Origin of the sequence: uncultured Phyllobacterium sp., assembly GCF_902479695.1 — a bacterium.
Classification (GTDB): Bacteria; Pseudomonadota; Alphaproteobacteria; order Rhizobiales; family Rhizobiaceae; genus Phyllobacterium; species Phyllobacterium calauticae.
In genome coordinates, this window is the sequence record NZ_CABSQF010000036.1 from 1 (window position 1) to 46,601 (window position 46,601).

At 60.4% G+C, this 46,601-nt stretch carries 56 protein-coding genes; 21 read left to right on the forward strand and 35 right to left on the reverse strand.

The window, feature by feature from the left end; translation table 11 throughout:
- Positions 1-170: 170 nt before the first annotated feature.
- On the reverse strand, positions 171-1,235 hold the full coding sequence (locus RDL77_RS18715) for an AraC family transcriptional regulator (protein ID WP_288194197.1): 1,065 nt from the start codon (positions 1,233-1,235) through the stop codon (positions 171-173).
- Between the two features lie 139 nt (positions 1,236-1,374).
- Between RDL77_RS18715 and RDL77_RS18720 the strand changes: the two genes are divergently transcribed.
- Positions 1,375-2,079, forward strand: coding sequence for a hypothetical protein (locus tag RDL77_RS18720; protein WP_288194199.1), 705 nt, complete (start codon positions 1,375-1,377; stop codon positions 2,077-2,079).
- 47 nt (positions 2,080-2,126) lie between these two features.
- The gene (locus RDL77_RS18725) at positions 2,127-3,164 is read left to right on the forward strand and encodes a prolyl oligopeptidase family serine peptidase (RefSeq protein ID WP_223611255.1); all 1,038 of its coding nucleotides are present in this window, start codon (positions 2,127-2,129) and stop codon (positions 3,162-3,164) included.
- A 19-nt stretch (positions 3,165-3,183) separates the two neighbouring features.
- Here RDL77_RS18725 and pssA read toward each other — a convergent pair whose 3' ends face one another.
- The 6 genes from pssA to RDL77_RS18755 all read right to left on the reverse strand — a co-directional run bounded on the left by pssA (position 3,184) and on the right by RDL77_RS18755 (position 8,965).
- Positions 3,184-3,951 carry a CDP-diacylglycerol--serine O-phosphatidyltransferase gene (gene pssA, locus RDL77_RS18730; RefSeq protein WP_223612361.1) on the reverse strand — a complete coding sequence of 256 codons (768 nt, stop codon included), beginning with the start codon at positions 3,949-3,951 and terminating at the stop codon, positions 3,184-3,186.
- 85 nt (positions 3,952-4,036) lie between these two features.
- Positions 4,037-4,735: a phosphatidylserine decarboxylase gene (locus tag RDL77_RS18735; protein ID WP_374042753.1), complete on the reverse strand. Its 699-nt coding sequence runs from the start codon at positions 4,733-4,735 to the stop codon at positions 4,037-4,039.
- Between the two features lie 165 nt (positions 4,736-4,900).
- Positions 4,901-6,799 (reverse strand): ABC transporter ATP-binding protein/permease, encoded by a 1,899-nt coding sequence (locus RDL77_RS18740; RefSeq protein ID WP_374042754.1) that lies wholly within the window; start codon positions 6,797-6,799, stop codon positions 4,901-4,903.
- Positions 6,800-6,801: 2 nt separating this feature from the next.
- A complete protein-coding gene (locus RDL77_RS18745) occupies positions 6,802-7,137 on the reverse strand; it encodes a helix-turn-helix transcriptional regulator (protein ID WP_223611257.1) in 336 nt (111 codons plus the stop codon).
- Between the two features lie 131 nt (positions 7,138-7,268).
- A complete protein-coding gene (locus tag RDL77_RS18750; protein WP_288194201.1) occupies positions 7,269-7,679 on the reverse strand; it encodes a hypothetical protein in 411 nt (136 codons plus the stop codon).
- A 14-nt stretch (positions 7,680-7,693) separates the two neighbouring features.
- Positions 7,694-8,965 carry a LysM peptidoglycan-binding domain-containing protein gene (locus tag RDL77_RS18755; protein WP_288194203.1) on the reverse strand — a complete coding sequence of 424 codons (1,272 nt, stop codon included), beginning with the start codon at positions 8,963-8,965 and terminating at the stop codon, positions 7,694-7,696.
- A 339-nt stretch (positions 8,966-9,304) separates the two neighbouring features.
- Here RDL77_RS18755 and RDL77_RS18760 point away from each other — a divergent pair, with 339 nt between their 5' ends.
- A complete protein-coding gene (locus tag RDL77_RS18760; RefSeq protein ID WP_223611260.1) occupies positions 9,305-9,910 on the forward strand; it encodes a TIGR00730 family Rossman fold protein in 606 nt (201 codons plus the stop codon).
- 21 nt (positions 9,911-9,931) lie between these two features.
- Complete coding sequence (locus RDL77_RS18765) at positions 9,932-10,942, forward strand: CorA family divalent cation transporter (RefSeq protein ID WP_288194204.1); 1,011 nt, start codon at positions 9,932-9,934, stop codon at positions 10,940-10,942.
- On the opposite strand, the gene rarD is transcribed toward RDL77_RS18765, so the two are convergent.
- The 5 genes from rarD to cysS all read right to left on the reverse strand — a co-directional run bounded on the left by rarD (position 10,931) and on the right by cysS (position 16,129).
- Positions 10,931-11,890 carry an EamA family transporter RarD gene (gene rarD, locus RDL77_RS18770; RefSeq protein ID WP_374042755.1) on the reverse strand — a complete coding sequence of 320 codons (960 nt, stop codon included), beginning with the start codon at positions 11,888-11,890 and terminating at the stop codon, positions 10,931-10,933. The two genes, RDL77_RS18765 and rarD, sit on opposite strands and share 12 nt — an antisense overlap.
- Before the next feature lie 113 nt (positions 11,891-12,003).
- On the reverse strand, positions 12,004-13,617 hold the full coding sequence (cimA, locus tag RDL77_RS18775; protein WP_288194205.1) for a citramalate synthase: 1,614 nt from the start codon (positions 13,615-13,617) through the stop codon (positions 12,004-12,006).
- Positions 13,614-14,117 (reverse strand): GFA family protein, encoded by a 504-nt coding sequence (locus tag RDL77_RS18780; protein WP_288194206.1) that lies wholly within the window; start codon positions 14,115-14,117, stop codon positions 13,614-13,616. Before RDL77_RS18780 ends, cimA begins: the two co-directional genes overlap by 4 nt.
- Positions 14,107-14,490 carry an endonuclease domain-containing protein gene (locus tag RDL77_RS18785; RefSeq protein WP_288194250.1) on the reverse strand — a complete coding sequence of 128 codons (384 nt, stop codon included), beginning with the start codon at positions 14,488-14,490 and terminating at the stop codon, positions 14,107-14,109. Before RDL77_RS18785 ends, RDL77_RS18780 begins: the two co-directional genes overlap by 11 nt.
- 181 nt (positions 14,491-14,671) lie before the next feature.
- Positions 14,672-16,129, reverse strand: a complete 1,458-nt coding sequence (gene cysS, locus RDL77_RS18790) for a cysteine--tRNA ligase (RefSeq protein ID WP_288194207.1) — start codon at positions 16,127-16,129, stop codon at positions 14,672-14,674.
- Positions 16,130-16,513: 384 nt separating this feature from the next.
- Between cysS and RDL77_RS18795 the strand changes: the two genes are divergently transcribed.
- Positions 16,514-16,678 (forward strand): hypothetical protein, encoded by a 165-nt coding sequence (locus RDL77_RS18795; RefSeq protein WP_158531317.1) that lies wholly within the window; start codon positions 16,514-16,516, stop codon positions 16,676-16,678.
- Here the strand turns inward: RDL77_RS18795 and RDL77_RS18800 are convergent.
- Both RDL77_RS18800 and RDL77_RS18805 read right to left on the reverse strand, forming a co-directional pair.
- Positions 16,655-17,269 carry a LysE/ArgO family amino acid transporter gene (locus RDL77_RS18800; RefSeq protein ID WP_288194208.1) on the reverse strand — a complete coding sequence of 205 codons (615 nt, stop codon included), beginning with the start codon at positions 17,267-17,269 and terminating at the stop codon, positions 16,655-16,657. The genes RDL77_RS18795 and RDL77_RS18800 overlap by 24 nt on opposite strands.
- A gap of 41 nt (positions 17,270-17,310) precedes the next feature.
- Complete coding sequence (locus RDL77_RS18805; protein WP_288194209.1) at positions 17,311-18,075, reverse strand: SOS response-associated peptidase; 765 nt, start codon at positions 18,073-18,075, stop codon at positions 17,311-17,313.
- 125 nt (positions 18,076-18,200) lie between these two features.
- On the opposite strand from RDL77_RS18805, the gene RDL77_RS18810 reads away from it, so the two are divergent.
- The 4 genes from RDL77_RS18810 (at position 18,201) to RDL77_RS18825 (ending at position 20,309) form a co-directional block, all read left to right on the forward strand.
- Positions 18,201-18,632, forward strand: coding sequence for an NUDIX hydrolase (locus RDL77_RS18810; protein WP_288194211.1), 432 nt, complete (start codon positions 18,201-18,203; stop codon positions 18,630-18,632).
- Positions 18,633-18,663: 31 nt separating this feature from the next.
- Entirely contained in the window at positions 18,664-19,086 is a 423-nt protein-coding gene (locus RDL77_RS18815) for a TIGR02301 family protein (protein ID WP_374042756.1), read from the forward strand.
- Between the two features lie 103 nt (positions 19,087-19,189).
- A complete protein-coding gene (locus tag RDL77_RS18820) occupies positions 19,190-19,447 on the forward strand; it encodes a hypothetical protein (RefSeq protein WP_105736147.1) in 258 nt (85 codons plus the stop codon).
- Positions 19,448-19,469: 22 nt separating this feature from the next.
- Positions 19,470-20,309, forward strand: a complete 840-nt coding sequence (locus RDL77_RS18825; protein ID WP_288194213.1) for a hypothetical protein — start codon at positions 19,470-19,472, stop codon at positions 20,307-20,309.
- Here RDL77_RS18825 and RDL77_RS18830 read toward each other — a convergent pair.
- Positions 20,306-21,085, reverse strand: a complete 780-nt coding sequence (locus tag RDL77_RS18830; RefSeq protein WP_288194214.1) for a helix-turn-helix domain-containing protein — start codon at positions 21,083-21,085, stop codon at positions 20,306-20,308. The genes RDL77_RS18825 and RDL77_RS18830 overlap by 4 nt on opposite strands.
- A gap of 96 nt (positions 21,086-21,181) precedes the next feature.
- Between RDL77_RS18830 and RDL77_RS18835 the strand changes: the two genes are divergently transcribed.
- The 3 genes from RDL77_RS18835 to RDL77_RS18845 all read left to right on the forward strand — a co-directional run bounded on the left by RDL77_RS18835 (position 21,182) and on the right by RDL77_RS18845 (position 22,949).
- Positions 21,182-21,436 carry a hypothetical protein gene (locus RDL77_RS18835; protein ID WP_288194216.1) on the forward strand — a complete coding sequence of 85 codons (255 nt, stop codon included), beginning with the start codon at positions 21,182-21,184 and terminating at the stop codon, positions 21,434-21,436.
- 207 nt (positions 21,437-21,643) lie between these two features.
- A complete protein-coding gene (locus RDL77_RS18840) occupies positions 21,644-22,096 on the forward strand; it encodes a carboxymuconolactone decarboxylase family protein (protein WP_288194218.1) in 453 nt (150 codons plus the stop codon).
- 55 nt (positions 22,097-22,151) lie between these two features.
- Entirely contained in the window at positions 22,152-22,949 is a 798-nt protein-coding gene (locus tag RDL77_RS18845) for a sigma-70 family RNA polymerase sigma factor (RefSeq protein WP_288194252.1), read from the forward strand.
- Between the two features lie 33 nt (positions 22,950-22,982).
- Here the strand turns inward: RDL77_RS18845 and RDL77_RS18850 are convergent, their stop codons facing one another.
- Positions 22,983-23,642 carry a DsbA family protein gene (locus tag RDL77_RS18850; RefSeq protein WP_288194220.1) on the reverse strand — a complete coding sequence of 220 codons (660 nt, stop codon included), beginning with the start codon at positions 23,640-23,642 and terminating at the stop codon, positions 22,983-22,985.
- A gap of 172 nt (positions 23,643-23,814) precedes the next feature.
- Here RDL77_RS18850 and RDL77_RS18855 point away from each other — a divergent pair, with 172 nt between their 5' ends.
- On the forward strand, positions 23,815-24,603 hold the full coding sequence (locus tag RDL77_RS18855) for a PhzF family phenazine biosynthesis protein (RefSeq protein ID WP_288194221.1): 789 nt from the start codon (positions 23,815-23,817) through the stop codon (positions 24,601-24,603).
- On the opposite strand, the gene RDL77_RS18860 is transcribed toward RDL77_RS18855, so the two are convergent.
- A complete protein-coding gene (locus tag RDL77_RS18860) occupies positions 24,591-25,928 on the reverse strand; it encodes a dihydroorotase (RefSeq protein WP_288194223.1) in 1,338 nt (445 codons plus the stop codon). The two genes, RDL77_RS18855 and RDL77_RS18860, sit on opposite strands and share 13 nt — an antisense overlap.
- Before the next feature lie 76 nt (positions 25,929-26,004).
- Here RDL77_RS18860 and RDL77_RS18865 point away from each other — a divergent pair, with 76 nt between their 5' ends.
- The 6 genes from RDL77_RS18865 to RDL77_RS18890 all read left to right on the forward strand — a co-directional run bounded on the left by RDL77_RS18865 (position 26,005) and on the right by RDL77_RS18890 (position 30,118).
- Entirely contained in the window at positions 26,005-26,856 is an 852-nt protein-coding gene (locus RDL77_RS18865) for a folate-binding protein YgfZ (protein WP_288194254.1), read from the forward strand.
- Between the two features lie 229 nt (positions 26,857-27,085).
- Complete coding sequence (locus RDL77_RS18870) at positions 27,086-27,718, forward strand: HD family hydrolase (protein ID WP_288194225.1); 633 nt, start codon at positions 27,086-27,088, stop codon at positions 27,716-27,718.
- A 9-nt stretch (positions 27,719-27,727) separates the two neighbouring features.
- On the forward strand, positions 27,728-28,249 hold the full coding sequence (locus RDL77_RS18875; RefSeq protein WP_223611279.1) for a tyrosine phosphatase family protein: 522 nt from the start codon (positions 27,728-27,730) through the stop codon (positions 28,247-28,249).
- Entirely contained in the window at positions 28,246-29,211 is a 966-nt protein-coding gene (locus RDL77_RS18880; protein WP_288194226.1) for an NAD regulator, read from the forward strand. The genes RDL77_RS18875 and RDL77_RS18880 overlap by 4 nt, the downstream gene beginning before the upstream one ends.
- 10 nt (positions 29,212-29,221) lie before the next feature.
- A complete protein-coding gene (locus RDL77_RS18885; protein ID WP_288194227.1) occupies positions 29,222-29,728 on the forward strand; it encodes a cupin domain-containing protein in 507 nt (168 codons plus the stop codon).
- Positions 29,729-29,827: 99 nt separating this feature from the next.
- The gene (locus RDL77_RS18890) at positions 29,828-30,118 is read left to right on the forward strand and encodes a HigA family addiction module antitoxin (RefSeq protein ID WP_374042757.1); all 291 of its coding nucleotides are present in this window, start codon (positions 29,828-29,830) and stop codon (positions 30,116-30,118) included.
- A 3-nt stretch (positions 30,119-30,121) separates the two neighbouring features.
- On the opposite strand, the gene panB is transcribed toward RDL77_RS18890, so the two are convergent.
- From panB to RDL77_RS18920, 6 genes are all read right to left on the reverse strand, one after another.
- Positions 30,122-30,937, reverse strand: a complete 816-nt coding sequence (panB, locus tag RDL77_RS18895; RefSeq protein WP_288194229.1) for a 3-methyl-2-oxobutanoate hydroxymethyltransferase — start codon at positions 30,935-30,937, stop codon at positions 30,122-30,124.
- A 26-nt stretch (positions 30,938-30,963) separates the two neighbouring features.
- Positions 30,964-31,809 carry a pantoate--beta-alanine ligase gene (gene panC, locus RDL77_RS18900; protein WP_288194230.1) on the reverse strand — a complete coding sequence of 282 codons (846 nt, stop codon included), beginning with the start codon at positions 31,807-31,809 and terminating at the stop codon, positions 30,964-30,966.
- Positions 31,806-32,669 carry a carboxylating nicotinate-nucleotide diphosphorylase gene (nadC, locus tag RDL77_RS18905; RefSeq protein WP_374042758.1) on the reverse strand — a complete coding sequence of 288 codons (864 nt, stop codon included), beginning with the start codon at positions 32,667-32,669 and terminating at the stop codon, positions 31,806-31,808. The genes panC and nadC overlap by 4 nt, the downstream gene beginning before the upstream one ends.
- Before the next feature lie 50 nt (positions 32,670-32,719).
- Entirely contained in the window at positions 32,720-34,300 is a 1,581-nt protein-coding gene (locus tag RDL77_RS18910; RefSeq protein ID WP_288194232.1) for an L-aspartate oxidase, read from the reverse strand.
- A 43-nt stretch (positions 34,301-34,343) separates the two neighbouring features.
- Complete coding sequence (gene nadA / locus RDL77_RS18915; RefSeq protein WP_288194234.1) at positions 34,344-35,417, reverse strand: quinolinate synthase NadA; 1,074 nt, start codon at positions 35,415-35,417, stop codon at positions 34,344-34,346.
- Between the two features lie 283 nt (positions 35,418-35,700).
- Positions 35,701-35,916, reverse strand: a complete 216-nt coding sequence (locus tag RDL77_RS18920; RefSeq protein ID WP_288194235.1) for a hypothetical protein — start codon at positions 35,914-35,916, stop codon at positions 35,701-35,703.
- A 139-nt stretch (positions 35,917-36,055) separates the two neighbouring features.
- Here RDL77_RS18920 and RDL77_RS18925 point away from each other — a divergent pair, with 139 nt between their 5' ends.
- Entirely contained in the window at positions 36,056-37,288 is a 1,233-nt protein-coding gene (locus tag RDL77_RS18925) for an MFS transporter (RefSeq protein WP_288194236.1), read from the forward strand.
- Between the two features lie 6 nt (positions 37,289-37,294).
- On the opposite strand, the gene RDL77_RS18930 is transcribed toward RDL77_RS18925, so the two are convergent.
- From RDL77_RS18930 to RDL77_RS18950, 5 genes are all read right to left on the reverse strand, one after another.
- Positions 37,295-38,473 (reverse strand): glycoside hydrolase family 5 protein, encoded by a 1,179-nt coding sequence (locus RDL77_RS18930; protein WP_288194237.1) that lies wholly within the window; start codon positions 38,471-38,473, stop codon positions 37,295-37,297.
- A 138-nt stretch (positions 38,474-38,611) separates the two neighbouring features.
- On the reverse strand, positions 38,612-38,899 hold the full coding sequence (locus tag RDL77_RS18935) for a PTS sugar transporter subunit IIB (protein ID WP_223611291.1): 288 nt from the start codon (positions 38,897-38,899) through the stop codon (positions 38,612-38,614).
- A 27-nt stretch (positions 38,900-38,926) separates the two neighbouring features.
- Positions 38,927-39,388, reverse strand: coding sequence for a PTS sugar transporter subunit IIA (locus tag RDL77_RS18940; protein WP_223611292.1), 462 nt, complete (start codon positions 39,386-39,388; stop codon positions 38,927-38,929).
- 24 nt (positions 39,389-39,412) lie between these two features.
- The gene (locus tag RDL77_RS18945) at positions 39,413-40,816 is read right to left on the reverse strand and encodes a PTS galactitol transporter subunit IIC (RefSeq protein WP_223611293.1); all 1,404 of its coding nucleotides are present in this window, start codon (positions 40,814-40,816) and stop codon (positions 39,413-39,415) included.
- A 287-nt stretch (positions 40,817-41,103) separates the two neighbouring features.
- A complete protein-coding gene (locus RDL77_RS18950; RefSeq protein ID WP_288194239.1) occupies positions 41,104-41,616 on the reverse strand; it encodes a MarR family winged helix-turn-helix transcriptional regulator in 513 nt (170 codons plus the stop codon).
- Between the two features lie 66 nt (positions 41,617-41,682).
- On the opposite strand from RDL77_RS18950, the gene RDL77_RS18955 reads away from it, so the two are divergent.
- Positions 41,683-41,973 (forward strand): DUF1330 domain-containing protein, encoded by a 291-nt coding sequence (locus RDL77_RS18955; RefSeq protein WP_288194240.1) that lies wholly within the window; start codon positions 41,683-41,685, stop codon positions 41,971-41,973.
- Positions 41,974-42,006: 33 nt separating this feature from the next.
- Here RDL77_RS18955 and RDL77_RS18960 read toward each other — a convergent pair whose 3' ends face one another.
- From RDL77_RS18960 to RDL77_RS18990, 7 genes are all read right to left on the reverse strand, one after another.
- Positions 42,007-42,525 (reverse strand): PaaI family thioesterase, encoded by a 519-nt coding sequence (locus RDL77_RS18960; RefSeq protein ID WP_288194241.1) that lies wholly within the window; start codon positions 42,523-42,525, stop codon positions 42,007-42,009.
- Positions 42,522-43,298 carry a DNA repair protein RecO gene (gene recO, locus RDL77_RS18965; RefSeq protein ID WP_223611297.1) on the reverse strand — a complete coding sequence of 259 codons (777 nt, stop codon included), beginning with the start codon at positions 43,296-43,298 and terminating at the stop codon, positions 42,522-42,524. Before recO ends, RDL77_RS18960 begins: the two co-directional genes overlap by 4 nt.
- A gap of 57 nt (positions 43,299-43,355) precedes the next feature.
- Positions 43,356-44,294 carry a GTPase Era gene (gene era / locus RDL77_RS18970; protein WP_288194243.1) on the reverse strand — a complete coding sequence of 313 codons (939 nt, stop codon included), beginning with the start codon at positions 44,292-44,294 and terminating at the stop codon, positions 43,356-43,358.
- Positions 44,291-45,004, reverse strand: a complete 714-nt coding sequence (gene rnc, locus RDL77_RS18975; protein ID WP_223611299.1) for a ribonuclease III — start codon at positions 45,002-45,004, stop codon at positions 44,291-44,293. The genes era and rnc overlap by 4 nt, the downstream gene beginning before the upstream one ends.
- 7 nt (positions 45,005-45,011) lie before the next feature.
- A complete protein-coding gene (lepB, locus tag RDL77_RS18980) occupies positions 45,012-45,794 on the reverse strand; it encodes a signal peptidase I (RefSeq protein ID WP_288194245.1) in 783 nt (260 codons plus the stop codon).
- 89 nt (positions 45,795-45,883) lie between these two features.
- Positions 45,884-46,288, reverse strand: coding sequence for a holo-ACP synthase (gene acpS / locus RDL77_RS18985; protein ID WP_223611301.1), 405 nt, complete (start codon positions 46,286-46,288; stop codon positions 45,884-45,886).
- Positions 46,285-46,601 (reverse strand): DUF2062 domain-containing protein (locus tag RDL77_RS18990; protein WP_288194246.1); only part of this gene is annotated, 317 nt, incomplete at its 5' end. The genes acpS and RDL77_RS18990, both read right to left, overlap by 4 nt.

Here is a 46,601-nt window from a genome sequence, read left to right on the forward strand (position 1 = left end):
GACCCGAGCTAGATCGTACATTCATCATGGTGCGTGGTTCGACAAGCTCACCATGAGGGATGGAGCAGGCTGTAGGGCGCTGTATTCTGCGACGTTTGTGGTTGACCTTGCACCGACCACTTCCCTCATGGTGAGCTTGTCGAACCACGCACAGACGGATCTGCAACTGATCATCCGGCGAGGCGGATAATTGTTGCGCCGGATTTGTTCGTTGCCAGCGCATTGGCGCGCCAGGCCTTCGGGCTCATGCCGGTGACCCGCAGAAACTCGCGGTTGAAATTGGACTTGGTCTGAAACCCGGCATCGAACATGATGCCGGTGACCGCACGATCCGTATCCGCCAGCAGGCGGCAGGCCTCCCTCACCCTGTAATCATTGACATAGTGCGAGACGCTCATCGCCTTGACCCGGTTGACGGCTATCGACACCTGCCGGGCCGGCAGGCCCATCTTGCGCGCCAGGCGGTTGAGATTGAGATCGACATCCCGGTAGAGTTCCCGCGCCTGCATCAGCCGATCGAGCGCGGCGGCTATTTCCGTGTCTTCGGCGCTGGGCAGCACCGGCGACGCGCCCTCTTCCGCGACGGATTCGTCCCGTTCCTCCGGGCGGCTTGTTCCCGCGACCGTGGCCGCGCTCCCGAGGACGAGCAGGGCGAGGACATTGCCGATGGCAACGATGCGGGCGGAATGGCTGCCGCCAGATGCTGCAAAATCCCAGCTGATGACGATGTCGGTCAGCGCGGAACTGGAAATGGCAAAGGCGGTCACCTGCAATGCCCGGTAGGCGCTGATGACACCGTCCAATCGGGATGAACCCAACGCATCCGGACCGGCAAAGGCGAGGCGGGAAAGGGCAATTCCATAGCCTGCGAACACCAAAATGATGGCCAGCGAAACCGGCGCAGGCCAGAAGGCGACGAGGCCGATCACCGCAAGCGTCGGCAACAGGTGCAGCAAGAGCCATGGACGCTGCGCCGGCGGCAGCTCACTGCGCAGGCCTTCGAAGCTCAGCCATGCCAGCGTGGCGATGATGACGGCGAGTACAGCCTGGACCGGCAGGACCTCCAGCACATCGTAGCCCCAGCGCACCCCGATCACCACCGATTGCAGCGCATAGACCGACACCAAGGCGAGAAAGAACGGATTCCTGTCAGTGCCGTCGCTTCGCCGGATCATCTGGACGAGAAGAACGACAAGCAGGACGGCAACGACAAAAGGCAATGGAACAAACAGCATGGAACCTGCGACCGGGACGAGTGGACGAGGCCCACTATGTCCTGAAACACGATCGCGGACGACCTGAATTGTGATCAAGGTCGAATTTCAGCGGAAAGCGCCCTCCTCTGGTTGCCATGCCAACCCACAGGAGCCCATCATGCTGAGCCTTATCACCGCCCTTCTGCTTCTCTTCGGAACTGCAACCCCCAGCGCCGCCGACCAGGTCAAGCCGCCGCTCGATATCGGTGCGGTCAACAGCGTCGCCATAACGGGGGAAGCCAGCCGCATCGTGTTCACCGCAGGCGATGGCGCGCCCTATCAGGCCCGCATCACCGCCACGCGGTCCGGCTGGTTCTCCGGCTGGTATTCGAGCTGGTTCGCCGATCAATGCGCCACCCGCACCACCATGGAGGTCAGGGAACGGATGCTGCGCATCCACGTGGTCAATGCGCCGCTGCTCAGCCTTTCCGACTGCGAGGTGCTGATCCGCGCCAGCCTGCCTGCCGACAGCGATGTCAGCATCGAACAGGCGGCACTGCAGGCCCGGCTGACCGGTGACTACGGCGCCGTGCGCATCAAAGGCCATGCGGCGGATTTTGCGCTGGATGGGCACGCGGCGAGCCTCGACATTTCAGGTGACGCCGTGCGCAGCGACCTGCGCTTTGCCCGCGTCAGCAACAACGAGATCATCCGGCTCGATTCCCGCGCGCTCGACGCCTCGTTCACCTTCGGCAAGGACGTTCCCATCAGCTACGCCGTGGATGCCAAGGCATCCCTCGTCGACAGCAAGCGTGACAGCACACCCGGTGCCAAACCCGCGATCAGCATCAAAAGCGACTATGCCCGCGTGACGATCCGCTAGAGCGCGTCCCTTTATCATCCTTATATCAAGCAACAAGGAACATTATCATGAAATTCTCGACTGTATTTTGTGCTGCCGCTGTTTCGACACTGGCAATGCTGTCAATGGCCAACGCCGACGTGAATGTCGGCGTGCAACAAATCCTTGCGCCTTCGAAAGAACGCGGAGCCAATCTCGATGTGACGGTTTGGTATCCGGCACAGGGCGGCGGTGAACAGACTCTTCTTGGCGACAACCGGTTTTTCGCGGGAACGACAGCTTCGCGCAATGCACCAATTATCAATGGCAAGCATCCGGTCATCCTGCTTTCACACGGTACTGGCGGATATGCGCCTGCCTTGGGCTGGATCGCGGTGCCATTGGCCAAGGCTGGTTACATCGTTGCGGCTCCCAATCATCCAGGCAGTACCGGTGAAGATTTATCAGCGGCGGAAACTTTCAAGATGTGGCTCAGGCCTGCGGATTTAACCGCCACTCTGGACGCCATTGAGAATGTATCTTCCTTGAAAGACGACATCGATACCAATAGAGTCGGTGCTATCGGCTTTTCCTTGGGAGGCTCCACTGTTTTTGCAGTTGCAGGCGGCCGGATGAACCCTCAACTGCTGGCCTCCTATTGTGATACGAGTTCGCGCAATCCCTATATGTGCGGGTGGGTCAAGCAAAGCGGCGTTGATCTTCACGCGATGAATTTAGAGCTTGCAGGACGCAACAACATAGATGCGCGCGTTCATGCGATTGTCGCGGTCGATCCCGGACCTTCTGACGTTTTCACACGCGAAAGCATCGCCAACATCTCAATCCCCGTTGATATTATCAGTCTCGGGCGACCTGAAGACAGTCTTCCGACTTTGGACGCTTCTGAGATTGCCGGAACCATCAAGGGTGCACGCCACGACAGAATAGAACGGGCAGTACATGAAAGCATGGTTGCCGAATGCAAGACTGGCGCATCGGAAGCGCTCAAGCGCGAGAAATTACCGCCCCTGTGCGACGATGGAGATGGGAACTCCCGCAGCGCCATTCATGCGCAGCTGATCGATATGATCACAGAGGCGTTCGACCGGACGCTCAAAGCGCAATAGATGCGCTGCCACACAGAGCTTATGCAGCTCCCTCGGACGGTGCAGACTCTGAAACGGCAGCGGCGGCGGCATCCGCCGCCTCGTGCCGCTTCCATGCGCGGGCGCTGAACGGCAGGCTCAGGAAGAAGCCGACGGTCGTCAGCGTCAGCGTCTGCCACGTATAGCTCATCAGGAATGCCACATAGACCACGATGAACAGGAAGCTCGGCATCACCCAGTCGGAGCGGAGTTTTGTTCCGGCTGCCTTGCCGCTGAACACCGGCAAGCGGCTGATCATCAGGATCGCCACGCAGACGGTATAGGCGGCGCCGGCAAAGGCCAGTGGCCGCGTCGGCGCGAGGCCGAGAAAACCGAGATAGACCGGCAGCATCACCAGCATCGCCCCCGCCGGGGCGGGAACGCCGGTGAAAAAATTGCCCTGCCATGCCGGTTTGCCGATCACATCAAGCATCACGTTGAAGCGGGCCAGGCGCAGGCAGCAGGCAATGCAGTAGAGCAGCGCGGCGATCCAGCCGAAGGAGCGGGCCTGATCCAGCATGTAGGCATAGAGCACCAGCGCGGGCGCCACGCCGAAATTGACGATATCGGCAAGCGAATCCATCTGCGCGCCGAATTTTGTCGACCCCTTCATCATGCGGGCGATGCGCCCGTCAATGCCATCGAGGAACGCGGCGAGAAGGACCATCGATACCGCCAGCTCGAAGCGATTCTCGAAGGCCAGCCGGATACCGGTCAAACCGGCGCAGATGGCCAGAACCGTAATGACATTCGGCACGAGATAGCGCATGGGGATGCGCGAACCCGTGGGTTCCTGCACCTGCGGCTTTTCATCGAACAGCGGATCGGTCTCGGGTTCGTTCATGCCGCGCGCCTCAGCTGATACGGACCAGCGGGGCGCTGGGCTCGCCGCCGAATTCCGCCAGCACGCTCTCGCCGCCAACGGCCGTCTGGCCGACGGCAACGCGCGGTGCAAAACCGTCCGGCAGGTAGACGTCCACGCGCGAGCCGAAACGGATCAGGCCAAAGCGTTCGCCGATGGAAATGGAATTGTTTTCATCGACCCAGCAGACAATGCGGCGTGCCACGAGACCGGCAATCTGCACCACGGCAACCTGGCCATTGGGGCTGTCGATCACCAGGCCGTTGCGCTCGTTCTCGGCGCTTGCCTTGTCGAGTTCCGCATTGAGGAACTTGCCCGGCTTGTGAACAATGGTGGTGATGCGGCCACGCACCGGGGCGCGGTTGATATGGCAGGAAAACACGTTCATGAACACGGAAATGCGGGTCATCTCGCGGTCGCCGAGGTTGAGCTCGCGCGGCGGCACGGCGGGCCCGACGGCCGATACGATGCCATCGGCCGGGCTGATCACCAGCCGGTCGTCGGTCGGGGTGACGCGCTGCGGATCGCGATAGAAATAGATGCACCAGGCGGTGAGGATGAGGCCGATCCAGAACAGCGGTTCCCAGAAATAACCGAGAACCACCGTCACGCCGGCAAAACCGGCGATGAACGGATAACCTTCCCGATGGATGGGGACCAGAGTGTTGCGGATGGAATCGACAAGGCTCATTGCTTTGTTCCTGACAGCGCCGGGTGTTCGCCGGGCAGCATACACGCCGCGCCGGAATTTCGCGTTACTTATCGGAGATTGGCAGCGGGGGCAAACCTTTCAACCCGGCTTGCACCGGTCATCAGCAGAATTCTTCAGTGGCGGACTTTTGCTGGCTGCGACTTTTCACGGCTCGACGGCGACGTCGAGCGCCGGCTTGCCCCGGACAACCACACCCAGATCGTCTTCCTCGCGCACCTTGCGCAGGCGTTCTTCGGCCTCGGTTGCCTCGCGCTGGCGGTTCCACATGGAGGCATAGAGGCCGTTTTCGGCCAGAAGCGCCGCGTGCCTGCCGCGTTCGGCAATCACGCCATCCTTGAGCACGATGATCTCGTCGGCACCGATGATCGTCGACAGGCGGTGGGCGATCACCAGCGTGGTGCGGTCGCGGCTGACCAGATCGAGCGAAGCCTGGATTTCATGTTCGGTCGCGCTGTCGAGCGCCGAGGTGGCCTCGTCGAGGATCAGGATCGGCGGCGCCTTCAAAATGGTGCGGGCAATGGCAACGCGCTGCTTTTCACCGCCGGAGAGTTTCAGGCCGCGCTCGCCGACCATGGCATTGTAGCCTTCCGGCAGGCTCTGGATGAAACTGCCGATCTGGGCAAGCTCGGCCGCGTTGCGCACTTCCTCTTCCGTTGCCGTGATGCGACCATAGCGGACGTTGTAGGCGATGGTATCGTTGAACAGCACCGTATCCTGCGGCACCATGCCGATCACCGCGCGCAGGCTTTCCTGCGTCACGTCGCGGATATCCTGGCCGTCAATGCTGATCGAACCGCCCTGGATATCGTAGAAGCGGTAAAGCAGGCGCGACAGGGTGGATTTGCCGGCACCCGACGGACCGACAATGGCGACAGTCTTGCCGGCGGGAACTTCGAAGCTCACCCCCTTGAGGATCGGGCGCTTGGGATCGTAGGCGAACTTCACATTGTCAAAGCGCACGGCGCCGCGCTCGATCACCAGCGGCCTGGCATCGGGCTTGTCGGTCACCTCCTGCTCGACATCGAGAAGGTCGAACATCTGTTCGATATCGGTCAGGCCCTGCCGCACTTCGCGGTAGATGAAGCCGATGAAATTGAGCGGAATGGAAAGCTGCATGAGCATGGCATTGATGAAGACGAAATCGCCGAGGGTCTGCGTGCCGGCCAGCACCTCCCTGCCCGACATGATCATCATGACCGCCATGCCGATGCCGAAAATCACCGACTGGCCGAAATTCAGCCAGCCGAGCGACGTCCAGATGCGGGTCGCGGAAATCTCGTAGCGCGCCATGGCCGCATCGAAGCGGCTGGCCTCCATCTGTTCATTGCCGAAATATTTGACCGTCTCGAAGTTCAGGAGCGAGTCGATGGCCTTGGTGTTGGCGTCCGTGTCGGAATCGTTCATGTCGCGGCGGATGCTGATCCGCCAGTCGCTGGCACGGATGGTGAACCAGGTGTAGAGCCAGACCGTCGCCACGACCACGGCGAGATAGGACAGGCCATAGGCAAACGCGAAAATCACGGCGGTCAGCAGGAATTCGATGATCGTCGGCGCGGTGTTGAGGATGGTGAAGCGGACGATGGTTTCAATGCCCTTGGTGCCGCGCTCGATGATGCGCGACAAACCGCCGGTGCGCCGCTCGACATGGAAGCGCAGGGACAGGTTGTGCATGTGCACGAATGTCCGGTAGGCAAGCTTGCGCACGGCATATTGCCCGACACTGGCAAACAGCGCATCGCGCAGCTGGTTCAACCCCGCCTGAATGATGCGCGCGGCATTGTAGGCGGCCACCAGCATCAGCGGGCCGACGAGAATGAGCGGCAAGAGATCGGACGGCACGAACTTGCCGTTCAAGGCATTGGTTGCCCATTTGAAGAAATAGGGCACCAGAATGAGGATGACCTTGGAAATCAGCAGGTAGAACGAGGCCCAGACGACCCGCATCTTCAGGTCGGGACGTTCATCCGGCCACATATAGGTCCAAAGATTGCGGATGGTCTGCAGCGTTTTGCCAGACTCGGCGGAGACAGTTTTTTCAGCCACGGCTATTCCTTGATGGCCGCAGCGGCTACCCGCGCTGCCGGCACAATGGTATCGGGTGGACAGCAGAGATTGGCCATATCGCCGACAAGGGCGGCGACATCGGCAAAGGCGTCCGGATTGATGCTGTAATGGGAACTCTGGCCGGACTGGCGGTAATTCACCAGACCGGCATCGACCAGTATTTTCAGATGCTGCGATACGGTCGACTGCGCCAGATCAAGCGTTGCGACAATATCCTTGCAGCAGGAGGCGTTCAGCCCGGCCAGCTGCCGGACAATGCGCAGGCGCGCGGGATGGGCGAGCGCGGTGAGAATCCGCGCCGTTTCCGCATCTGACATCGCCTGTTGAAATCGGTTGCTGCATTTCATCGTTCATCGGCGATAAACGATATAATTTTCCAATGCAAGGGTTAAAGCGGGTCATCCATGCCATGCGGGTGCGGTTTTGGAGCATATCCAACGCTCAAGCATCAGAAAAAGCCGTCGAGAAACGCCGCCGTCCGATCCGAGATTCCGACGATCTTGTCAGTTGCCTGGCGGTAGAACTTGAAGTTGAGTTCCGTACCGGGCTCACCATCCTTCCAGTCGGTCAGATGCTTGAGTTCCCGCCTGCCGAGCGGACGCGTGGCACGGGCATTGCGCCGGATCACAACGCTGACACGCGGCGTTTGCCTGATGACGCCGCTCTTCCTGGCGACGGCTTCGGCTGAGATGACGACACCGCGCCCGACAAGCCCCTGCCCGCCCTCGTTCTCGCTGGCGAAGAGAAAGACCGTGTCACCGGCGGCGATATGCTTGCCGCCATACATGGTCTTCTTCGCGTTGAATGCGAACATTTCCGCCTGCGGATCGCGAATCTCGGCTTTGATCGCGAATGCCACCCGTCCGTCCTCCGCTATTGCGGCGCCGGCTTGTCCTTTTCCGGCAGTGAAAAGACCTGTCCGGGGAAAATCCTGTTCGGGTTCTGGATCTGCTCCTTGTTGGCCAGATAGATCGTCGTATAGCGCACACCCGCACCGTAGGTCCGGCGCGAAATCGTCCACAGATTGTCGCCGCGCCGGATGATGACCGAACCATCGACATTGCGAAGCGGCTTGGCCGTATCGGCGCCCGACGCCTGTTCACTGCCGGCAGCCGGGGCTGCTTCGGTCGAAGCCTGCGCCGTTGCCGCCGGTGCGGGCGTTGCGGATGGTGCGACGGCCGACACGCGCTGGCCTGCCTCGCGCTTGAACGGCACGGCGGCGCGGGCAATGACGGTCACGCCGTCCTTTTCCACCATGTCCGCACGGATGATATAGTCGCCCACGGGCAGGTCGCGGGTTGTCTGCACGAGAAAGTGGCCATCGGCGCCCGTCTTGGTCGAGCCGATGAGGTTGTCGTTGGCATAGACCTTGACCGTGTAACCGGCATCGGCAATGCCGGCGATGAACAGTTTGCTGCCTTCGATCTCCACCGCTTCGACAACGATGCGGGCCTTGGCGGCGGGCTGCTTGGCAGGCTTGTCGCCGGTGGGCGCCGCTGCTGCGGCCGGCTGGTTGGAAGCCGCCTGACCTGCCGGAGCTTCCGGTACGGTGATCAGCCGGCTCGGCTGGCCGGATTGTTCGACAAGCGCCAGGACCTGCCCCGATTTGGTTTCGGGGATGGAGACGATGGCGGTTTCCAGCGATGTCATGGCGCTGCCATCGGGTGCCGTCGAGCGCAGGACCAGCTGGTAATCGCCGGGCTTCAGGGGATCATCGAGGACGATGACGAAGTCGCCATTGGGCGAAGCCTTGGTGGTTCCAAGAATATCGCCGCGGGCCAGAAGGTCCACCTTGGCATTGTTGGCAGCCTTGCCCGCCAGAACGATCGTCCCCTTGGGGTCAACGCGCAGCACATCGAAGGTTGGAGCACCCGGCTTGCCCTCGGCTGCTTCAACCTGCGGCGTCGTCGTGCCTGCGGCTGGCGCGGCAGCCGGTGCCGTCGTGTCGGTCGAAGGTGCAGCTTGCGGCTGTTCGGCCGGTTTTGCGGCGGGCGTTTGCGCGGCTGGCGCAGGTGCGTTTCCGCTCGCCGTTACGGCCGGCGTATTGGAAGTCGGCTTACCCGGAACAAACCCCAGATAGGCAGCAGCCAGCCCCACGGCGACAACAACGCCAAACCCCAATAGTGCAAACTTGTTCTTGACCATCGATCCCCAACCCTTTTGTTCTTTTTGCTCTAGTGGTCCGATTCTGACATTTGCCCCCCATTGATACAAGCCAAATAAGCAAATGTCAGAATCAAAGGACCACTAGCAAGTCTATGATTCTAGTGGAACTTTGAATTTGACATTCGCATGTTGCAGATGATGTCAAACGGAATGCGAATGTCAAATTCGTTCCACTAGCGCCTTTTGTGCTCTGCCACAAGAAAACCGTTTAGATTCAGCCTCATTCTTTGTGATTATTCTACCAGATTCGCAATTCGAGGCTTTTGTCGCATCCGCAGCGGCTTGACGTTTCACCGCACAGAAGGCACCACTTTTCAAATGAGCAAGATTCAATCCATCTGCGTTTACTGCGGCTCGTCTCCGGGCCGCGATCCGATTTACAAACAGAGCGGCAGGATGCTGGGCAAATCCATTGCCGAAAACGGGCTTGAGCTGGTGTACGGCGGCGGCACGAAGGGCATCATGGGCGCCGTTGCCGATGGTGTCATGTCGGCGGGCGGCAAGGTCACCGGCATCATTCCGAAGTTCCTGATGAACAAGGAAGCCACCGAGCATGCGCTCGGCCAGCTATCGGAACTGGTCGTCACCGAGGACATGCACGAGCGCAAGCACAAGATGTTCGAGCGCTCCGACGCCTTCGTCACCCTGCCCGGCGGCATCGGCACGGTGGAGGAGATCGTCGAGATCATGACCTGGGCGCAGCTCGGGCGCCACCGCAAGCCGATGGTGTTCGCCAACATCAACGGGTTCTGGAATCCGATGCTTGCCCTCATCGATCACATGAAGGCGGAAGGCTTCGTGCATACGTCACATTTGGTCAATCCGCTTGTGGTAGAACGCCCGGAAGATATCGTTCCGGCGATCCTCAAAGCAGCAGCAAGAGGCGACCGGGACGGCGACGAAGCGATCATCGAACGGCTGTAGAAGCGAAGGAGCGGGGATTTCATGGTTCAAACGCTGAGCTTAGATCCCGCCCCCGACGCCAAGCTTTTCCCCCAGGACGACTTCGTCATATCCTACCGGTTCGGCAGCGATGGCGCCTTGCTGTCCGAACCCGCCGCCGTATCGGACAAGGCATGGACCTGGAAGAGTTATGCGCTGGCCGATGCGCGCGCCCGGCGCAGCCTAGCAGCGGACAAGAGCCTGCCGGACAGCGTGCGCGAAGCCTTTCTCTCCTCCGGCGATCAATGCCAGATCAGCTTCGAAGACGGCTGGCTGTTCGGTGAACTGCCGGATCTGCAGCACGAGCACTACGGCGATCCGCGCGAGCTCGGTTATTTCCGCTTTGCCTTCGACAGGAACCTGTTCATCAGCGGCCGCCGGCACCCGCTGCAATCGGTGGATGACGTGCGCCAGTCCATCAATCGCGGCAAGATCAGGCCGGCCGCGCCGATCGCACTGTTCAACGCGATATTCCGGCGCTTTCTCGACCTGCTCAAGGCCGAGATCAACCGGCTTTCGGAAACGCTTGATTCCATCGAGGACCACATCGTCAGCGAAAAATGGCAGGGTGAGCGCGAACGGCTGGTGCCTGTGCGCCGCCAGATCGTGGTGTTTCACCGCTATCTCACGGCTGCGACCAGCCTGTTCCGCCATATCGACCATGCGGACCGGCGCGCCCTGCCGGAAGATCTGGACGATCTGATCGAAGGCCTGTCGATCCGCGCGGCAACGCTGCATGCGGAAGGCGAACAGCTGCAGCAGCGCGCAAGGCTGCTGCAGGACGAACTGCTGGCCAAGATGACCGATCAGTCCAACCGTTTTCTCTACGTGCTCTCTGTCATGACCGCCGTGCTGTTGCCGAGCAACGTCATCACCGGGCTGTTCGGCATGAACACGCCGGGCCTGCCCTTCGCCAACAGCGCGCATGGCTTCTGGGTGGTGGCGCTGCTCGCCGTGATCATTTCAGCCATGGTCTACCTGGTCGTCCGCAGGATCGGCGGATCAGGGCGTTAGAGCCTTCGCCTTGCGCGATTCATGCAGCATCGACCAGGTGTAGATCGCCAGCGCCGCCCAGATCAGCGCGAAGGCAATGAACTGGCTGTTGGAGAACGGCTCCTTGAACACGAAGATGGCGCACAGGAACACGATGGTCGGCGCGAGATACTGCATCAGGCCGATGGTGGTGTAGCGCAGGAGTTTTGCGCCAAAAGCGTAGAGAATAAGCGGAATGGCCGTGGCCGGACCGGCAAACAGGAGAAGGCCGATATCATGGCTGCCGCCATTGACGAAATGGCTCGTGCCCTGCGCCACGGTCCAGGCAATGAAGCCAAGCGAGGGAATGGACAGGATCAGCACTTCCAGCATGAAGCCTTGGGTCGGGCCGATGGGCAACGTTTTGCGGAAGAAGCCGTAGAAACCGAAGCTGAAGGCGAGAACCAGCGAAATCCACGGCAGGCCGCCGGATGAAATGGTCAGGAGCACAACCGCGCAGGCCGCAAGGCCGACCGCCACCATCTGCGGGCGCGTCAGCTTTTCCGACAGGAAAATACTGCCGAGCACCACGTTCACCAGCGGATTGATGTAATAGCCGAGCGCCGTGTCGATGGCGTGCCCGGCACCGATGGCCCAGACATAGGTGCCCCAGTTGATGGTGATCAGCGTCGCCGTCAAGGTGGCCATGGCCAGCATGCGCGGCGTTGTCAGCGCGGTTCTCAGATCGTCGAAACGGCCCAGCCACCACAGCACGGCACCGGCAATGGGAACCGACCAGACGATGCGGTGCGCCACCACTTCCAGCGCCGGCATGTAAGCCACGGCTTTCAGATAGAACGGCAGGATGCCCCACAGCAGATAGGCGGAAAGCGCAAAGATAAAGCCTTTCCTGCCGTCGGACATTCCCGGCCCTGCTTCAGCTGCGATTGCTCCAGCCCCAAGGCCGCTTTGATTGATCTGTTCACTCATGCGGCGATGCTCTACGACCACCGGCCGGAAACGTCTATCGAATTCGGCTGATCATCCCATCAACGCCCTTGATGATTTGGAATCAATTTCATCCAAAAATCGAAAAAACCGGCTCACTCGGCAGCAATTTTGCCCGCGAGATCGCGATTTTTCATCAATTTATAGACGATTGAGTCCATCAGCGCCTGAAACGAGGCATCGATGATATTGTCGGAAACGCCCACCGTCCACCAGCGCACATTGCTGGAATCCGTCGATTCGACCAGAACCCGGGTGATGGCTTCCGTGCCGCCATTGAGGATACGCACCTTGAAATCCGCCAGCACCAGATCGTCGATCTCGTGCTGGTAGCGCCCCATGTCCTTGCGCAAGGCCAGATCGAGCGCATTGACCGGGCCATGTCCTTCCGCCACGGACATGCGCTGCTCGCCATCAACCTCGACGCGGACCACGGCTTCGGAGACGGTCTTGATATTGCCATTGGCATCGAAGCGGCGTTCGACCATGCAGCGGAAGGATTCGACCTTGAAGAATTCCGGCACCGTACCGAGCGTGCGGCGGGCTAGCAGCTCGAAACTGGCATCGGCGCCCTCATAGGCATAACCCTCAGCCTCGTGCTCCTTGACCAGCGCGATCAGCGTATCGAGGCGCGGATCGTTTTTTGCAACGGGAATGCCGCGCCGCTCCAGCTCATTGATAAAGTTGGATTTTCCACCCTGATCGGACACCATGACCTTGCGGCGGTTACCGACAGTCTCCGGCGGTATGTGTTCGTAGGTCGCGGGTTCCTTGATCAGCGCGGAGGCGTGAATGCCCGCCTTGGTGGCGAAAGCCGAAGCGCCGACAAAGGCGCCCTGCGCATTGGGCGCGCGGTTGAGCAGTTCATCGAAACTGCGCGACAGGCGCGACAGGCCCTTGAGCTTTTCGGCGCTGATGCCGGTTTCGAAGCGGTCCGACCAGGCGGGCTTGAGCGCCAGCGTCGGGATGATCGTGATCAGATTGGCATTACCGCAGCGCTCGCCGATGCCGTTGAGCGTGCCCTGGATATGCCGCACGCCCGCATCGACGGCCGCGAGCGAATTGGCAACCGCCTGCTCCGTGTCGTTGTGGGCATGAATGCCGAGGTGGTCGCCGGGTATGGCTTTGGTGACGGCGCGGACGATCGCGCCAACTTCATTCGGCTGCGTGCCGCCATTGGTATCGCACAGCACCACCCAGCGCGCCCCGGCCTCATAGGCGGTTTTGGCGCAGGCCATGGCATAGTCCGGATTGGCCTTGTAGCCGTCGAAGAAATGCTCGCAATCGACGATGGCTTCCTTGCCCGCCGCGACCGCCGCCCGAACGGAGGCATCGATGGATTCGAGGTTCTCCTCGTTGGTGCAGCCGAGCGCAACGCGGACATGGTAGTCCCAGCTCTTGCCGACAAAACAGACGACATCGGCCGAAGAGCGGATCAGCGCCGCCAGCCCCGGATCGTTGGACACCGAAACACCGGCGCGCTTGGTCATGCCAAAAGCGGCAAACTTTGCCCGCTTGGTTCGCTTTTCCGCAAAGAAGGCCGTGTCGGTCGGATTGGCGCCGGGATAGCCGCCCTCGACATAGTCAAGGCCGAACTCATCGAGCATATCGGCAATGACCTTCTTGTCCTCGACCGAAAAATCGATGCCCGGCGTCTGCTGCCCGTCGCGCAACGTCGTGTCGAAGAGATAAACGCGTTCTTTTGTCACTTGCCCGCCTCCCCCAGCGGCCCCAGCGGCCATGCATCCGTATCATGATCGGGATGCTGGTTGGAAACCATTGTTTTCAGGAATTCGATCGATTCCGGATCGCCATCGGACCTGTGGCCCGGCAACAGGCTGAGATCATCGACATAGGGCAGCTTGTCTTCGATGCCCCATTGCACGAGCGGCGCCAGCTCTTCCGGATGATCGAAGGCGCCGATGGCCAGCGCGACGCCGTCGGGCGCCTCGTAGGTCAGGGGCGTGCCGCAAGCGGCGCAGAAGCCGCGCTGGACGTGATTGGACGAGCGGAAGCGTTTTGGCGCGCCGCGCGTCCACTCCAGGTGCGCCGTCCTGGTGGAAACCAGCGGCGCATAGAAATTGCCGAAAGCCTTCTGGCACATGCGGCAATGACAGATGGAGGTATCGGTCAGCGCACCTTCAACGCGGAACCGCACCGCGCCGCACTGACAGCCGCCGCTATAGACGGGCCTGTTATCAAGACTCATGGCTGTGGCTCCCCTTCAGCGCAACACGGACAATGTGCTGACACACGCCCTCGATATCCCGCAAGACATCGTCATTCCAGAAACGCAGGACGACCCAGCCATCGGCTTCCAGCCGGTGGGTTCTGCCCAGATCATAGATCAAATGATCATCTTCAGCATGCTGCGCGCCATCAAGCTCAACAATCACACGATGTGAAGGACAAGCAAAATCAACGATGTAACCGGCAACGGGCATCTGCCTTTTAAAGCTTAGCCCCATCAACCGGTGCGCACGAACCGCATTCCAGAGCTTCAGTTCCGCATCCGTCAATGCCCGGCGCATTGCCTTGGCATTGCTCCGAATTTTGCGGGGAACAGGTGTATGTGACGGCATGGTACTCACCCCCCTCTGTCCTGCCGGACATCTCCCCCACAAGGGGGGAGATCACATCGACATCGGTGTTTACCCACAATGTTCAAACTCTCAGATTGTACGACGGCAGCCATGAAAGCTGATCTCCCCCCTTGTGGGGGAGATGTCCGGCAGGACAGAGGGGGGTGAAACAGCGCCAATGTCACCGTTTCACCTCCCAGGTTGTCACGCGCTCGCCGGTCTGCGGGTCCTTGCCGTCCTTCAGCTGAATGCCCTTTTCCAACAGCTCATTGCGGATGCGGTCTGCCTCGGCAAAGCTTTTCGCCGCAAGCAGAGACAACCGCTCGTTGATCCTGGCATCGAGCTCCGCCTTGAAGGCGTCGGACAGGTTGGCCGCCGTTTGTCCCGCCACATCCACACCCAGCAGGGCAAATGCCGCGTGGTAATCCGCCGGGCTGACCGAGCCGGATTTGCGGATCGATGCCAGCCAGTTGATCAGGCTTGGCGTTGCCAGATCGTCCGACAGGATGGTGATCGCATCATCCGGGATCGTGCCAACCGGTGCATCCCCGACATATTCGCGCGCCTTGAGCAGGATGTTCTCCGCTTCCTCGAGCCGTTTGACGGTGAAATCGATCGGCTCGCGGTAATTGGTCATCAGCATGGCCAGACGCAGCACCGCGCCCGGCCACTTGCGCTCACCAAAGACTGTCGTTTGCAGCAGCTCGTTGATGGTGAAGAAGTTGCCGGCACTCTTGGCCATTTTCTGGCCTTCGACCTGCAGGAAACCGTTGTGCATCCAGATATTGGCCATGCGCTCGGTCCCCAGCGCGCAGCACGACTGGGCGATCTCATTCTCATGGTGCGGGAACACCAGATCGATGCCGCCGGCATGGATATCGAAAATGTTCTTCATCGGATCGTCGCAGGCAAGCCCGCCGCCGAAGGGCTCGAGCAGCTTGGCCATCGCCATGGCGGAGCACTCGATGTGCCAGCCGGGGCGGCCAAGCCCTTCGATGCCCGCCGGCGACGGCCAGCCGGGTTCATCCGCCTTGGACGGCTTCCACAGGACAAAGTCCATCTCGTCGCGCTTGTACGACGCCACGTCAACGCGGGCGCCGGCAAGCATGTCATCGGCCGAACGGCGGGCGAGCAGCCCGTAGCGCGGGCCCTTGCGGGCATTCATCGCCGAAGGGGAAAACAGCACATGGCCGTCGGCGACGTAGGCGACGCCCCGCTCGACCAGACGGTCGATCATTGCCACCATCTCCCGGATATAATCCGTGGCGCGCGGCTGGTCGGAGGGCTCGAGATTGCCCAGCGCCTTCACATCGGCCTGAAACTGCGCATTGGTCTTGTCGGTGACAATCCGGATCGCCTCGTTGAGCGGCAGGCCGGGATAATCGCGCGCCGCACGGGCGTTGATCTTGTCATCCACGTCGGTGATGTTGCGCACATAGGTCACCTGCGCCTCGCCATGCAGATGGCGCAGCAGCCGGAACAGGACGTCAAAGACGATCACCGGGCGGGCATTGCCGATATGGGCATAGTCGTAGACGGTCGGACCGCAGACATACATGCGCACGTTTTTCGGATCGATCGGCACGAAGTCTTCCTTCGTGCGGGTGAGCGTGTTGTAGAGGCTCAGGGTCTGCGGCATGTCTTTGATCTCAAATTCGGGTTGCAACTGTAAAAACGCATATCACGGCGCTGGTCTGGCGACCGGTGCGTTTCACATCTTTGGAGCGAATTTTGAGACGAAAACGGCCGGGGCCAGCGAAGCGCTAGCTGATAATAATCCGACAGGTAATAATCGTTACGGACGACGTTTTCATGATTGCATTTATGATTGAGCCGGGGCGCAAGGTCAAGCGCAACTTGCCAGCGGCCGGGTGTGGCAAATTTATCGGGTTTGAACTGGTTAATTCAAATTAACCGGAAAGCCCAAAATCCTCCCGGAATGTGCCTTTTTTCCGGCGGAATTGACCGGGATTCCTGCACCCCAGACAGAGGGGAATTGTCCCCGCGACACAGGACCGGACACATGACCAACACTTCCGTAGCGGCCAAAGCCCGCGACACCGTTTTCGCCGATCATCTGGCCGCACAATACCGTGCGATTGGCCCGGCCGCCGTTCAGGCCGCCGTTTTGACCAAGCCGCGCCAGCGGCCGCTGCTGACCGTTTCAACCGTGCAGGAAACGGACTAACAGACTGAGGGCGATCCCGGCCATGATAAGGCCGATGAGGACGTCCAGGACACGCCATGCGGCCGGCTTGGCAAAAACCGGCTGCAGCAGTCTCGCGCCATAGCCGAGACCGAAGAACCAGACGAAAGAGGCGACCGCAGCTCCGGCGCCATAGGCCGCGCGGTTGGCGCCTTCAAAACGCGCCGACAGGCCGCCCAGCAGAACCACCGTATCCAGATAGACATGCGGATTGAGGAAGGTCAGCGCCAGAACCGTGGCAATGGCCGCCTGCAGCGAGCCCCCGCCCGAGCGCGCCGCCTGCATGGCCTCCGGCTTGAGCGCCCGGCGAAACGCCACCGATGCATACCAGAACAGGAACGCCGCGCCGCCAAGCGTGACCATAGAAATCAGCTTGGGGGACTGGGCAATCAGCGTGCCGAGACCGGCAACACCGGCGGTGATCAGCAGCGCATCGGACAGCGCACAGATCAGGGACAGGATGAAAACATGCTCCTGCAAAAGCCCCTGGCGCAGAATGAAGGCATTCTGCGCGCCGATGGCGATGATCAACGAGGCACCAAGAAGGAAACCGGACAAAGCGGCGGAAAACATGGGAAAATCCTGAAATCTGAATGGGAGGCTTGGATGGACGGTCAGAACAGCTTCATCTGATCGTCGGACTCGGGCGGCTTCTGCCGCAGCGGTTTTTTGACCTCAAAAGCCCCTTCGACCACCCGTTCCTGAATGTCCGGGCCCATATTGGCAACCTTGTTGACCTTGTCGGACACCGGTATCGCCTCGAAAAAGTCCGGCTGGGCCGGTTTCAGCAGATCGGCGACATGGCGCGGCTCCTGGGTCTTGCAGTCGAGCCAGCGGCTGAAATCCTTGGGATCGATGACGACGGGCATGCGGTCATGGATGGGGCGCAGCGTTTCATTGGCGCTGGTGGTCAGGATCGCGCCCGTGTCCATTTCCGAGCCTTCCGCATTGGCCCATGGCTCGTACAGGCCGGCAAAGGCGATGACGCCGCCGTGTTTCGGCCTGATCCAGAAGGCCTGCGACTTGTTCTTGCCGTCGCGGCGCCATTCGTAAAACCCTGAAGCGGGAATGAGCGCACGGCGATGCCGCATGGCTGTTTTGAACGATGCCTTGTCGATGGCGGTTTCCGAACGGGCATTGATCATCAGCGGATAATCGGCGGTGTCCTTGACCCAGCCGGGAATGAACCCCCAGCGCACCAGCAGCGCGCGCCTGTCGGGACGGTTGCTGCCGGGCGGCGGCGTTTCGCCCGAGACGATCATCAGCACCGGCTGTGTCGGCGCGATATTGTAGCGGGCCGGAAAGGCCTCGACATCTATCAGCCCCATCAGGGCTTCGATCTCTTCCGGGGTTCCGAGGAGGGCAAAACGTCCGCACATGCAATGAGAGCCTATTTGAATTGGAGTGGCGATCATCCGGTTTTTCGATGCCGGGTCAAGGTGGAGTTTGCGGGATGTTGCACGATGCTCTTGTCAAAGCCCCAGCCGCGACATAACCCTGACATATGGCACAGATTCCGCTTTCCCCCGATGTTGACGGCGTTTCAGCCGTCTGTATCCGCAACGAGGCTTTCCTCCTGGTGGAGCGTGGGCGCGAACCCGCCAAGGGCTGGCTGGCCTTCCCCGGCGGGCGGCGCGAAGAGGGAGAAGCGCCCGATAGCGCCGCCATCCGCGAACTGTTCGAAGAAACCGGCATCCGCGCGACGGAGGTGTCCTATCTCGACACGGTTGTCTTCGATTATTCGACCCCGGAATTTCCCGCCCCCCGGCCCTATCGCCTCGCGGTTTTCCTGGCGCATGATCCCCGGGGCGAGGCCATTGCCGCCGACGACGCGGCGGCGGTCCACTGGCTGAAAGTCGAGGAAATGGCCAGCTTCGATGTCACCGCCAGCGTGCTCGACATGGCCCACGCTCTGGCGCGAACCTTCAAAAGTTGAGGGTATTGCCGCATTGCGCCTTGAAGACGCCTTGCTTTCCGGCCACAACCGTCTGCAGGGGATTCCACCGCCACAGGGTCAAGACGTGCGCCGCAGAGCATTGATATCAGCATTTCTGTTGGCGATCGTCAGCGCGGGTCCCGCCCACGCGGTGGACCCGTTATATGAAACAAAGCTGATCCGGCTGGCGGAAATTCTCGGCTCCATTCATTCGCTGCGCAACATCTGCGGCGAAAAAAGCAGCCAGTGGCGCGACCGGATGGATTCGCTGCTGGCGGCGGAGAATCCGGACCCTGCCCGCCGGGCGCGGCTGGTGGCCAGTTTCAACCGCGGCTACCGGACGTTTACCGAGACCTATACGGCGTGCACGAGCCAGGCGATTGCGGCGATTGACCGCTACCAGACCGAAGGAGAAAGGCTTTCTTCGGAGATCATATCGGGCTATGGAAATTAACCAGGCTTTAACTGTTGAAGCCAAAGGACCGCATTTTAAGCAAAACGTATGGTATTGTTTAGCGGCAGTTTAAGAATTGGCTTCGGCCAAGGATGGTATAATCATGAACATGACATCGGCGGACCTCGATAAGTTGGTTGCAGAAGAAAAAAAGCTGGTTGCGATCGAATATCAGAATGAAGTCTGGGCAGATGGCACTCTTGAAGGTATCGAGCCCGAGATCATGGCCGAAGCTGCATTTGCGACCGCGCTGACCGAATTGATCAGGGATAACGGCGAAGTGTCCGCGCTGGCCTTGCTCGAGGTGCTGCGCGAACGTATTTCTGCGGGTGAATTCTCTTCGAATCGCGTCCTGCAATAATTCAACGACCGGGTGATCCTGCATGCTCGACAAGCTCGCTTCCGCTTCCGTGATCGCCAGAACAGGTTTTCTAGCGGCAGTCCTTTGCGCCTGCGCTGTTCCTGCCTATGCCGCTGCACTGGACAGGCCCGTGCAGCTGGCGCTCAGCGAGATCAAGAAGGAAGAATTGCCGAAGGCCGCTGAAACGGCTCCGGCAAAGCCGGACGAGAAGGCACCGGCCGCTCCGCCTGCCGCTTCCGAAACCAAACCCGCCACGACAACACCGGAAAAGCCCGCCGCCCCTGCCGCAGCGCAGGAAAAGAAGGCGCCCGAGGCACCCGCTGCCAAGGAAAACGACACGGCTGGTGCGCCGCGCAGCAATCCGGCCCTGCCGAACGTGCCGGAAGGCTCCCCGCCGCCGCACGTGGAATATGACGTCACCAAACTGCCGTTCCCGGTGCAGAAAATGCGCGAGCTTATCATTGCCGCAGCCAAGACCGGTTCGCTGGAATCCCTGCGGCCGCTGATCGGCTCGGGCGACGACATGACGATGCTGTCGCTTGCCGATACGGACGGCGACCCGATTGCCTATCTGAAGAGCCTTGCCGGCGACACGGATGGACAGGAAATCCTCGCCATCGCCATCGATATCCTCAATTCAGGCTACGTCCATCTGGATGCCGGAACGCCTGATGAGCTCTACGTCTGGCCGTATTTCTTCGCCTACCCGCTCGACAAGCTCGATGCCAAGCAGCGCGTGGAGCTCTTCCAGATCGTCACCGCCGGGGATTATGACGAGATGAAGCAGTTCGGCACCTATGTGTTCTACCGCCTCGGCATTACGCCGAAGGGCCGCTGGCGCTTCTTCGTCAACGGCGACTAAACCGGACCATTGGCGAAATAGCGCGTGGGCGTGACCCCGAACACGCGCCGGAACATGGCAATGAATGCGCTGATATTGTTGTAACCGACATCAAGCGCGACTGATGTGACCGCCTGCCCCGCTGCCAGCAATTCCAGTGCCCGCATCAGCCGGGCGCGCTGGCGCCATTCGGTAAAGGTGAAACCCGTTTCAACCACGAATTTGCGCGTCATCGTCCGGGCGGGAATACCCGCCCAGTCGGCCCAATCCTCGGCTTTTCGCTCGTCGAGCAGATTGCCGGTAAAGGCATGGGCGATACGCACCAGCCGCGCATCCGCCGGCATCGGCAGCCCGAGATCCTCATGCGGCAGGCTGGCGATCTCATCGAGAATGACGCGCGCAATCCGCTCCTGTCCCTGATCAAGCACCTCGCCCTTCCAGCCAGCCGCCCGATTGACCGCCTCGCGCAGCAGTCCGGAACTGCGCAGAGTGCAGGGAATGGCGGGGAGCATCGCGCATTCCGGCTCCGCCACGTAGACACTCCAGCCGAAATAGGCCCCATGCGACTGCAGCGAATGCTTGTGATGCGGCGGTATCCACACCGCGTGGATGGCGGGAACGACCCATTGCCCCGCTTCCGTTCCAATCGTCAACAGACCGGTGCTCGCCCCCAGCAACTGGCCGCGCGCATGGGCATGGACGGCAACGAACCGTGGAACACTCCTCTCCTGCTTGCCCGCAATGATGATCGGGCCTTCGGACGACATGGCTTGTTCCGGGGTGATGAAATAGCTCATTTTGGCCTCAACGCCGTATTCATTGGCATGGATACGATAGCAGCGCCAACGTGTCGTGGCTAGTTTGCGCGCATGATTTTTGCCAAGGAGACGACGATGCGTGCCCAGGACATTTTGCCCGACAATATCAACCAGGTAGAGGTCAACGACGTTGCCGTGCGCAAGGGGACGGTCGGCGCCTTCCTCATCAACGCACGGCTCTGGCTGAAACCTGGCGCAACCGCCGAGGAGCGGGAGGTGACCGAACAGGACATTCTCGATGCGCTGCCCGCACTGGTTGCATTGGGTCTGTTTGACTTCTTGTCGATCCGCGATCCCAGACTCAGGGAATTCGTCGCCATGCACCTTTAGGAGACAACGATGCTCATTGATCTCAAGGAATTTCCGCTTGTCTATCTGCGTGCCGACCAGGACAGCAGCGCAAGCAACGCATCCTTGTGCCGCAGGCTTTTCCGCTCGGCTGAAAAATAATCCGAAAAATTTGCGGGGCATGTCACATCCGGCCTTCCCGTCTCGTCTTGTCTGCAGGCAACGCAATGCCGGACAAGGAGATGACTGATGAAAGCCCGATTGATTCCCTATAGCTACGCCATCATGAAGCCAATGCTTGACATGGAGGACGCCGTTGTCAAAAGCGGCCTCGAACACAGCCTGATCGAACTGGTCAAGATGCGCGCCTCGCAGATCAATGGCTGCGCCTACTGCCTCGACATGCATTCGAAGGATGCGATCAAGCATGGCGAGACGATGCAGCGCCTGGTGCTGCTTGATGCCTGGCGGGAATCGCCGCTTTATAGCGACCGTGAGCGCGCCGCGCTCGGTTGGACCGAGGCACTGACACTGGTTGCGCAAACCCATGCGGACGACCGCGACTTTGAGCCCCTCAAGGCGCAGTTCACCGAAGAGGAGATCGTCAAACTGACCATGCTGATCGTGACCATCAACGCCTGGAACCGGATTTCCATCGGCTTCCGCTCCGTCCATCCGGTAGACAAAGCCCGTGCAGCCTGACGCCACCGAAACGTTCAACCGCCTCCGGCCCCGGCTGATCCGCATTGCCTACCGCATGCTTGGTTCAGTCGCGGAGGCGGAAGACATCGTGCAGGAAGGTTTCATCCGCTGGCACCAGGCCGACCGGTCGCAGGTGCGCAGCGCGGAAGCCTTCCTCGTGCGCACCATATCGCGGCTTTGCCTCGATCACCTGAAATCGGCGCGCGTGCGGCGGGAGACCTATGTGGGAAGCTGGCTGCCCGAGCCGATCTTCGACCCCAGCGAGGAGGAAACCGACAGTGATATCACCCTCACCCTGATGATGGCGCTGGAACGGCTGTCGCCGCTCGAACGCGCGGCCTTCCTGCTGCATGACGTGTTCGGCCAGGATTTCAATCAGGTATCGGAAGCCATCGGCCGCGATCCGGCAACCTGCCGCCAGCTTGCCAGCCGCGCCCGTACCCATGTGCAGCAGGCAAAACCGCGTTTTCCCGTGTCCGACACGCATGGCAGGACTATTGCGACGGCCTTCTTCAATGCCTCGCGCAGCGGCGACATGCAGGCCCTGCAGGCGCTGCTCGCCGAGGATGTCACGCTCTACACCGATGGCGGCGGCATTCGTCCCTCGGCGATCAATCCCGTCTATACACAGGACAAGGTGTCGCGTTTCTTTGCCGGTATTGCGCGCCACGCCGAATACCGCAAACCGCCACTGTTGCGTCAGGGGCTGATCGATGGCCTTCCCGGCTATGTCACCCGCGAAGCCGACGGCCTGCTCCAGACCACCGCCCTCGCAATCGAGGACGGAAAGATCAAGGCGATCTACATCGTGCGCAACCCGGAGAAGCTGGGCCGTATCGCCGTCGCCAATTGATCTTGCGGCAGCGGGGGCGATCCCCCGCGCGCCTTATCGCGCGGTTTTCAACGCGCCGTCGATGATCGCCGACATCTGGGCCACCGAAAGCGCGCCGACATATTTCCTGCCGTTGACGAAGAATGTCGGCGTGCCGGTGACGCCGAACTCCTTCAATGCGCGTTCCCGGACGGCGTTCACCCTGTTAAGGAGTGACTGGTCGGCCAGGCAGGATTTGAATTCCTGCTCCGACAGCCCCGCCAGCTTGGACGTCTGCTGCAGATAGCCCATGATATCCCTGGTCTCGATCCACTGCCGCTGATGCCCGAACAGCGTTTCGATGAAGGGATAATAGCGCTCCTTCGTCACGCAGCGCGCCAGCATGAAAATGCCCGTGGAGCGCGGCTCCAGCGGCAATTCGCGAAAGATGAGCTTCGCCTTGCCGGTGCTGATGTATTTCTGTTTGATGACGGGCAGCGTCTGCGCGGTGAAATCCGCGCAATGCGAGCAGGCCATGGAAGCGTATTCAACGATGGTCACGGGCGCATCGACATTGCCGAGGATCATGTCGTCCAGCGGCCCCGACTGCATGAGCTTCGCCACATCCACCGTGCCGACGGGTTCCGGTACGGCTTCACCGGCGGCCATCGCCGGGACAGCCATGGAAATGGCGGCGGCAGCGGACATCAGCAAGGTATCACGGCGGTTTGGCATTGGAATTCTCTCTCAATCAGCATTAGAAGCAGACACCTGTCTACATCAGCATCCGTGACTTTTTCATGGAGTATCGTTTACCGGAGCAAATACCCGTTGATCATTTGCGAGTTGACCGGCCGGAAAGCTGCGCTCACCATGGGGTTCACCGCTCACCCCACGGAATCATCCCATGCCAGAATTCACGATGTATCAGGTCGATGCCTTCACCAGCGCGCTTTTCCGCGGCAATCCGGCCGCCGTTCTGGTGCTGGACGACTGGCTGCCCGAGGCAACCATGCAGAACATTGCCGCCGAGAACAATCTGGCGGAGACGGCATTCGTGCGGCCCAACGGCAGGGGATGGGACCTGCGCTGGTTTACCCCGGTGCACGAGGCGCCGTTCTGCGGCCACGCCACGCTGGCAACCTCGCACGTGCTCGCGCATGAGCTGGGCATTGACGGCCAGCTGGTGTTTGAGACGCAGGTCGGCACATTGCGCGTCGATCGCAGCAATGACGGCTATCAGCTTGATTTTCCGAGCTTTCCGCCTGAAATCCTGACCGAAATTCCAGCACCGTTGAGGACCATTTTCGGCAAAGGCGAGGTCAAGGCGTTCCGCAATTTTGAAAACATGTTCGTGGAGCTTGCCGATGAACAGGCGGTTCTCACCTTCATTCCTGATCTGCCTGAGATCCTGCAACTCGATCCCTTAAGCCTTGTGATCACGGCAAAGGGCGATGAGCACGATTTCGTTTCGCGCTATTTTGCGCCGCTCGCCGGCATTCCGGAAGATCCGGTCACCGGCTCCATTCACGCAACACTGGTGCCCTATTGGGCGCAGAAGCTGGGTAAACCGAACCTCTCGGCGTTCCAGCGCTCCAGCCGCGGCGGCCATCTCCTGTGCGAGCTGAAAGGCGACCGCGTGCTCATTTCAGGATCGGCGGTCACCTTCATGAAGGCGCAGATTTACCTGCCCTGACCGAGCGCCTCGCCGAACAGCACCGGCTCGCCCTGCGACGGCGTGACGATTTCACCGTCCCACATAACCTTGATGCCGCGCACGATGGTGCCGACGGGCCATCCGGTGACGATCTTGCCGTCGTACGGTGTCCAACCGGCCTTGGAGCCGACCTGTGCATTGGTGATGGTTTCGCGCCGCTTCATGTCGACGACGGTCAGATCCGCATCATAACCGACGGCGATGCGGCCCTTGCGCGCCATGCCGAAGAGACGGTTGGGACCGTGGGAACTCAGGTCGACAAAGCGTTCGATCGACAGGCGCCCGGCATTGACATGATCCAGCATGATCGGCACCAGCGTCTGTACGCCGGTCATGCCCGATGGCGATGCCGGATAGGGTTTTGACTTTTCTTCCAGCGTGTGCGGCGCATGGTCTGAACCCAGCACGTCGACAATGCCCTGCCCGATGCCCTTCCAGATGCCGTCGCGATGGTGCGCATCGCGCACGGGCGGGTTCATCTGGATCAGCGTTCCCAGCGTGGCATACTGGCTGGCATCGAGGGTCAGATGGTGCGGCGTTGCCTCGCAGCTGGCTACATCCCTGTGCCCGGCGAGAAAATCGATCTCTTCTGCCGTGGAAATGTGCAGCACATGGATGCGCGCGCCGGTTTGACGGGCGATGCGGACAAGCCGCTCGGTGCACCGGAGCGCGGCGATCTCATCGCGCCAGACCGGATGCGACGATGGATCATTGGCAATGCGATAGCTTTCGCGCTCACGCAGGCGGAATTCGTCTTCGGAGTGGAAGGCGGCGCGGCGGCGGGTGTTGCGCAGGATGGAAGCCACGCCTTCGTCATCCTCGACCAGGAGATCGCCGGTGGACGAACCCATGAACACCTTGATGCCCGCGGCGCCGGGCAGACGTTCCAGTTCGGCCACGTCTTTCGCATTGTCGCGCGTGCCGCCAACCCAGAAAGCGAAATCGCAATGCATACGGTGATTGCCGCGCCGCACCTTGTCTTCCAGCGTTTCCGCCGATGTGGTCAGAGGTTTGGTATTGGGCATTTCGAAGACGGCGGTGACACCGCCGAGGACGGCCGAGCGCGAGCCGCTTTCCAGATCTTCCTTGTGCTCGAGGCCGGGTTCGCGGAAATGCACCTGGCTGTCGACAACGCCGGGCAGAATGTGCAGGCCGGTCGCATCGATCACCTCGCCGGCAGAGGCACTGCCGAGATTGCCGATGGCGGCAATGCGGCCATCGGTGATGCCGACGTCGCGCAATCCGACACCATCCTGATTGACAACCATTCCGCTTCTGAAAATCGTATCGAACGTCTGAGCCATCTGCTTTCCATTCCTGCCTTGCGAACCCTTCCCTTGCGGCTTACGTAACGGGGACAGCAAAGGCAAGGGTGATATGATGCCATCGGCAAACTTAAGCGGCAGAGCGATTCTCGACATAACCGGAGACGATGCGGAAAAGTTCCTGCAGAACCTGATCACCACCGATCTCGACACCCTCAGTGAAGGCGATCTCAAGCCCGGCGCGCTGCTGAGCCCGCAGGGCAAAATCCTGTTCGAGTTCCTTGTCTCCCGATCAGCGGAAGGTCTCGTACTCGATACGCTGCACACCTCGGTCGCCGATCTCCAGAAAAGGCTGACGCTCTACAAGCTGCGTGCCAAGGCGCAAATTACCCTGCGGCCTGAATCGGTTATCCGGGTTTCATGGCAAAATGAGTCAGGCACTTCAGGTGATGATTCAAGCCTGCACGACCGCCGCTTTCCCGATGCCTTGAATGTCCGCCGCCAGTATGGCGGGGAAACCGCACCGACTGCCGATGAGCTGCAATGGATGGCGCTGCGTATCGCCCACGGTGTGGCAGAAGCACCCTTTGACTATGCGCTTGGCGATGCTTTCCCGCATGACGTCAATCTCGACCAGACATCTGGTGTGTCCTTCAAAAAGGGCTGCTTCATCGGCCAGGAAGTGGTCTCGCGCATGCAGCACCGCGGCACCGCCCGCAGGCGCATTCTGATTGCCTCCGGCAATGCAAACCTGCCGGAAACGGGCACGGCCATTACCGCAAACGGGCGCGAGATCGGCACGCTTGGCAGTGTTGTCGGCGATGCCGGGCTGGCGCTTGTACGCATCGACCGGGTGAAGGACGCCACGGATGCGGGCACGCCCATCCTGTCAGGAGATGCGGTTCTCACCCTTGCCATTCCGCCCGAACACCGGTTTACATTTCCCGTGACGACCCAAGAGGCCTGAGCGGGGTATTGACTGGCATATCTATTGTGCGTGGTTCGACAAGCTCACCATGAGGGAGAGTGAGGATTGCAGGGAGTCAAGTTCTGCAATGCGGGTGAATAGCGTCTGCAATATCTCCGATCAGCTTTACAGCACCACTCTCCCTCATGGTGAGCTTGTCGAACCACGAACCAAGGGTCATACAGCAGTTTGCAGCCGATAAATTGAGAACAACTTGGCGGGAGATTTCATGCCGAAGGCGGCAACACCTAAAAGTTCAAAGAACGAGCAACGGGCATGGCAGCGCATGCTGTCGGGCCGCAGGCTGGATCTGCTTGATCCCTCACCGCTCGACATCGAAATCGAGGATATCGCGCAGGGCCTGTCACGCGTGGCGCGCTGGAACGGCCAGACCGTCGGCGACCATGCCTATTCGGTGGCGCAGCATTCCCTGCTGGTCGAGCACATTTTTGGTTTGATCGTCCCTGATGCAAGCACCGAGCACCGGCTGGCAGCACTTTTGCACGATGCACCGGAATATGTGATCGGCGACATGATCTCACCGTTCAAGGCGGTGGTGGGCGGCGATTACAAGAGCGTCGAGCTGCGCCTGCAGCAGGCCATCCACCTGCGCTTTTCCCTGCCGCCAAGCATATCGCAAAGTCTGCGCGGCCTGATCAAACGCGCCGATGCCATCGCTGCCTATTTCGAGGCGACGCGGCTTGCCGGTTTTGCCGAGAAGGAGGCCGTGCGTTTCTTCGGGCGGCCGCGCGGAATCGACCCGCAATGTCTCGACTTGACGGCCATGGCCACCCAGAATGCGCAGAATGCCTTTTTGCAGCGTTTTGCTGTATTGGAATCACATCGCGCCAGCAAGACATAGAGGCCAGCCATGCCGCATATCATCGTCACTCCCCTTTCCCGGCTTGCCGAAACGGCAACACGGTCCGGCGCACGGGACATGGTGACCCTGATCAACATGGGCACCCCGGTTGAACGGCCCGCTGAAATCGCCGAAGCACGCCACCTGTTTCTCGGCTTCAACGATATCGTCGAACCGGCTGACGGCATGACGCCGCCGGGTGCCGAGCACGTGCATAGCCTGATCGCCTTCGGCCAGAACTGGGATCGCCAGACACCGCTGCTCGTGCATTGCTATGCGGGTATCTCGCGCTCCACGGCCGGGGCCTATATCACCGCGCTGGCGCTCAACCCCGCGCTTGACGAGGTCTGGCTCGCCCAGACCCTGCGCCGGAACGCGCCTTCCGCCACGCCCAACAGCAGGCTGGTTGCCCTCGGCGACGACATCCTTGGCCGCAAGGGGCGCATGGTCGACGCGATCAAGGCGATCGGGCGCGGCGAGGACGCATTTGAAGGCACCCCCTTCATCCTGCCGCTCGCGGTCCAGCCATGACAACCACCGCTGCACCCAATGCTGTCGAGATCAACCTGAGCGCCGCCATTGCCGCGGTTGCCGACAACGATCCGCTGATCCTGACGACGCCGGCCAGCGACGATGCGCAGCGCGATGAACTGCCGTTCGGCCCATTCAATCCGCTGGCGCACCGCACGTTCGAGACCGGCCTGCGCGAATGGGTGGCAGAGCAGACCCCCTTGCGCCTCGGTTATGTCGAGCAGCTCTACACATTCGGCGACCGCGGGCGCCACAAGACGGTTGAGGATCGCGATCTGCATATCGTCTCTGTCGGTTATCTCGCGCTCACCCGGATCACCGACGAGAACCGGGAAGCGCTGCGCAAATCCGGCGCGCGCTGGCGCAGCTGGTATTCATTTCTGCCATGGGAAGACTGGCGTGGCGGCAAGCCCGCCATGATCGATGACACCATTCGCCCGGCACTGTGCCAATGGGCCGAACAGGGCAACTCCCACCCGCGCATGAGCCGATTCCGGCTGGCCTTCGGCGATGACGGCATAGTCTGGGACGAAGAGCGCGTGCTGGAACGCTACGAACTTCTCTACGAAGCGGGTCTTGTCAGCGAGGCCGTGCGCGACGGACGCGCCGACCCGCCTGCCCTCGCAGGCAATCTCGGCCTGTCCATGAGCTTCGATCATCGCCGCATTCTGGCGACGGCGATTTCACGTCTGCGCGCCAAGCTGAAATACCGGCCGGTGGTTTTCGAACTGATGCCGCCGACCTTCACGCTCACCGCCCTGCAGGAAACCGTTGAAGCCATTTCCGGCCGTCACCTGCACAAGCAGAATTTCCGCCGTCTGGTGGAAGGGACGGAGCTGGTCGAGCCGACCGGAGCGGAACAGACACAGGCGCGCGGCCGGCCGGCGGCACTTTACCGGTTCAGGCACAATGTGCTGGAAGAACGCAGCGTTGCCGGCCTGCGGGTCGGCGGGCGCGGATAGGGAGTGAGACATGACTGATAAACCCAATGCCGTAAACGCTGAAGGCATTTCGGAACCGTTCGCCGTGGAAAGCGTACCTTGGCAGGACTGGTCGGAAGGCACCCGATACGGCTCGCGCTTCCGCTACCTCTCGGGGTTCGGGGGTGCCAGCCATGTGGGTGTTGCGATGGAGGAACTGGCGCCAGGCATGGAGTCCAGCCTCAACCACTATCACATGCTGGAGGAAGAACAGGCGCTTATCGTTGCAGGCGAGATGACCCTGAAGCTCGGCGAAAAGACCTATCTCGTCAAAACCGGCGATTATGTCTGTTTTCCCGCGGGTCAGAAGGCCGGGCATTCCTTCTACAATCACAGCCAGGAGCCCTGCCGCTTCCTCATCATTGGCGAAAAAAACCCGCATGACGTGATCGTCTATCCGGAAACCGGCCGGGTCAGCGTCCGCCTGACCGGCGAAGGCTATGACAAGTCGGCCACGATGGAATATTGGCAGGGCGCGGATATGGAACGGAAGATGTAAGCGCCAGCGTCATATCCTACCAACGTAGAATTGACTGATGGGCTCGATCCAGACAGACTTGCAAAGGTTAAAGATACCTAAGGAGCTTTAATCGACGCCGTGCCTCATCCAAATCGTTGCCCGTCCCATCCCGGCACGCTGCTTGATGACATCATTCCGGCAACCGGAAAGACCAAGGCGGAGATTGCCCGGCTTCTGGGAATATCGCGCCAACATTTCTATGACATTATCGGCGGGCGCAAGCCAGTGTCTCCTGCCGTGGCGGCGCGCCTTGGCAAGGCTTTCGGCGATGGCGCAGCGGTATGGCTACGGATGCAGGCAGCATATGACGCCTGGCATGCGGAGCGCGAAGTCGACGTCAGCAAAATTCCGACGATCCGCGCTGCATAAACCTTACTTCAAGAGATAAACGTTTTCATCGCCCGGAAATGTGCGTGAACGCACGTCATCGGCATAGGCCTTTATTGCCGCGTCAATTCCAGCGCCCACCGTGCCGTAGACTTTGACGAATTTGGGCGGCTTGGGGTTGTAGCCCAGCATGTCCTCCAGCACGAGAATCTGCCCGTCACATTCTTTCGACCCGCCTATGCCGATAGTTGGAATGGGAATTTCCCGGGAAATCTCGGCGGCAAGCGGCTCGACAATGCCTTCGAGCACCACGGAGAACGCACCCGCATCGCTGACAGCCTTTGCGTCGGCCTTGATCAGCGGCCACAGCGCCGTGTCGCGCCCTTGTGTCTTGAAACCGCCCAGCGTGTTGATCGATTGCGGCGTCAGGCCGATATGCGCCATCACGGGAATACCGCGCTCGCTGAGAAAACGGATGGTCTCGGCCATGCGCACACCGCCTTCGATCTTGACCGCACCGCAGCCGGTCTCCTGCATCACCCGTGCCGCATTCCGGAACGCCACGGCTGGGCTTTCCTCATAGCTGCCGAAGGGCATGTCGACGACAACCATGCCGCGCCTGGAACCACGCACGACAGCCTTGCCGTGCATGATCATCATATCGAGCGAAACGCCGAGCGTGGACTCCATGGCGTAGAGCACCATGCCGAGACTGTCACCGACGAGGAGGATATCCGCGTGATCGTCGACAATGCGCGCCGTGTTGGCATGGTAGGATGTCAGCGCCACGATGGGTTCACCGCCCTTGCGCGAACGGATTTCCGGAGCCGTGACCCGGCGTGTAACGATTTCCTGGCTCATGTCGATGCGCTCCCTCGCATTGTTCGTCAGCCGATGACGCGCTGATCGATCAGCCGCACCTTGCCGAAGCGCACCGTGAGCAGAATGACCACAGGCTGTTTGAATTTGCCTGAAACGGGATCAAGCGTCTGGGCGTCGCGAATATCCACGGATTCGACTTCGCCGCGCTTCTCGGTTTCCAGCATCGAGCGAACCGCATTGCGGATGGCAGCAACGGAACGCTGTCCTCTCGCAACCATTTCATCGGCAAGTTCGAGTGACCTTGGCAGGACCACCGCCGCCTTGCGATGCTCGGGCTTCAGCATGGCATTACGCGACGAACAGGCGACGCCGTCCTCTTCGCGCACCGTCGCCACGCCGGTAATCACAATGGGCATATCAAGGTCGGCGACCATGCGGCGGATGATCGTCAATTGCTGATAGTCCTTCTCGCCGAAGAAGGCGTGGTCCGGCTGCACGATGTTGAACAGCTTTGTCACCACCGTGCTGACACCACGGAAATGGCCAGGCCGGATCTTGCCGATCAGGATGCGCGAGAGAACCGGGTTTTCAACGATGGTGTGGGCTCCTGCCCGGTAGATTTCCGCCACTTCGGGCGTAAAGACATAATCGACGCCTTCGGCCTTGAGCTTTGCCAGATCACCCGCCATATCACGCGGATAGCTGGACAAGTCCTCGTTGGGCCCGAACTGGGTCGGGTTGACGAAGATCGACACGGCAGTCACATCGCAGGCAGCGCGCGACTGGCGCACCAGCGTCATGTGGCCGATGTGCAGATAGCCCATGGTCGGCACAAGACCGATGCTTTTGCCCTTCAACCGTTCTTGCTTGAGGGCGGCGCGCAGCTCGGCGATGGTGGCGATGACTTTCATTTCAGTTCAATATCCAGTCCGATATCCAGCGGTGGCGCTGCCATGGTGATTTTCGAGGTGGAGACATAATCAACACCGGTTTCAGCAATAGCCTTGATCGTGTCCAATGCAATCCCGCCTGATGCTTCAAGCTTTGCCCGGCCAGCATTGATTTTGACCGCCTTTTCAAGCAGTTCCGGCCCCATATTATCAAGCAGAATCACATCGGCATTGACAGAAAGTGCTTCATCGAACTGTTCAAGGCCATCCACTTCCACTTCAATCTTCACGAGGTGCCCGGCATAGGCACGCGCAGCGAGGATAGCCTTCGCCACACCGCCGGCAACGGCAATGTGGTTGTCCTTGATTACGATCGCATCGTCGAGGCCAAACCGATGATTGGACCCGCCACCACATTTCACCGCATATTTGGCGAAGGCGCGCATGCCCGGAATGGTTTTACGTATATCGCAGACCTTGGCATTGGTGTGAGCGATCAGATCGGCAAACTTGGCCGTATAGGTGGAAATGCCGCTGAGGTGCATGAGGAAGTTCAACGCTACCCGCTCGGCTGAGAGAATGGACCGGGCATTGCCTTCGACTATAGCAATGTCTTCACCGGATTTGACCCGCGCGCCGTCCTTGACCAAAGCCGTGAATTTTACCGTCGGATTGATCAGCGTGAAGGCCATCCGGGCAAAACCCATACCGCAAATTGTGCCTGCCTCACGGCTGGAAAGAACAGCTTTTGCAACAGCATCTTCCGGCAGTGTGGCATTGCTGGTGATATCGCCCGCCCTGCCCAGATCCTCCAGCAGCGCGCTGCGCACGGCATCCTCGATCAGCAGATCAGGCAAGCTTGGCGGAAAGGCGTGTTGCATAGCTTTGGCTCTCGTCGAAACGTTCATTTGATTATTCCTTTCACCTGCCCTCAGGCCAATTCCATCATGACATCGACATGGTTTTTGGCATCATCCAGCGTCAAAAACGTCCGGTGTTGCCAGTCAGTGCGCTTCTTGGCAAAATCTGTACGGAAATGCCCGCCGCGGCTTTCCTCGCGCCGCAAAGCGCTCACGGCTACGAGCTTTGCCGTTGCCAGGACATTGCGGAAAGCCGGATCGCGGTTGTCTTTCTCCAGTGTGAGGATGGTTTTCAACCCGGAAACCATGTCGTCGCGGTTGCGGATGACCCCGAAGCTGGCGCTCATGGTCCTGCGCAATGCCGTCATTGCAGATGTATCGCCATCGGCCTCAAGATCATCTCGATCAACCGAGCCTGATGACCAGTTGCCCGCGTGCTCACCATTACCTTTGCCGAGTTTTGCAGCAATACGGGCAGAGAAAACCACGGCTTCCAGCAGGGAGTTCGATGCCAGCCGGTTTGCTCCGTGTGCGCCGGTGGATGTGCATTCGCCGCAAGCCCACAGACCGTCAATCGAGGTGCGGCCATCCGCATCGGTCAGAATGCCGCCCATGAAATAATGGGCAGCTGGTACAACGGGAATAGGCTGTGTCACCGGATCAATTCCGGCATCCTGGCAATAGCGGTACACCGTGGGAAACTCCTCGGGGAACGCCGCGCCTACCGCCGTGGTGCAGTCGAGCCACGCGCCACGTCCGGCCATGACTTCGGCATAGATGCCGCGTGCCACGACATCGCGCGGCGCAAGTTCGCCTTCCGGATCGATTTTCAGCATGAACCGCTCACCGTCGCGGTTGATCAGCGTTGCGCCGTGCCCGCGCAAGGCTTCGGTCGCCAGCGGCGCCGGGTCTTTATGGACATCGAGTGCGGTCGGGTGAAACTGGACAAACTCCATATCCGCCATCATCGCACCTGCGCGGGCAGCCATGCCGATGCCCTCACCGCGTGCTTCCGGCGGATTGGTGGTGACCGCATAGAGATGGCCTATGCCGCCAGTGGCGATGATAACAGCGCGCGATGCCAGCCTGACCTTTTCGCCGCGCCCGGCATCGGCGCGAGCAATCACACCGGTGACGGAACCCTTTTCGGTGGTGATATCCTCCACCACATAGCCTTCCATCACACGGATGGAGGGTGTGTTCTCGACCGTATGCACCAGCGCCTGCATGATGGCACGGCCAGCCATGTCGCCGCGCACCCGGACAATGCGGCTTTCCGAATGGGCTGCCTCGCGCGATACCTGCAACCTGCCTTCCAGATCACGGTCAAATGGTACGCCGTAACCCAGCAGGTCGTGGACGCGGGCGGCCGCTTCCGTTGCCATCAAACGTGCGATGCTTTCATCCACAATGCCATCGCCGGCGCTAACAGTGTCGGCGACGTGTTTCTCGATCGTATCGCCTTCAGACACCGCTGCCGCGATACCAGCTTGCGCCCAGGCCGATGATGCTCCGCGGCCGATGGGTGCCGCCGCCAGTACCGTCACCGGGCGCGGGGCAAGTTTCAGCGCACAGAACAGGCCAGCCAGACCGCCACCGATAATGATCACAGGCTCGACCTCAGCCGAAGCATCGGAGAATGGTACGCTCATCGGAATTACCCCCTGTTGCCCAGCCGGGCCATTGGGTTGAAGGTCAGTTCTTGAGGTTCACCATGCGCTCGACTGCAAGACGGGCGCGTTCGGCGACCAGCGGATCGACATGAATTTCCTCACGCATGTAGAGCAGGCTTTCCAGAATGTTCGGCAGCGTGATGCGCTTCATGTGCGGGCACAGGTTGCAGGGTTTGATGAACTTTACCTCGGGCACTTCAGACTCGATATTCGAAGCCATGGAGCATTCGGTAACGAGAAGCACCTTTGCGGGCTTGCGGTCTTTCACATAATTGATCATGCCGCTGGTGGAGCCGGTATAATCGGCAATCGCCACCACTTCCGGCGGGCATTCCGGATGGGCAATGATCTGGATATCCGGATCGGCCGTCCTGTAGGCCAGAAGCTCATCGGCGGTGAAGCGCTCGTGCACTTCGCAGTGGCCTTTCCAGGTCAGGATTTTCACATCGGTCTGGGCGGCGACATTCTGCGCCAGGAATTCATCGGGAATGCAGAGAACCCGGTCAACGCCAAAGCTTTCGACCACCTGGACGGCATTGGCCGACGTGCAGCAGATATCGCTTTCCGCCTTCACCTCGGCCGAGGTGTTGACATAGGTGACGATCGGCACGCCCGGATAGGTCTCGCGCAGCAGGCGGACATCGGCGCCAGTGATGGATTCGGCCAGCGAGCAGCCGGCCCGCATATCCGGAATGAGAACGGTTTTCTGCGGATTCAGCAGTTTTGAGGTCTCGGCCATGAAATGCACACCGCACTGGACAATGATTTCGGCGTCGACACGCGTGGCTTCGCGAGCAAGTTGCAGGGAGTCCCCGACAATATCGGCGACACAATGGAATATCTCAGGCGTCTGGTAATTATGCGCAAGAATGACGGCGTTGCGCTGCTTCTTCACCCGGTTGATCGCCGCCACATAGGGCGCATAGACAGGCCATTCGATGCGGGGAATGTGATGCGCCACCCGCTGGTAGAGATGTTCGGTTTCTGCCGCCACTTCGGGGGTGAAAGACAGGTCCGGCATTGTGAGAACGCCGAAACGTTCCGCTGCGGATAGGCCGGAAATGTGGCCGCTTGTGTTGCGCGCAATGCTGGTCATCGTCTTTTCCTCCAAAAGCAACCTCCTCAGGTTGCTCGCCATCGATCATTTATACTCAATATGAGCATATTTGTGATCAAAAGAAAAACGGCAAGGCCGTCGAGGAATACATAGGCCAATAATTCAGCGGCTTCAAGAGGCAGATTTTCAGCAATCGGCTAAAGATTGCCGGGGAAATGAAAACGCCGAAAACAATCCGGCGCAGAATTTTCATCACAAGGCATGGCCAGCACACCAGTCATGCATGCCGGATCGAGGGCATTCCCCGCTCTCGTTCATACGGTTAATAGGTGCTGCCCCGGTGCCGGTAATAGTTTCTGTCCTGCCGATCACGCTTGGCGGGGCTGTCACCGCCCAGATGTGGTGTGCAATCAGTGAAAATCTTCGCATTGAAATCCGTTGGGCGGTCGCAAAAGACCAGCGGGCTGATGCGGTCCGAATTGGCGCAACCGGCCAGGGTAATGGTGGCCAAAGCCAGAAGTGGCAGAAGAAATCGCATCGGGAAAGCCTTTGTCTGTATGTGCGGGGAATCGACGGACCCATAACGTATCAATTGCGTTGATGTGCCAATTCACATCTATTCAATTGATTGAGAGTACAAATAGGATAATTCTCTTCTGGATTTAAGGGGAGAGACCATGATTCAATCGCGCACAGCAAAGCCTGCGGGCTTACCGTGGCTGATCATCACCGCCGGTTGTCTCATCGCGGTCATGACATTCGGCCCACGCTCGGCCATGGGTCTTTTCCAGTTGCCGCTGCTGCACGACAAGGGCTGGGACCGCACCACATTCGGCATGGCCATCGCCTTGCAGAATCTGTTCTGGGGTATCGGCCAGCCCTTCTTCGGCGCCATCGCCGACAAGTTCGGCACATGGCGGGTCCTGCTGATGTCGGCGATCCTCTACAGCGCCGGGCTGATCCTGATGGCATGGTCTTCAACACCCGGCATGCTCTATATCGGCGGTGGCCTGCTCGTCGGCCTCGGCATCGCCTCCGGTTCCTTTGGAACGATCCTTTCCGCGTTTGCCCGCAATGTTTCGGCCGAAAAACGTACCTTCGTCTTCGGCCTCGGCACCGCAGCGGGTTCCGCCGGCATGTTCGTGTTTTCGCCGCTCAGTCTCGCGCTGATCGAGCGTTTCGGCTGGTCCGATGCGCTGGTCTATCTCGGCATCGCCATGCTGATCGTGCCGCTTCTCGCCATCCCGCTGCGCGGCAATTCCACCAGCGGGCGCGTCAGCGAGGCACAGTACAAGCAATCCATGGGCGAAGCCCTGCGCGAAGCGCTCGGCCACAGGAGTTATGTGCTGCTGACGACAGGCTTTTTCGTCTGCGGCTTCCAGCTGGCGTTCATCACCGCGCATTTTCCCGCCTATATCAGCGATATCGGCATCGATGCCAAATATGCGGTGCTGGCGCTGGCCCTGATCGGCTTTTTCAACGTGATCGGTTCGCTGGCATCCGGCGTCATCAGCCAGCGTTACTCCAAGCCGAGATTCCTCGCCTATCTCTATATCGGCCGCTCGGTGCTGGTCGCGGCCTTCCTGCTGCTGCCGCAGACCGGCGCATCCGTGGTGGTGTTTGCCATCGTGATGGGGCTGATGTGGCTTTCAACCGTGCCGCCGACCAATGCGCTGGTCGCTATCATGTTCGGCACGCGCTATCTCGGCATGCTCGGCGGCATCGTTTTCTTCTCGCACCAGGTCGGTTCATTCCTCGGCGTCTGGCTGGGCGGCTATCTCTACGATCACTTTGGCAGCTACAACCCTGTGTGGTGGCTGAGTGTCGTCCTCGGGATTTTCGCCGCCATCGTGCATTGGCCAATTGAAGAGCGCCAGGCGGACCGCCCCGCCCTGCAACCGGCCGAATAGGCCGCGTTACGGCTGAAGACGTTTGCGGACGGGTTCGAACTCCGGCGTTGCCTTGCGCTTGACCGGATCTGGTTCGTTCGCATCGATGGCTTCCCAGTACTTCCAGTTGACCTTTTCCGATCCGAGCTCGTAGTCCATGCCGTCCCAGCTGTCCTCACGGAAACTGTAAAAAGCCCAGTGCAGCCTGTCTTTGTCGAGCACGGTCAAGACATCCTCGAGATAGGCCTTGCAACCCGCAAGCAGGCGCATACAGCCATATTCGCCTGCAACCAGCCGGTTGAGCGGAATATGATGCGCCTTGGCCCAGTCGACCGGCTTGGCGAGGTAATCGGCAACTTTCTGCGCATTCCATGTCACCGGTGATCCGGCATAGGGAACCTCGCCCGGATAGGCATAGGGCTTTTTCCGCTTGATATTCGGCGCGCTTGTTGCTTCGTAGGGCTCGTACATGTGGAAGCTGTAAACGACCTTCGTGTCATCGAGCGGTGTCGGCCAGTAGCTGAAGGCATCGGCAGCCGCATACCACCCGGCATCCGCCATGACAGGCGTTGCGGGATCGACCTTGCGGATTTCGGCGATCACCGTGTTGTAGAAGGCGATCAGGTCGCGCGAGCCGCCCTTCTGCTTGTCGTACCATGCCTGCATATCTGCAGCGCTGGCGTGCTCGGCAATACCGCCCATCTTCTCCGGCGCGGGCTCGTTGATGATGTTGTAGGCCGCAATGGCCGGATGATCCTTCAGGGCGGCCGCCAGGTCCCGCCAGAACTCTACCGCTTCCTGCCATTTCGCCTTGTCCTGCCAGAGCCGGTCGTCGAACTTGCCATTGTTGTTCTGCGACCAGCGCATGGACGGCAGGGACAGCGGCGTGATGACGACCTTGAGGCCGGCCTTATCAGCGCGGTCGAGCGCCGCCTTCAGCGTGGCAAGATCGGCTGCGGGGATGCCTTCGTAATGATCGGCATCGCCGATGAGAAAATCCCGCTTGGCCGGCTTCCACTTGTCGTAGGACAGCCGCACCCAGCTCGCGCCATATTTTTTCAAGGCGTCGAAATAGGCCTGGTCCGGCGGCAAGCGATTGAAACTGTTGCCGCCATGCTGCGGCGTATCCCAAAAGGTGATGAGATCGGCGGCATTGGCCGCACAGGTCATTCCGAGGGAGAGAAACAGGGTCGTCGCGATACGCATGGGCACTCCGGGGGATCAGTGGTCTGGCCGACCATTGACCGGCACTGAGGCAAGAATTGGCCCAATTCTGTACGGCAAGATGGCCATAAACGGCAACCGCCGCCTGACAGGGTCAAGCGGCGATGATTTCAGCCGGAATCAGGCGCGCAGAACAGCCTCGATCTTGTCGAGCGCCTCGGCCTTGCCGATGCCGGTGAGGAAGGCCAGCGTCGTGATCACCGGCTTGCCAAGGTCCTTCGGCAACTGGGTGGTGGAGACGACAAGGTCGACGTCGTCGATCTGCCCCGCCACCTCGGTTGCCTTGCATTGGCGTGAATTGAACGTAATGCCGCGTTCCTTCAGCGCGTCCTCCACCGCGTGAGCGACGACGGTCGACGTCGCGATACCGGTTCCGCAGGCGAAAAGTACAGTCTTTTGTTTGGTCATTGGTCCCTCTTCATCCCGGATGGCGCATCAGGCCAAAAGCCGGGTCACATCGTCAACAGTGGTGGATCGCATCAGGGCGGAGATCGTGTCCGCCGACTGAATGGTCAAGGCGATTTCCTGCAGCATTTCGATCTGCTGGTCCTTGTCATTGAGGGCCATCAGAAAAACCACGCTGACCTGCAGTTTTTCCTCCGGGTCCTCCATATTGCAAAAGGCCACCGGCCTGCACAGCGTCGCCATGGCGAGGCCCGGTTTCAGCACATGTTCCGGGTCCGTATGGGGAATGGCAACATTGTTGTCCAACCCCAGCGGCAAGCCGGTGGGCAGCGCCGCCTCGCGGGCAAGCACCGCTGCGGCAAAGCTCGGCTTCACATAACCCAGGCTGTGCAAACGATCGGAAAGAATCCGGATCACGTCCTGATCGTTCCCGGCCTCGACCCCAAGGATAATCGCCCCGGGATCGAGATAGTTCATCAGGGCTTTCGCCATTCACTTACTCCAGTATACGTCTTGTCAGGCAGTCTTGTCGGCGTTTTCATCGGCACCGGCGGCACGTTCCCATGCAGCGGTGTTGCGGTGATAGGCCCAGAAGGCACCGGCGATAACGATGGCAATGACACCAAGACCCGCCGCGCCGAGACCGCGGATCGCAGCGATCACCGCATAGGACACCCACAGGAACCCGTCGACGACGCTGGTGATCTGCACCGCATTGGCCGGCATCTTGAAGCCGGACGACTGGGCGGCGCTGGTGAACAGCGGTGCCAGCGCATTGGCGACGTAGAAGCCGACTGCCAGCGTGAAGGTACCGACAATGACCATGCGGAAGACATTCCCCTTCAACAGCGGCGCTGTCATGGCGACGATGAACGGAATAACCGCCAGATCGGCAAAAAGAATGACGCGGTTGCCCGGCAGGATCACCGAGAGGATGATGGCAATCGGCACCAGGATCAGTGACGAAGAGATCGCCGCCGGATGGCCGATCAGAATTGCCGAATCAAGCCCGACCAGCAATTCCCTGTCGCCCGTCCGCTTCTTGACGAAAGCCTGCGCCGCATCGGAAACCGGCAGAAGCCCTTCCATCAATATCTTGACCATGCGCGGCAGCAGCAGCATCACGGCGGCCAAGGTCATGCCTGTCTGCAGCACCTTGCTGAGAACCACGCCGAAATCCCCGGCGTTGTAGTAGGCGATCACGCCGAGCACGAGACCGATGATCAGGCCGAGAATGACCGGCTCGCCAAAGACGCCGAAGCGCTTTTCGAAAGTTTCGGTGTTGATCTCGATCTTGTTGATGCCGGGAATCCGGTCGATGATCCAATTCAAGACGATGGCAATCGGCAGGATTTGCGCTGAGGCCAGATGCGGCACGGAAATGCCGGGAATGCCATAGAACTGCTGCACGGCCTTGGCCGACCAGTCGGCAAAGAGCAGGCAGAGTGCGACCATCAGCGCCGCGACGATCAGGCCGTAGGCCAGGCTGTCGGTGGCGGCGACGGCGAGCGAGCCAATGAAGGCAAAGTGCCAGAAATTCCACACGTCGACGTTCAGCGTGCGGGTCATGCGCGTCAGCAGCAGCACGATATTCACGGCGATGCCGATGGGGATCACCCACAGGCCGACGGACGATCCGAAGGCGATGGCAGCGGCCGACGGCCAGCCTACATCGACGATATCGCGCTGAATGCCGGTATTGGTGACGATCGCCTTGGCGACATCGCCAATCGATGTCAGCATCAGCCCGAGCACCAGATTGATACCGATAAAGGCAACGCCGATGGTGACGGCTGCACGGAACGCGCGCCCCACCTTGGCGCCAAGCACCACGGCAATGATGAAAATAACGATCGGCAAGAGGACCGTCGGCCCCATCGTGTCGACGGCAGCCTTCAGGCCCGCCAAGAAACTGTCCATTTAAACCTCCCCAGCAACCCTGTCGGCTGCGATACCCCAAACGCTGTTTTTGCGTCGCGCCAATGTTTGACAGGATATGCGGGAAAAACTAGCGGATTTTCCGAAAATTCGACCGAAATTCACACTTGTGCGCGGCGATTTCGCTGCAATTTCCCAGTTCCTGGGCAGATTTTCACGGACTGGGTAAAAGCTTGGCCATTCAGGCCGGCAAACCCCGAAAATGCGCGTTCAAGATGCGCCTCACGTGAATTGAATGAGGCGGCTGGTACCCGGCTGCCAATGCGGTGTTATCGGGTGGCGAGGGTCCCGCGCTCGGCATCATCTGACGAATCGGCCGGTGAGACAGCCAAGGCCGCCACCTGCGCGGCGGCTGCAAGCTGGGACATGACACTCCCCGCAACACGCGATGCCTCCTCGCCAAGAGCCTCAGCCAAACGGAGCCGGGCGCACTCCCAGGCGGCCATGGACTCGTCCATCAGCCGGCGCCCTCCATCGGTAAGCACCAGGCGTTTGCCGGCCCGGCCCCGCCCCCCATGGCCCCGCACAAGATTCCTCCGCTCGAGGCTCTTGACGCTGCGGCTGAGGGTGGTGGCGTCGACCCCGGCGCGCGCCGCCAGCTCGGCGAGCGTTGGTTCGTGGCTACCGCCAATCCCCACCAGAAGGCTGAACTGCTCTGCGGTGATCCCCAACGGCCGAAAGCAGGCATTGTAGTAGCGCGTGAGCGCCCTTGCGGTGACCCGGGCCTGGAAGGCCGGGCACTCGGTTTCGACGCGTCGATACAGATCAGAAGCCTCAGTCATTTGCAGGTCTCGACACGCTCCAACTCATATAATACTGTATATGCAGTATTATCGAGGAGCACTGTAATGACGGCCTATGTCCACGTCAATCTGCGTATAAAAGACCCCGCCAGGCAAGCAGCGCTGGCACCGCGCTTTCAGGCGGCGCTGCAGGCAGCAGGAGGCCGCATCCTCCACTTCGGACCGGTGGCTCAGATGCTGGAAGGGGACGTGGAGCCATTGCCCATGGCAGGCATCTTCGAATTCGCGACCCTGGACGACGCGTTGGCCTTTTATCAGTCATCGGAGTACGCGCCGATCAAGGTTGAGCGCGACGCGGCGCAGGAAGCACGCATGTTTGTCGTCGATGCGGGCTGACGGCTGCCTGTGAAGCTGGCGACGCTAAAAGCCTCAGCCGCCGCGCATGAAACTTTCGAGCGGGAAAATCGCGCACGTCTCGGTGCCGTGGGCCAGCAGCTTGCCGTTGGCATCGCGCAGGAAGGCTTCCGAGGTCGCCAGCGTGCGGCCGCGATGCACAAGCTTGCCCTCGCAGAAGACAGGGCCGGTATCGGGCGACAGCGGCCGCACCAGATTCACCTTGAATTCCACCGTGGTGTAGGCTTCGCCCGGCTTCAGGGTCGTCATCACGCAGCAGGCCAGCGCAGAATCCATCAGTGTCGCCACCCAGCCGCCATGAATGCCGCCCAGCGGATTGAGATGCTCCTGCGCCGGGACGCCCTTGAAGACAACCCGGTTCGGCTCGACCTCATGCAGGGTGAAGGACAGGGTTTTGGCCATGGGCGGGGCGGGATACTCCCCACGCAGCATCGCCTGCAGGACGTCGAGACCGCTGCGCTTTGCCAGATCGGCAAGCGGCAGCGTACCGATGCCACCGGGAAACGCGATGGCAGGCATGGTATCTGAACTCATGATTGTGTTGACCTTTCCTGCGCGGCCTGGCCCTGCCCTGCCGTCCTTGATATCGATCGCGATACCGCCGTCAAAAATCCGTCGCGCGACTCCGGCGCCTTCAGCGCCCGCGGTTCCCAGACGTGGCGGGTGAAGAAGAAACTGGTCAGACGGAAAGCATCCGTCAGTTCCGCGAGCGACGCCGCCCGCACCTTCGAACTGATCATGAATGGCGGCATCACCAGAAGCTTGTCGGCCCAGGGCGCACCGGCATCGCGCGATACAGCCCGGCCGGATTTCGGCGAGACATAGGCAAGGTTGTCGCCGCTGCCCGTCGCCGCGCAGCGTTTCAGGTCGAGCCCAAAACCCAGCTCCTCCAGCATCATCACCTCGAAGCGCAGCAGCAATTCACCCGAGATCAGCGGGTCGTCGCAATGTTCGAGGATGATGGCAAGCGTCTCGAAAAGCCCCTGATGCGGATCACGCTCCGGCAGGAGGCGCAGGTGCGCGGCAGCCAGCTGCAGTGCATAGAGGCCGACAGGCTGTTCGATCAGCCGGGCGGCGGCAAAGGATACCGGCTCGACCTGCATCATGCCGAGATGCTCGTCAATGCGCGCGCGCCAGATCACATCCACCCGGTTGCCCGGCTGCAGCAGCGGCTGCATGCGGCGGGAGCGGCCGCCGCGCACCAGCCCCATATGGCGGCCATGCGCGCGCGTCATCAGTTCGAGGATCGCACTGGTTTCCCCGTGCCGCCTCGTTCCGAGTATGATTCCTTCATCCCGCCATTCCATGAGGGCCTTTTCCGGCCCTATTGGCCGTATTCTGTTTCCCGGACGGCGAGACTCGCGCTAACCGTGCGGGAATTCAAGGCCCATTTCGCGGTAGCGCTCGGGATCATTGCCCCAATTGTCACGCACCTTGACGAACAGGAACAGATGGACCTTCTGTTCGAGGATTTCCATCAGTTCCTTGCGGGCGGACTGGCCGATGGCCTTGATCGCCTGCCCCTCGTGGCCGAGCACGATCTTCTTCTGGCTGTCGCGCTCGACATAGATCACCTGCTGGATACGGACGGAACCATCCGGCTTCTCTTCCCAGCTTTCGGTCTCGATGGTCGACGAGTACGGCAATTCGTTGTGCAGGCGCAGGTAAAGCTTTTCCCGGGTGATTTCCGCCGCCAGCATGCGCATCGGCATGTCGGAAATCTGGTCTTCCGGGTAATACCACGGACCTTCCGGCAGGTTGTCCGCGAGGTACTTCAACAGATCCTTGCAGCCATAGCCCTTCAGGGCCGATATCATGAACGTCTTGTCGAAATTCACCTTCTCGTTGGCGCGCTGCGCCAATTCCAGGAGTTTCGGCGCTTCGATGCGGTCGACCTTGTTGAGGACGAGAATGACCTTGCGCTTCTTCTCGTGCAGGCTGCTCAGAATGGCTTCCGCCTCTTCGTTGATGCCCTCTTCCACGTCGATCAGCACCAGAATGAGGTCGGCATCCTTGGCGCCGCCCCAGGCTGTCGTCACCATGGCGCGGTCGAGCCGGCGCTTGGGCTTGAAAATACCGGGCGTATCGACCAACACCATCTGCGTGCGGTCGTGAATGACGATGCCGCGCACCAGCGCGCGCGTGGTCTGGACCTTGTGGGTGACGATCGAAACCTTGCTGCCGACCAGCTGGTTGACCAGCGTCGACTTGCCGGCATTCGGCGCGCCGATCAAGGCGATGAAGCCCGAACGCGTCGGGCCCTCCGGCTGGGCCGTTTCCGGCGTTGCATCCTGTTCGGTCATGTCTGTCCTTCTTCCTGCGTCTTCTGACGGACGCCTTCCCGGTAAAGCAGGGCAACGGCCGCTTCCTGCTCGGCAATGCGCTTGGAGCGCCCCATGCCGGTGGCTGGCGCAAAGCCCTTCACCTCTACCTTCACCGTAAACTGTGGATCGTGGTCCGGGCCGGTGCGCTCGACCACGCTGTATATGGGCTGGGCACCATCCTGCTGGTGTGCCCATTCCTGCAATTCCGTCTTGGGATCGCGCTGCGCCGAGTTGATCTCGCGCGAGCGGGCATCCCAATACCGCTGGATGAAAGGTTGCGCCGCTTCCAGCCCGCCGTCCAGATAAATCGTTGCGATCAGCGATTCCACCACGTCGGCACGCAGGCTTTTCAGCCGCTTGTCCGCCAGTCCCTTCACATCGGAACCGGTGCGGATGAATTCATGCAGGCCGATTTCATCGGCCACCGCAGCGCACGTATCGGCATTGACCAGCGAGTTCAGGCGCAGCGACAATTCCCCTTCGCTCGCGGTCGGATAGGCGCGGAAGAGCATTTCGGCAATGACCAGCCCGAGAACGCGATCGCCGAGGAATTCGAGCCGTTCGTAATCCGATCCAACCGACTGGCGGGCACTGGCATGGGTCAGCGCGCGCTCCAGGCGGGCGAGATCGCGAAATGTGTGGCTCGTCTGCTCCTCCAGTCTGCGAACGGCGTCAGCGGACAGGGTCATAGGCGGCTCATTGGCTCTTCGGGGTGAAAGAGGTTCCGTTCACACTGTGAAGCAGACGGTCAAAGCGCAGCTCCGACGGCCAGCGCCACAGTTCCAGCGGGCTTGCCTTGCCGGCAATGGAGAAGAAGATGATGTTGGCACGGCCGATGAAGTTTTCGAAGGGCACGTAGCCGACGTCAAAGCGGCTGTCGGCGGAATTGTCGCGATTGTCACCCATCATGAAATAGTGGCCGGCTGGCACAACGAATTCACGCGTGTCGTCGCCGAGACCGTTGGGGGTCAAATCGAGCGTGTCATAGGTCACGCCGTTCGGCAGCGTTTCGCGGTAGACATCCACGGGGCGGTTGACTTCGGTGACATCGGGATTGTTGATCTGGCCAACCTTGACGCGCGGCACGGCCACGTCGTTGAGGTAAAGCACGCCGCCACGCATCTGCACGCGGTCACCGGGAAGGCCGACCACGCGCTTGATGAAATCCAGCGATGTATCGTTGGGCTTGCGGAACACGGCAATGTCGCCGCGCTGCGGCTCGCTGGCCCAGATGCGCCCGGAAAACAGGTTCGGCGCAAAGGGAATGGAGTATTTCGAGAAGCCGTAGGAGAATTTCGAAACGAAGAGATAATCACCCTCGAGCAGGGTCGGACGCATCGAACCGGACGGAATGTTGAACGGCTGGAACAGCACGGTCCGGATCACCAGAGCGAGCAGCAGGGCCTGCACGACAACGCTGATCGTCTCGCCAAGACCGCCAGATTTTTTCACAACAGATTTGTCGCTCACGCTCGTCATATCTCCAAATTTCTAAGCTGCACCCTCTTAACCGCTGAATCTGCAGGGAGCAATGCTACATAGCTCTGCTCAATGGCGTTTGATTGCGGCTATTCCACGATTTTCAGCGCTTCGATAATCACGAATGCTTGCGCAAGCGGAAAATCGTCGGTGATCGTCACGTGGATGTGCGCGGTATGTCCGGCGGGCAGAATCGCCTCAAGCCGACGGGCGGCACCATTGGTCAGCCGCATCGTCGGCGCGCCACTCGGAAGGTTGATCACCCCCATGTCGCGCCAGAAAACACCCTCGGACAACCCCGTCCCGAGCGCCTTGGCGCAGGCCTCCTTGGCCGCAAAACGCTTGGCATAGGAGGCGGCGCGCAGCTTGCGCCGTTCGGAGCGGGCCTGCTCGACCGGCGTGTAGACACGATCGATGAAGCGCTGGCCATGCCGCTCCAATGTCTTTTCAATCCGTCTTATATCAATCAGGTCACTGCCGATCCCGATGATCATGTGGGTTCGGCCACCTTTTCCAGCGCATAACCGGCCTTGCGGCGGTGCTGGAAGCTGGCAACGATCCAGCGGGTCGGGAAATAGACCACAAGGGCGGCGATGAAACCGAGGGGGATCGCACCGATCAGCATCGGCTTGACGATCGGGCCCCACAATTCGGCGAAATCCAGATGCCGCAGCATATGGCCGAGGTGGTGCGGGAAAGGCTCGTCGCTGGGACCGCCGCTCAGGATGAACCGTCCGGCCTCCAGTGTCGCGCCCCAGATAAACGGCAGGAACAGCGGATTGCCGAGCGTCGTGCCAAGGATGGCGG

What these genes read in the sequence shown, in the direction of transcription:
- RDL77_RS18910 (WP_288194232.1), bottom strand. Translation starts at nt 34,300, where the DNA reads ATGAGCGTACCATTCTCCGATGCTTCGGCTGAGGTCGAGCCTGTGATC.
- era (WP_288194243.1), bottom strand. Translation starts at nt 44,294, where the DNA reads ATGACCGAACAGGATGCAACGCCGGAAACGGCCCAGCCGGAGGGCCCG.
- rnc (WP_223611299.1), bottom strand. Translation starts at nt 45,004, where the DNA reads ATGACCCTGTCCGCTGACGCCGTTCGCAGACTGGAGGAGCAGACGAGC.
- RDL77_RS18720 (WP_288194199.1), top strand. Translation starts at nt 1,375, where the DNA reads ATGCTGAGCCTTATCACCGCCCTTCTGCTTCTCTTCGGAACTGCAACC.
- nadC (WP_374042758.1), bottom strand. Translation starts at nt 32,669, where the DNA reads ATGCAACACGCCTTTCCGCCAAGCTTGCCTGATCTGCTGATCGAGGAT.
- RDL77_RS18925 (WP_288194236.1), top strand. Translation starts at nt 36,056, where the DNA reads ATGATTCAATCGCGCACAGCAAAGCCTGCGGGCTTACCGTGGCTGATC.
- cysS (WP_288194207.1), bottom strand. Translation starts at nt 16,129, where the DNA reads ATGCCGCAGACCCTGAGCCTCTACAACACGCTCACCCGCACGAAGGAA.
- recO (WP_223611297.1), bottom strand. Translation starts at nt 43,298, where the DNA reads ATGGAATGGCGGGATGAAGGAATCATACTCGGAACGAGGCGGCACGGG.
- acpS (WP_223611301.1), bottom strand. Translation starts at nt 46,288, where the DNA reads ATGATCATCGGGATCGGCAGTGACCTGATTGATATAAGACGGATTGAA.
- RDL77_RS18920 (WP_288194235.1), bottom strand. Translation starts at nt 35,916, where the DNA reads ATGCGATTTCTTCTGCCACTTCTGGCTTTGGCCACCATTACCCTGGCC.
- RDL77_RS18950 (WP_288194239.1), bottom strand. Translation starts at nt 41,616, where the DNA reads ATGACTGAGGCTTCTGATCTGTATCGACGCGTCGAAACCGAGTGCCCG.
- panB (WP_288194229.1), bottom strand. Translation starts at nt 30,937, where the DNA reads ATGAGCCAGGAAATCGTTACACGCCGGGTCACGGCTCCGGAAATCCGT.
- RDL77_RS18880 (WP_288194226.1), top strand. Translation starts at nt 28,246, where the DNA reads ATGACAACCACCGCTGCACCCAATGCTGTCGAGATCAACCTGAGCGCC.
- RDL77_RS18820 (WP_105736147.1), top strand. Translation starts at nt 19,190, where the DNA reads ATGAACATGACATCGGCGGACCTCGATAAGTTGGTTGCAGAAGAAAAA.
- lepB (WP_288194245.1), bottom strand. Translation starts at nt 45,794, where the DNA reads ATGACGAGCGTGAGCGACAAATCTGTTGTGAAAAAATCTGGCGGTCTT.
- RDL77_RS18945 (WP_223611293.1), bottom strand. Translation starts at nt 40,816, where the DNA reads ATGGACAGTTTCTTGGCGGGCCTGAAGGCTGCCGTCGACACGATGGGG.
- RDL77_RS18810 (WP_288194211.1), top strand. Translation starts at nt 18,201, where the DNA reads ATGGCACAGATTCCGCTTTCCCCCGATGTTGACGGCGTTTCAGCCGTC.
- RDL77_RS18780 (WP_288194206.1), bottom strand. Translation starts at nt 14,117, where the DNA reads ATGAGTCTTGATAACAGGCCCGTCTATAGCGGCGGCTGTCAGTGCGGC.
- RDL77_RS18960 (WP_288194241.1), bottom strand. Translation starts at nt 42,525, where the DNA reads ATGAGTTCAGATACCATGCCTGCCATCGCGTTTCCCGGTGGCATCGGT.
- RDL77_RS18865 (WP_288194254.1), top strand. Translation starts at nt 26,005, where the DNA reads ATGCCATCGGCAAACTTAAGCGGCAGAGCGATTCTCGACATAACCGGA.
- RDL77_RS18725 (WP_223611255.1), top strand. Translation starts at nt 2,127, where the DNA reads ATGAAATTCTCGACTGTATTTTGTGCTGCCGCTGTTTCGACACTGGCA.
- RDL77_RS18940 (WP_223611292.1), bottom strand. Translation starts at nt 39,388, where the DNA reads ATGGCGAAAGCCCTGATGAACTATCTCGATCCCGGGGCGATTATCCTT.
- RDL77_RS18715 (WP_288194197.1), bottom strand. Translation starts at nt 1,235, where the DNA reads ATGCTGTTTGTTCCATTGCCTTTTGTCGTTGCCGTCCTGCTTGTCGTT.
- RDL77_RS18955 (WP_288194240.1), top strand. Translation starts at nt 41,683, where the DNA reads ATGACGGCCTATGTCCACGTCAATCTGCGTATAAAAGACCCCGCCAGG.
- nadA (WP_288194234.1), bottom strand. Translation starts at nt 35,417, where the DNA reads ATGACCAGCATTGCGCGCAACACAAGCGGCCACATTTCCGGCCTATCC.
- RDL77_RS18830 (WP_288194214.1), bottom strand. Translation starts at nt 21,085, where the DNA reads ATGAGCTATTTCATCACCCCGGAACAAGCCATGTCGTCCGAAGGCCCG.
- RDL77_RS18760 (WP_223611260.1), top strand. Translation starts at nt 9,305, where the DNA reads ATGAGCAAGATTCAATCCATCTGCGTTTACTGCGGCTCGTCTCCGGGC.
- RDL77_RS18735 (WP_374042753.1), bottom strand. Translation starts at nt 4,735, where the DNA reads ATGAGCCTTGTCGATTCCATCCGCAACACTCTGGTCCCCATCCATCGG.
- RDL77_RS18835 (WP_288194216.1), top strand. Translation starts at nt 21,182, where the DNA reads ATGCGTGCCCAGGACATTTTGCCCGACAATATCAACCAGGTAGAGGTC.
- RDL77_RS18885 (WP_288194227.1), top strand. Translation starts at nt 29,222, where the DNA reads ATGACTGATAAACCCAATGCCGTAAACGCTGAAGGCATTTCGGAACCG.
- RDL77_RS18860 (WP_288194223.1), bottom strand. Translation starts at nt 25,928, where the DNA reads ATGGCTCAGACGTTCGATACGATTTTCAGAAGCGGAATGGTTGTCAAT.
- RDL77_RS18935 (WP_223611291.1), bottom strand. Translation starts at nt 38,899, where the DNA reads ATGACCAAACAAAAGACTGTACTTTTCGCCTGCGGAACCGGTATCGCG.
- RDL77_RS18870 (WP_288194225.1), top strand. Translation starts at nt 27,086, where the DNA reads ATGCCGAAGGCGGCAACACCTAAAAGTTCAAAGAACGAGCAACGGGCA.
- RDL77_RS18930 (WP_288194237.1), bottom strand. Translation starts at nt 38,473, where the DNA reads ATGCGTATCGCGACGACCCTGTTTCTCTCCCTCGGAATGACCTGTGCG.
- RDL77_RS18875 (WP_223611279.1), top strand. Translation starts at nt 27,728, where the DNA reads ATGCCGCATATCATCGTCACTCCCCTTTCCCGGCTTGCCGAAACGGCA.
- RDL77_RS18785 (WP_288194250.1), bottom strand. Translation starts at nt 14,490, where the DNA reads ATGCCGTCACATACACCTGTTCCCCGCAAAATTCGGAGCAATGCCAAG.
- RDL77_RS18805 (WP_288194209.1), bottom strand. Translation starts at nt 18,075, where the DNA reads ATGTGCGGACGTTTTGCCCTCCTCGGAACCCCGGAAGAGATCGAAGCC.
- RDL77_RS18840 (WP_288194218.1), top strand. Translation starts at nt 21,644, where the DNA reads ATGAAAGCCCGATTGATTCCCTATAGCTACGCCATCATGAAGCCAATG.
- RDL77_RS18755 (WP_288194203.1), bottom strand. Translation starts at nt 8,965, where the DNA reads ATGGTCAAGAACAAGTTTGCACTATTGGGGTTTGGCGTTGTTGTCGCC.
- RDL77_RS18745 (WP_223611257.1), bottom strand. Translation starts at nt 7,137, where the DNA reads ATGTCAGATGCGGAAACGGCGCGGATTCTCACCGCGCTCGCCCATCCC.
- RDL77_RS18795 (WP_158531317.1), top strand. Translation starts at nt 16,514, where the DNA reads ATGACCAACACTTCCGTAGCGGCCAAAGCCCGCGACACCGTTTTCGCC.
- RDL77_RS18850 (WP_288194220.1), bottom strand. Translation starts at nt 23,642, where the DNA reads ATGCCAAACCGCCGTGATACCTTGCTGATGTCCGCTGCCGCCGCCATT.
- RDL77_RS18765 (WP_288194204.1), top strand. Translation starts at nt 9,932, where the DNA reads ATGGTTCAAACGCTGAGCTTAGATCCCGCCCCCGACGCCAAGCTTTTC.
- RDL77_RS18825 (WP_288194213.1), top strand. Translation starts at nt 19,470, where the DNA reads ATGCTCGACAAGCTCGCTTCCGCTTCCGTGATCGCCAGAACAGGTTTT.
- panC (WP_288194230.1), bottom strand. Translation starts at nt 31,809, where the DNA reads ATGAAAGTCATCGCCACCATCGCCGAGCTGCGCGCCGCCCTCAAGCAA.
- pssA (WP_223612361.1), bottom strand. Translation starts at nt 3,951, where the DNA reads ATGCGCTATCTCGTGCCGAATGTCATTACGGTTCTGGCCATCTGCGCC.
- RDL77_RS18845 (WP_288194252.1), top strand. Translation starts at nt 22,152, where the DNA reads ATGCTTGGTTCAGTCGCGGAGGCGGAAGACATCGTGCAGGAAGGTTTC.
- RDL77_RS18855 (WP_288194221.1), top strand. Translation starts at nt 23,815, where the DNA reads ATGCCAGAATTCACGATGTATCAGGTCGATGCCTTCACCAGCGCGCTT.
- rarD (WP_374042755.1), bottom strand. Translation starts at nt 11,890, where the DNA reads ATGAGTGAACAGATCAATCAAAGCGGCCTTGGGGCTGGAGCAATCGCA.
- RDL77_RS18800 (WP_288194208.1), bottom strand. Translation starts at nt 17,269, where the DNA reads ATGTTTTCCGCCGCTTTGTCCGGTTTCCTTCTTGGTGCCTCGTTGATC.